Raw genomic sequence first — 57,671 nt, 5'->3', positions numbered from 1 at the left:
CAGATATCGCCATCGACCCAAAGCACTCTCTCATCGTCAGCGGCATGGGCCTGGAGCGCTTCAACGGCATCCGCCGGCACCGGCTCGYGCATCACGCGTACCGCGACCTGATCGGCCGTAGCGGCGGATTCGCCGGGAAACGGATTGGCGGCGGCGAGCTTCAGCCAGTCATCGGCGCCGCGCACGATGATGTCGACATGGCGGCCGAAGGTCTTTTCGAAGGCCCGTTCCAGCCGCTGCTCGAGCTTTGAGATTTCGCCCGCCCGCGCCTCGAACACCAGATTGCCGGTCGCGACCAGTGTGCGGACGTTTTTCAGCCCCTGTTCCTCGGCCATGGCCTTGAGGTCGGCCATAACCACGCGCCGCCCCTCGCCCAGGATGATGCTATAGAGCAGCGCGACGTAAGTCTGCATCAAACCAGGCGCGACTGGTCCACCGCCGCCGAGATAAAGCTGGCGAACAGCGGATGCGGGTCGAGCGGCCGGCTCTTCAACTCGGGGTGATATTGCACGCCGATGAACCAGGGATGGTCGGGATACTCGACCGTCTCCGGCAGCACGCCGTCGGGCGACATTCCGGCAAACACCAGGCCGCAATCCTCGAGCCGCTGCTTGTAATCGATGTTGACCTCGTAGCGATGCCGGTGGCGCTCGGAAATCTGCGTGTCGCCATAGATGTCCGCAATCTTCGAGCCCTTGGCGAGTTCGGCCTGGTAGGCGCCGAGCCGCATCGTGCCGCCGAGATCGCCGGTGGCTCTGCGCTTCTCGAGCATATTGCCCTTAAGCCACTCGGTCATGAGRCCGACGACCGGCTCATCGGTCGGGCCGAATTCGGTCGACGACGCATGGTCGACGCCGGCCAGCGAGCGGGCCGCCTCGATGCAGGCCATCTGCATGCCGAAGCAGATGCCGAAGTAAGRCACCTTGCGCTCGCGCGCGAACTTCGCCGCCAGGATCTTGCCTTCCGAACCGCGCTCGCCGAAACCGCCGGGAACGAGGATGCCGTGCACCTTCTCCAGCCACGGCGCCGGATCTTCCTTCTCGAAGATCTCGCTTTCGATCCAGTCGAGCTTGACCTTGACCCGGTTGGCGAGGCCACCGTGCGAAAGCGCCTCGATCAGCGATTTGTAGGCATCCTTGAGGCCAGTGTATTTGCCGACGACGGCGATCGTCACTTCGCCTTCCGGATTGTGGATGCGCTTGGAAAGCGCCTGCCAGGGTTCCATGCGCGGCTTCGGCGCCGGGTCGATGCCGAAAGCGGCGAGCACTTCCGAATCGAGCCCTTCCTGGTGATAGGCCATCGGCACGTCGTAGATATGCGGCACGTCGAGCGCCTGGATGACGGCGCTTTCGCGCACGTTGCAGAACAGCGACAGCTTGCGGCGCTCTTCCTTCGGGATCGGCCGGTCGGCGCGCACCAGAAGGATGTCGGGCGCGATGCCGATGCCGCGCAGTTCCTTGACCGAATGCTGGGTCGGCTTGGTCTTCAATTCGCCGGCCGTCGGGATGTAGGGCATCAGCGTCAGATGCACATAGACCGCGTTGTTGCGCGGCAGATCGTTGCCGAGCTGGCGGATCGCCTCCAGGAACGGCATCGCCTCGATATCGCCGACCGTGCCGCCGATCTCGCACAGCACGAAGTCGTAATCGTCATTGCCGTCGAGAACGAAATGCTTGATCTCGTCGGTGACGTGCGGGATCACCTGCACGGTCGCGCCGAGATAGTCGCCGCGCCGCTCGCGCTCGATGATGTTCTTGTAGATGCGGCCGGTGGTGATGTTGTCCTGCTGGTTGGCGGAACGGCCGGTGAAGCGCTCGTAGTGGCCGAGATCGAGATCGGTCTCGGCGCCGTCGTCGGTGACGAACACTTCGCCATGCTGGTAAGGCGACATCGTTCCGGGGTCGACATTGAGATAAGGATCGAGCTTCTTGATCCGCGCGCGATAGCCTCGCGCCTGCAGGAGAGCCCCAAGAGCTGCTGCGGCGATGCCTTTTCCGAGTGAGGAAACCACGCCGCCTGTGATGAATACATATCGCGCCATGGGAGTCATCGCTTAACGCGGCCTGATTGATTCCGCCAGAGAAAAAACCGCCGCGAAGGCTTTTTCCCAAAATGGCGCCGGCGCCTGAGATCGGCGTTTTCACTATTCAAAACAAAAGGGCCGGCGGTGCCGGCCCTTTCGGCAGTTTGATGGAATTCGTTAGATAATAACGACCTTGGTACCGATCTTGACGCGGCTGTAGAGGTCCATGACGTGCTCGTTGATCATGCGGAAGCAGCCGTTGGAGGCGCTGGTTCCGATCGACTGGGGAGCAATCGTGCCGTGGATGCGCAGATGCGTGTCCTTCTTGCCGTCATAGAGGTAGATGGCGCGCGCGCCGAGCGGATTCTCGCCGCCGCCGGGCATGCCGTCCTTGTACTGGCCATAATGCTTCGGCTCGCGCTTCTGCATGTCGAGCGTCGGGATCCAGCGCGGCCATTCCTGCTTGTCGCCGACAGCCACCGTGCCCTTGAACTGCAGGCCTTCGCGGCCGACAGCGATGGCATAGCGGCGGGCGGTGGAAAACGACTCGACGAGGTAGAGGCGGCGCGCGCTGGTGTCGATGACGATGGTGCCCGGCTCATAGCCGGTGAAGGTGACGTCCTGCGGCACGAATTCCGGCTTCACCTTGAAGGGCCGCTTGGCGTCCTTCTTGGCCAGCGCCGAATCCAGCGCACGGGTTTCCGGCAGATAGTTGATGGAGGTCGCCGCCTGGGCGCCGCCGAAGAGGCCGGCAAACAGCCCACCGCTGCTCGTCTGCTTCTGGCCGGGGGTTTCGCTGCGCAACTCGCCATTGTTGCCCGTGGCCGTGATGTTCATTGCCTCGGCCGGGATCGGCTCGGCGGTCTGGATCGGCGCAACCGGTGTCAGCGGCTCGATCACCTTGATGGTCTTCTTCTTGGCCGACTTGGCGTCGGCGACTTCAGCCGGAGCGGTCGCGCCACCGTTCTTCTTGGCCAGCCATTCCTGGCGCGCGGCGTCCGCCTTGGCCTTGGCTGCTTCGCGCATCGCCATCTTGCGAGCCTCGAGCGCCTTCTGCTTGGCGGCTTCCTTGTCGGCCGCGATCTTCGCCTCGAGCTTGCTGATCTGCGCAAGATCGTCCGAGGTCGGGTTTTTCTTCTTCTTGAGAAGCCTCAGCTGCGATGCGTCGCTCTTGGCGGCGACAGGAATTGCGTCGGTCTTCTCAACCGACGGGGAAGTGGCCAGATTTGCYGGTCCGGCAAAGGCCGCGGAACCCATGCCGAGGACGGCACAGAATCCCAGGAGGATGAAGCTGCGAAGCTGCATGGCGAAGATCCGATTGTTCAAAGCAAGTTGCCCACGGCGTCGCCCGGCGCCCCCCAAGGACGCCGAATAGTRCCGCGCGCAACCTATAATCGATTAGCCGTCATCGCCTCAAGCTGAGGCAGGCGCTACGCCCGGTTGAATCTTCGTGATCGGGCGCGCATTTGCCGCGACTGTGTTCAAAGAACAACAGATCGCGGCCCGGTGCTTGTGCGGCTATTGGTTCGGAACCTGCGGGGTGACAGGCAGAGTGACGCCATTGTTTGCCGGCGGCGTGGCCGGATTCGCGGGCGCCGGAGCGGGCGTCGCTGCCGGGGCCGGCGCGGTCGCGCCATTGGCGAGCGGCGTGGTGGTTGTCGYGCCGCCAGACGGAGCCGCGGGAGCCGTGCCGGCCGGAGCCGCGGGCTTGGAGGTGCCTACCGGTCCATTGGAACCCGGCAGTTGGTTGAGCACGCCGTTGCCCTGGCTGGACGTCGCCGGACGATCGAGAATGTCGATCGGCTTCTCGCCGTAGCGGGCAAGGATCGACAGCGCTAGCGAGGTTACGAAGAAGGCCGCCGCCAGGATTGCGGTGGCGCGGGTCAGCGCGTTGGCGGCGCCGCGCGCCGTCATGAAGCCGGAACCGCCGCCGATGCCCAGGCCGCCGCCTTCGGAGCGCTGCAGCAGCACCACGCCGACAAGCGCGAGCACGACCATAAGGTGGATGACGATCAGTACGGTTTCCATAATTCATCCTGGCGAGGCCTTGCGCTGCCGCGCATACGACCGGTGTTTTGGAGGCGGCTCCTTACAATGCTTTGGCGGCATTTCCAAGCCCGTGGCCGGGAATATGGGAAGCAATGGGGCCAATACAACGATTTATGCCGCGCGAGCCTGGCAGACGGCCTCCAAAGCATGTCTCCCGAAAGTGGGAACCGGTTTCGGGACAAAGACATGCGCAAGATCAAAAAACCAAAGCGCATGGAGCGAATCTGAAAGATCGCGACGTGCTTTAGGAGATGTTCATGTAGGCTTCCGCGATAGCCAGGAAGTCGGCAGCCTTCAGGCTGGCGCCGCCGACCAGGGCGCCGTCGACATTCTCGACGCCGAGCAGCTCCACCGCATTGGAAGGCTTGACCGAGCCGCCGTAAAGAATACGCATCCTGGCCGCGGCATCACCGAGCAACCCGGTCAGCTTGCCACGGATATGCGCGTGCGCCTCGGCGACGTCGGCCGCGGTCGGGGTCAGGCCGGTGCCGATCGCCCAGACCGGTTCATAGGCGATGATGCTGTTCGCCGCGGTCGCGCTGGTCGGAACCGACCCTTCGAGCTGGCGCGACAGGACATCGAGCGTGGCGCCCGCCTCGCGCTCGGCGCGCGTCTCTCCGATGCAGATGATGGCCACCAGCCCTGCCCGCCAGGCGGCCGATGCCTTGGCATGGACCGTCGCATCGTTGTCGCCGAACAGTTCGCGACGCTCCGAATGGCCGACGATCACGTGGCTTGCGCCGGCATCCTTGAGCATCTCCGCCGATATCTCGCCGGTGAAGGCCCCGCTCTCCTTGGGATGGCAATCTTCTCCGCCGGCCCGCACCGGCGTGCGCGACAGGATCTCGGCGGCGCGCTGCAGCAAGGTCGCCGGCACGCACACCAGGGCTTCGGTCTCAGCGTCGAGTCCGCTCATGAACCCGTTGCCGATCGACCGCAGCTCGTTGAGCGAGGCGCTGGTGCCGTTCATTTTCCAGTTGCCGGCGACAAGCGGGCGGATTCCAGGGGTCATGGGGCGTGTTCTCCGAGCGACATTAAGCAGCGCCCTCACTACCAAAATCAGGTCACAAAGCAATCGACAGTGGACCGGAAGGGCGCTATTGCGCTTGTTTCAGACTCGGCGCATGCGAAAATGCGCAAAAATCGGAAGTATGTATGCTTGGTATATTGAGAAGCGCGGCGGGCACCTGGGTCGCGAAGGCGTTGCTGTCCTTGCTGGTGATCAGTTTCGCCGCTTGGGGCATCACCACCCGCATGGTGGGTGGCGTTCTGGGCGGCCATCACGCGGTGATCACCGCCGGCGGCACCGAGGTCTCGATCAACGAGTACCGCCTCGCTTATGACCGCCAGCTCAGCCTTCTGTCGCAGCAATATGGCCAGCGCATCACCCAGGAGCAGGCCAAGCTGCTCGGCGTCGACAACCAGGTGCTGGCCCAGCTTGTTTCAGGCGCCGTGCTCGACGAGCAGGCGCGCAAGCTCGGGCTCGGCCTATCCAAGGACAGGCTGGCCGACCTGACGCGTGAGGATCCGGCTTTCAAGGGCCCCAGCGGCCAGTTCGATCGCCGGACCTTCGAATATCTCCTGCGCCAGCTCGGCATGCGGCCCGAGGACTATCWCAAGAACCGCGCGCAGGTGGCTGTGCGTCAGCAGATCGTCGAGGCGATCTCCGACGGCCTGAAGGTGCCGCAGACCTTCCTGAAGGCGGTCTCTCTCTATCGCGGCGAGGATCGCACGATCGACTATCTCGTGCTGCCGAAGACGCTGGTGCAGCCGATCGAGGCGCCGTCCGACAGCGCCATCAACGCCTATTTCGATGCCAACAAGAAGACCTATGCCGCGYCGGAATACCGCAAATTCTCCTATGCCCGGCTGGAGCCGCAGGACATCGCGGATCCGTCCGCGGTGACCGACAGYCAGGTCAGCGAGGACTACAACAAGAATATCGCGCGCTACAYGACGCCCGAGATGCGCACCATCGAGCAGCTGGTGTTCAAGACACCGGATGCGGCCAAGGCGGCTTTGGATTCRCTGAAGGCGGGCGCCACGTTCGATAAGCTCATCACCGCCGAGGGCAAGACGCCGGCCGACACGCTGCTGGGCACGCTGTCGAAGGACAAGATCGCCGACAAGGCGGTCGCCGATGCGGCCTTCTCGCTCAATGCCAATGAGGTCAGCCAGGTCGTCCAGGGCGCTTTCGGTCCCGTRCTCTTGCGCGTCACCGAGATCAAGCCGCAAGTGGTGAAGCCGCTTTCGGAAGTGTCCGCCCAGATCCGCAAGGACCTGGCGCTCGGCGAAGCAAGCCGCATCCTGCTCGACRTCCATGACAGCTATGAGGACACCCGCGCCTCGGGCGCCTCGCTTGCCCAGGCCGCCGAGAAGCTGAAGCTCAAGGTCGTCACCATCGACGCCATCGACCGTACCGGCCAGCGGCCGGACGGCACGATCGTCAACGACCTGCCGGAATCGGCCGCGCTGATCAAGTCGGTGTTYGCGGCAGAGCCCAACACCGAGAACGAGGGCCTGACCACCGCGGACAACGGCTTTGTCTTCTACGAGGTGCAGTCGGTCACGCCGGCGCGCGACCGCACGCTGGATGAAGTCCGCAAGAAGGTCGTGGCCGACTGGACGGAGGCCGAGACGGACAAGCGGCTCGACGCGAAGGCCAAGGAGCTGGAGAAGCGCCTCAAGGCCGGCACCACGCTCGACGTCATCGCCGGCGAGCTCAAGCTCGACAAACAGACCAAGCGCGGCCTGAAGCGCGAAGCCGACGATGCCGATTTCGGCAAGGAGGGTGCGGCGGCGATGTTCGGCGTCGGCGAAGGCGGTACCGGTTTGATCCCCTCGCCCACCGGCGACGGCCAGATCCTGTTCAAGGTCGCCGAGGTCTTCGAGCCGGCAGGCGCCGACGGCAGCACGGTGCCGGACGACGCGCAGAAATCCTTCGGYGCCGGCATGTCAGACGACCTGCTCGACCAGCTGGTGGCGCAGCTGCAATCGCAATATGACGTTCGCATCGATCCGAACGCCGTTTCGCAAGCACAGACACGATGAGCGCTCTGAAAACACACATAGCCAAGGTCGCCACCGGCACCGCGCTTTCCTTCGAGGAAGCACGCGAGGCGTTCGACATCATCATGTCGGGCGATGCGACGCCCGGCCAGATCGGCGGCTTCCTGATGGCGCTGCGCGTGCGCGGCGAGACCGTGAGCGAAATATCCGGCGCGGTGGCGACGATGCGCGCCAAGATGCTGCGCGTCGAGGCGCCGCACGGCGCCATCGACATCGTCGGCACCGGCGGCGACAATTCGCACTCGGTCAACATCTCGACCGCTTCGGCCTTCGTCATCGCCGCCGCCGGCGTGCCGGTCGCCAAGCATGGCAATCGCGGYCTGTCCTCGCTGACCGGCTCCGCCGACGTGCTGACGGCGCTGGGCGTCAAGATCGACATCTCGCCCGAAATGATCGGCCGCTGCATCCACGAGGCCGGTGTCGGCTTCATGTTCGCGCCGGCGCATCATCCGGCGATGAAGCATGTCGGGCCGACTCGCGTCGAGCTCGGCACCCGCACCATCTTCAACCTGCTCGGACCGCTGTCGAATCCCGCCGGCGTCAGCCGCCAGATGGTCGGCGTTTTCCTGCCGGAATGGATCATGCCGGTGGCCGAGACTTTGAAGGCGCTGGGCGCCGAGCACGCCTGGGTCGTCCATGGCGACGGCTATGATGAGATCACCACCACGGGCGAGACCCAGGTGGCGGAGCTTGCCGGCGGCGAGATCCGCAGCTTTACCCTGACGCCGGAAGCCGCCGGGTTGAAGCGGCACACCAGGGAAGAGCTGCGCGGCGGCGATGCGGCCTACAACGCCAAGGAGTTACGCGATATGCTGGGCGGAGCGCCCGGCGCTTATCGCGATACGGTGCTGATGAATGCCGGCGCCGGGTTGGTCGTGGCCGGCAAGGTGACGACTTTGGCCGACGGCATCGCGGCGGCGGYGCAAGCGATCGACAGCGGCCGCGCGCTTGGCGTGCTGGACAAGCTTGTCGAGATTTCGAACGGATAAGGCCTTGTCGGATATCCTGCGCAAGATCGAAGCCTACAAGCGCGACGAGATCGCCGCGGCGAAAGCGAAGGTACCGTTCGCCGAGATCAAGGCGCGGGCAAAGGATGCCGGTGCGACGCGCGGCTTCCTCGCGGCGCTCGACGCCAAGCGCCGGGCCGGCAACTTCGCGCTGATCGCCGAGATCAAGAAGGCCAGCCCTTCCAAAGGCCTGATCCGCGCCGATTTCGATCCGCCGGCGCTCGCCGGGGCTTATCAGAAAGGTGGCGCAGCCTGTCTTTCGGTGCTGACCGATGCTCCGTCCTTTCAGGGCGCGCCGGAATTCCTGACGGCGGCGCGGGCAGCGGTACGCTTGCCGGCCCTGCGCAAGGATTTCCTGTTCGATCCCTACCAGGTCTACGAAGCGCGCGCCTGGGGCGCCGACGCGATCCTGATCATCATGGCGAGCGTCGACGACACGCTGGCCAGGGACCTCGAAGCGACCGCCTTCGAGCTCGGCATGGACGCTCTGATCGAGGTGCATGACGAGGCTGAAATGGAGCGTGCGCTAAAATTGTCGTCGCGGCTGATCGGCATCAACAACCGCAATCTGCGGACCTTCGAGACCAGCCTTGAGACTTCCGAACGGTTGGCGCCGATGGTGCCGGCGAACCGGCTGCTGGTCGGCGAAAGCGGCATCTTCACGCATCAGGATTGCCGCCGGCTGGAGAAGAGCAAGATCGGCACCTTCCTGGTCGGCGAGAGCCTGATGCGACAGGCCGATGTGGCCGCGGCAACCGAGCTTCTGCTGACGGGCAAGGCAGCGGCCGAGGCCGTCTGATATGGCCCTCACCCATCTCGGCGCCAAGGGCGAAGCCAACATGGTCGATGTCGGCGACAAGGCCGAGACGACGCGCACGGCGATCGCCGAAGGCGTTGTCTCCATGCAACCTGAAACGCTGGAGATGATTCTTGCTGGCGACGCCAAGAAAGGCGACGTGCTGGGCACAGCGCGTATCGCCGGCATCATGGCCGCGAAGAAGACGCATGAGCTGATCCCGCTTTGCCATCCGCTGCTTCTCACCAAAGTGGCCGTCGAGATCGAGCCGGACCGCACGCTGCCCGGCCTCAGGGTCACCGCGCTCGCCCGTGTCACCGGCAAGACCGGCGTGGAGATGGAGGCGCTGACCGCCGCCTCGGTCGCTTGCCTCACCATTTACGACATGGCCAAGGCGGCGGACCGCGGCATGGTGATTTCCGGTATCCGGCTGGTCGAGAAGACCGGCGGCAAGTCGGGCGATTACAAGGTGGATGCCTGATGGCTTTGGTTCCGGTCGCCGAAGCGCTCGAACGCCTGCTCGATGGCGCAGCACCTTTGCCGGGCGAAAGCATTCCGCTGGCGGATGCAGCCGCGCGGGTCCTGGCGGAACCGGTCGTGGCGCTGCGCACGCAGCCGCCCTTCAACGCCTCCGCCATGGACGGCTACGCCGCGCGCGCCGCCGACGTCGCTTCGGCGCCGGCGCAACTCGAAGTCATAGGCACGGCGCCTGCCGGCCGCGGCTTTTCCGGGACCGTCGGCGAAGGCCAGGCCGTGCGCATCTTCACCGGCGCGCCGCTGCCTGAAGGCGCCGACACCATCGTCATTCAGGAAAACGTCCGCGATCGCGGCAATGGCAGGATCGAGGTCACGGAACCGACCGCGAAAGCACGCAACGTACGCCGCCGCGGGCTCGACTTCGGTGAGGGCGACGTGCTGCTCGAAAAGGGCCGCGTGCTCGATGCGGCAGCCCTTTCGCTGGCCGCCTCGGCCAACCATCCCGCCCTGAATGTCGTACGCCGGCCGCTGGTCGCAATCATCGCCACCGGCGATGAACTGCTGCCCCCGGGCAGCGCGCTCGGCCCCGATCAGATCATTTCGTCGAATGCATATGGCGTCGCCGCCGCCGCCCAGTCGGTCGGCGCACGTGCGCTCGATCTCGGCATCGCCGCCGACCGCAAGGAGGCGATCGCCGCGTTGGTCAGGAAAGCGGTCGAGGCGAATGCCGATGTCATCGTCACGCTCGGCGGCGCCTCCGTCGGCGACCACGACCTGATCCATGACGTGCTGACCGGCGAAGGCATGCAGCTCGACTTCTGGAAGATCGCCATGCGCCCCGGCAAACCTCTGATGTTCGGCCGGCTTGGCAATGTCCGCTGCATCGGCCTGCCCGGCAACCCGGTGGCCAGCATCGTCTGCTCGCAGCTTTTCCTGAAGCCTCTGCTTGCCCGGCTCGGCGGCCGCGACCACAGGCAGGACGTGCGGGTGGCCCGGCTGGGCGCCGCGATGCAGGCCAACGACCTCAGGCAGGACTATGTGCGCGCCGTCGTGCGCGAGGACGCCGGCACGCTGATTGCGACTCCCTTCAGCATCCAGGACTCCTCGATGCTCAGAATGCTCGCCGACGCCAACGGCCTGATCGTGCGCGAGCCTTTCGCGCCGGCAGCCGAAACCGGCGCCGAATGCAGCGTTCTGATGTTACGCTAAACAAAACGTCAACAAATTCACTAAACTTTAAACGGTTGCGGAACACAACTGGAACAGATAGTGTTTGTTCTGGGTTTGTTTTTCTGATTCTGGTTTCAGAACCCGTGGGGGCCGCCATGCTGACGCGCAAACAACATGAACTTCTGATGTTCATCCACGAAAGGCTGAAGGAAAGCGGGATTCCGCCGTCTTTCGACGAGATGAAGGAAGCGCTCGACCTCGCCTCCAAGTCCGGCATCCACCGGCTGATCACGGCGCTGGAGGAACGCGGCTTCATTCGCCGGCTACCGAACCGGGCGCGAGCGCTGGAAGTGTTGCGGCTGCCCGACTCGATCGCCCCCGGCCTCAATGCAGCGAAGAAGTTTTCGCCGAGCGTCATCCAGGGAAGCCTGGGTCAGAACAATCTCAACCGTCAGATCAAGCCGGCTGCGCCATCGCGCGCCCCGACGCCAAGCAATGACGACGATGCCGGGTCCGCCGTATCCATTCCGGTGATGGGCCGCATCGCCGCCGGCGTGCCGATCGACGCCATCCAGCACCAGACGCATTCGATCACAGTGCCGCCGGACATGATCGCCGGCGGCGAGCATTACGCGCTGGAGGTCAAGGGCGACTCGATGATAGAAGCCGGCATCTTCGACGGCGACACCGTCATCATCCGCAACGCCAACACGGCAAGCCCGGGCGAGATCGTGGTCGCGCTGGTCGATGACGAGGAAGCGACGCTCAAGCGCTTCCGCCGCAAGGGCGCCTCGATCGCGTTGGAGGCCGCCAACCCGGCCTACGAGACCCGCATCTTCGGGCCGGACCGGGTCAAGGTGCAGGGCAAGCTTGTTGGGTTGATCCGCCGCTACTGATCCGGTTGCGAAGGTTTCGCATCCGCCCGCTCAGGCTTTTGATAAGGCGGCAGTCCTCTCGCCTCGCGAGTATATTTCCGCTGCTCGTGCCAGGGCCGATATGGCTCTTCCACAGCATAGCGGACGGCCGGCCGCGCGGTTGCCGATTGCGGATCGAAGAAGACGGCGGCGCTGCCGTCGCGCGCCAGCTGCCGCTTGGTGACGACAAGCACGCGCGGATCGTAGCAAGGATTGTAGGCGGTGGCGTCGTTGATGACGATGAGATCAGCGAAGCCGCAGGCAGGCCGGGCACTGTCGCGGTTTTCAGCGAGTGCGACGATGGCGCCGGATGGATGCCGGCCGATGCAGAGATCACCCGTACAGTAGAACGGCGAGCCGGGCGGCAGGTCGACGGGATCGGCGATGTCCAGCGCATCTTTGGCAAACGTCTCCGGCGGCACGATTGTCTCGGCTTTCAGCGCCCGTTTCCAGTTGTCGGTGGTGAACTCGTTGGAACGTTCGCGATTGACGGCAAGCTCGCCGCCGCCGATCGGCATCGCCACCAGATGCGCGTCCTCGGAAATGAGTACATCCGGCGTGCGGACATGCGGAATGGCCAGCAGCGCGGCGAGCGCAAAGGGAACGGCGGCAAGCCTCAGCCAGGTGGTGGCCATCGTCGCGATCACCAGCGCGACCGTCGCCAGCAGCACCGACTGGATCGAGATCAGCCCGACGGCGTCGACCGGTGAGCGCTCGGAGATCCACGACGAAATGGCGATCATCGCCGTCAGCCCCTTGCCCATGACAAAGAGGAACGGACCGTCGAAGCCGAAGGGCATGGCCAGTGCGCTCAGCACGGCGAACGGCATGACGATCAGCGAGACGATCGGCATGACCGCCAGGTTGGCGAGCAGGCTGAGCGGCGACACGCGCTGGAAATGCCAGATCGCAAACAGTAATGTCGCGCTGCCCGCGATGAGCGACGTCACGGCGGCGCCACCCACACCGACCGCCAGTTTTCGCGACAGGAACCCGAGCAACGAACGTTTTGCCGGCGGCGCGGTCGTTTTGCCGGCGCGATAGTCGGCAAAGCCGGCATAGGCGCCGACCAGGGCGGCGGTGGCGGCGAAGGACATCTGGAAGCTCGGGCCGACCACTTCGTGCGGCGAGACGAGGATCACCGCGATTGCCGAGATCGCCAGGTTGCGCATGGTGAGCGCCGCGCGGTCGAAGAGCACGGCGGCGAGCATCACGGCGAGCATAATGAAGCTTCGCTCGRCCGCCACCACGATGCCGGAGATCACGAGGTATGCCGCGATCGAGATGAGCGCGATCCCGGCGGCATATTTCTTCACCGGCCGGCGCGACGAGAAATCGGGAAACAGCGCGAAGGCGCYGCGCAAAAGCACCATGATCGTGCCGGCGACCAGCGCCATGTGCAGGCCGGAGATCGAGATGATGTGGTAGATGCCGGTGCGCCGCATCGACTCGTTGATTGCTTCCGGAATGCCGGCGCGCACGCCGACGATCAGCGCCGCCGCGATCTCGCCCTCGGATCCGCCGATGCTGCTCCTGATGTGATCGGCGATCCCTTCGCGCGCGTTTTCGACTGCCGATGCGACGCGCGCGCCAAAGGGCGCCTCCACTGGCGCAATCAGCTTCGGATCGCCCAGGAAAAACCCGCTGCCGCCGATGCCGGCAAAGTAGCTGTCGAAGGAAAAATCGTAGCTGTCCGGCCGAACCGGCCCGGTCGGCGGCAGCAACTTGGCATAGCCCGTCAGCATCGACCCCGCCGTCATGCCGGGCGGGATCCTGCGCGCCGACAGCCTGACGCGGTCCGGCGCGTAGCGCAGCTTCGGATGCTCCGTCGAAATCATATCGATGGTCAACCGGACACGGCCGTTGGCCATCGCCTCGGCGGTGACGAGGCGGCCCGTCAGCCGTGTCTGGATTTCGGACCCGAGCATCGGGGTCGCCATCCGCCAGGTCTCCACCTTGGCCGCCAGAAAGCCGAGCGCGCAGAAAAACGATGCCATGAAGACAAGATGCGTTCTCTGCCAGGAGCGCGATGCCGCMGCGCAGACAGCCATCAGAGCCACCGCCGCAAGCGGCCTGTAGAGATCCGGCTCGGTGCTCAGCGAAAAGTAATAGATCACGCCGGCGGCCAGGAACACCGGCACCAGCAGGAAGCCGACGCCGCGGTCGAGCTCGGTGGCGGCAGCGACCGCAACGCTTCGGCGCAGCGCAGGAAGCGAAACGCGGCCAAGCTGTTTGCGGATCCTGCCGACGGTGGCTGTTGGCAAGGCTGGCTGCAGCGCACCGCCACCGGGCGGCGGTCGTTCGGCGGGTGGACGGAGTTCCGGAAGCGAAAGCGGCGCTTCTGCGGTGGGCTCGGCACGGGCAAACATCAGGCGCTCGCTGACGCCAGCTGTCGTTTCCCCGCCCTCCTCCGCACCCCGGCCACGCCCAGCCATCGGGTCTGCCCCTTGCGCCCCAGACCGCCTATGGTACATGAACGCCGGTCGCGTGGAAGTCTGCGCGAAACATGCATTTTTCAGTGCTTCTTCGAGAGTTCCATGTCCGACAAGGTCGTCACCCGTTTTGCCCCCTCGCCCACCGGCTACCTGCACATTGGCGGGGCGCGCACGGCGCTGTTCAACTGGCTCTATGCCAAGCACACTGGCGGCACGATGCTTTTGCGTATCGAGGACACCGATCGCGAGCGCTCCACCGAAGCCGCCACGGCCGCCATTCTCGACGGACTGACCTGGCTTGGCCTTTCCTGGGATGGCGACGCCGTCTCACAGTTCGAGCGCGCGCCGCGCCATCGCGAGGTGGCCGAGGAGCTCGTGCGCATGGGCAAGGCCTATTACAGCTATGAGACACCCGCGGAGCTGGAGGCGATGCGCGAGGCAGCTAGAGCCAAAGGCCTGCCGCCGCGGTACAACGGCCAGTGGCGCGACCGCGATCCCTCCGAGGCGCCGGCCGGCGTCAAGGGCGCCATCCGCATCAAGGCACCGACCGAAGGCGAGACGGTCGTGCAGGACCGCGTGCAGGGCGAGGTGCGCTTTCCCAACAAGGATCTCGACGACTTCATCATCCTGCGTTCGGACGGCAACCCGACCTATATGCACGCCGTCGTCGTCGACGATCACGACATGGGCGTCACGCATATTATCCGCGGCGACGATCACCTGACCAACGCCGCGCGCCAGACGGTGATCTACAACGCCATGGGCTGGGCGGTGCCGTCGATGTCGCACATCCCGCTGATCCATGGCGCGGACGGCGCCAAGCTGTCGAAGCGCCACGGCGCGCTCGGCGTCGAGGCCTATCGCGCCATGGGCTATCTGCCCGAGGCCCTGCTCAACTATCTGGCGCGACTTGGCTGGAGCCATGGCGATGACGAGGTGATGTCGATCAAGGACATGATCGCCTGGTTCGACATCGGCGACGTCAACAAGGGCGCTGCCCGCTTCGACTTCGCCAAGCTCGAGGCGCTGAATGGCGTCCATATGCGCAAGATGGACGACCAGGCGTTGTTCGACATCTTCGTCGCCACCCTGCCCTATCTCGAAGGCGGCCCGGCGCTTGCCGCGAAGCTCGATGACAAGCGCAAGGCGCAACTGCTTGCCGCCATGCCCGGCCTCAAGGAGCGGGCCAAGACCCTGGTCGAGCTGGTCGACGGCGCGGGTTTCCTGTTCGCCGAGCGGCCCTTGCCGCTCGACGAGAAGGCGGCGGGCTTGCTCAACGCGGATGCGCGCGCGATTCTGCGCGGCGCGCATGGCGCATTGTCTTCCATAGAGGGCGACTGGAGCGCCGCTTCGGCGGAGGCTTCGATCCGCGAGTTCGCGCAGGCGGGCGGATACAAGCTCGGCGCTGTGGCCCAGCCGCTCAGAGCCGCGCTGACCGGCCGCAGCACCTCGCCCGGCGTGTTCGACGTGCTGGCCGTTCTGGGCCGCCAGGAAAGCCTGGCTCGCATCGGAGATCAAATCGATTAGGAGCGAACTGGCCCAAGAAGATTGGCATTGAAAGGTGTGTTTCGCAGTGCAACATTAGGCCTTGGCCCAATCTGGCACGCACCTCCTAAAATGCGATTGGCAAGTTCGCGCATTCCGGTGATTTCGACGTGTCGTTTGCAGGAATTGCCTTGCCGGCATGAGGAAACATAAAGGAGTTTGGGAATGAGCGAAGCTGCGACAAAACTGGAACCGGGCGGCAAGGCGCACGAGTCGACCGCCAGGCTCGAACTCGCCGGCAAGACGCATGAATTCAAGGTGCGAAGCGGGTCGACCGGGCCTGACGTCATCGACATCGGCGCGCTCTACAGCACTACCGGCGCCTTCACCTACGACCCCGGCTTCACGTCGACGGCAAGCTGCGAGTCGGCGATCACCTTCATCGACGGCRATGCCGGCATCCTGCTGCATCGCGGCTATCCGATCGACCAGCTCGCCGAGCATGGCGACTTTCTCGAGGTCTGCTACCTGCTGCTCTACGGTGAATTGCCGACCAAGGCGCAGAAGGAGGATTTCGACTATCGCGTGACGCGCCACACCATGGTGCACGAGCAGATGTCGCGCTTCTTCACCGGCTTCCGCCGCGACGCGCATCCGATGGCCGTGATGTGCGGCGTGGTCGGCGCGCTGTCGGCCTTCTATCACGACTCAACCGATATCTCGGATCCCTACCAGCGCATGGTCGCCTCGATGCGCCTGATCGCCAAGATGCCGACCATTGCGGCGATGGCCTACAAGTACCATATCGGCCAGCCCTTCATTTACCCGAAGAACGAGCTGAACTTCGCGGCCAATTTCCTGCACATGTGCTTTGCCGTGCCGTGCGAGGAGTACAAGATCAATCCGGTGCTGGCGCGCGCGATGGAGCGCATCTTCATCCTGCACGCCGACCACGAGCAGAACGCCTCGACCTCGACGGTTCGCCTCGCCGGCTCTTCCGGAGCCAACCCCTTCGCCTGCATCGCCGCCGGCATCRCCTGCCTGTGGGGTCCGGCGCATGGCGGCRCCAACGAAGCGGCGCTGAACATGCTGGGCGAGATCGGCCACGTCGATCACATTCCGGAGTTCATCGCCCGCGCCAAGGACAAGAACGACCCGTTCCGGCTGATGGGCTTCGGCCATCGCGTCTACAAGAACTACGATCCTCGCGCCAAGATCATGCAGAAGACCGCGCATGAGGTGCTGGGCGAGCTCGGCATCAAGGACGATCCGCTGCTCGACATCGCGATGGAGCTGGAGAAGATCGCGCTGACCGACGAATACTTCATCGCCAAGAAGCTTTATCCGAATGTCGATTTCTATTCCGRCATCACGCTGAAGGCGCTCGGCTTCCCCACCACCATGTTCACCGTGCTGTTCGCGGTCGCGCGTACCGTCGGCTGGATCGCCCAGTGGAAGGAAATGATCGAGGACCCGCACCAGAAGATCGGCCGCCCGCGCCAGCTCTATACCGGCGCCACGGAACGCGATTACGTGCCGATTGCGAAGCGTTGAGTGAGTAGTGAAAAGGTCAGTAGTGAGTAGTGAGCTATCGCTCCAAACTACTCACTACTGACTACTCCCTATTCGCTCTCTTGATGCACCCCATCACCACTTCCGCGGCGATCTCGCCCGAGGGCCGCTCGGTCGCCATGCGCCGGGCGATCTCCGCGAAGCCCGCCTTTTGCCAGGCGCGCATGCCGGTATCGGYGAACAGCGCTTCCAGCTGCCTGGCGAGATTTTCCGGACGGACATACTGGTCATAAAACTCTGGAACCAGCGCGCGGTCGGAAATGAGGTTGGGCAGCAGCGCCGACCATGTCGTCACCATATGCTGTAGGAGCTGGCGCGCGATCGGGTCGAGCTTGTAGCAGGACACCATCGGAACGCCGGCAAGCGCCAACTCGAGCGAAACCGTTCCAGACGCGATCAACGCCGCATCGGCCTTGCCGAAGGCCTGCCATTTGCGCTCCGGCTCGGTGATGATTTCCGGCTTGTCATCCCAACTGGCAACAGAGGCCTTCACCAGCTCCGCGACATGCGGCACCGTCGGTAAGAGCAGGCGCAGGCTATGGCYGCGTTGGCGAAGCGCCGACATCGCCTTGCCGAAGGGCTCCATCAGCCGGCGGATCTCGCCGCGGCGCGAGCCGGGCAGCACCAGCACCGTCTTGACGCGGTCGGCGGCGAGATCGCGCGGCTGGCTCTGCGCCTTGGCGGCGCCAAGCACGCCCGGATCCCGCGTCAGCCGGTGACCGACATAAGTGCCCGGCGGTCCGCCGAGACGGGCAAGCGCCTTCACCTCGAACGGCAGGATGCACAGGATATGGTCGACATACGGCTTCATGGCCACCGCCCTGCCCGGCCGCCAGGCCCATACGCTCGGGCAGACATAGTGGACGATCGGGATGCCTGGTGCTGCCGCGCGAACCTTCTTCGCGACACGCAGTGAAAAGTCCGGACTGTCGATGGTGACGAGGCAATCGGGCCGCTCGGCTGCGATCGCCGCCGCCGTCTGGCCGATCCGGCGYATCAGCCGTGGCAGGTCACGCAGCACCGCGCTGAAGCCCATCAGCGCGATCTCGCTGCCGTCGAAAAGCGGCGTCAGCCCCAGCTGCTGCAGATGCCGGYCGCCGATGCCGACAAGCTGAACCTTGCGGCCGGCCGTGCGCTCCAGCGCCCGCACGATGTCGGCGCCAAGCAGATCGCCGGATTCCTCCCCGGCGACGATAGCGAGCTTGAGCGGCCTGTCAGCGACCATTAGCCGGCTCCTCATCGGCCAACTCCGTTGCCGGCAGGCCGACGATGAACAAGCCAAGCGTATTGGCGCGCGCCAGCGTCTCCGGGCCTTCGAGAATAAGCGAGCGGCCAGCTTCCAGCGCGATGCCGGCCAGTCCGGCGGCATGCGCGGCCTCGACCGTCTGCGGGCCGATGGAGGGCAGGTCCGCACGCAGTTCCTGACCGGGCTTGGCGCATTTGACAAGGACGCCGCGCGTCTTGCCGGCGAGCCTGCCGTGGCCGCGCAATTCCCTTGTCCGCTCGAGCAGCGCCGCGGTGCCCTCCACCCCCTCGAGCGCTATCGCCCGCCCGCCTATCGCGATCGCCGCCTGTCCGATATCCAGGGCGCCGATGGCCTTGGCCGCCGCGCGGCCGGCCTTGATGTCGCGCCAATCCGATTGCCTTGGCGCCGTGACCGTCAGCGTGCCCTTGCCGGCGGCAAGTTCCGGCACGACCTCATGCGCACCGATGACCGTGATGCCGCGCTTCTCCAATCCACGCGTGATCACTTTCAAAAGCCCGTCGTCGCCGCGCGCCAGCGCCATGACCACGGAAGGGATTATCGCCAGCAGGCCAAGGGTCGGACGTATCCTGGCCAACCGTGGCCTGCGCCGGATCTCGCCGGCCAGAACCAGATGGCTGATATCCCGGCGTTTCAGCAACGGAACCAGGGAGCCGACATCTTCCAGCGCGAGCGTCGCCTGCTCGTACCCCGCAAAGTCCGCCTCGCGATCGACCTCGCCTTCGGCCATGATGATGAAAGGCGAATGTCCCTGCCGTGCAAGGCCCTCCGCTACCTCGACCGGCAGGCTGCCGCCACCGGCGATGATGCCGACCTTGGAGCCGGGCGTGAGCAAAAGCCGCGTCTCGGCGGGCTCAGCCCTCGTCATCGCCATCATTGTCGTCGCCGTCACCGCCCTTCAGCGGCGGCATGGCATAGTGCCGCTTGCCGCCGCTGGCGATGAAGTCGATCATCTTCATGGCGGCAGGAGACGAGGAGGCGAATTCCGCCCTGGCGAGCTCGATATTCTCGGCGACGCTGCGGGAACGGTCGAAAATCGTCCGGTAAACCTTGCGCAGCAGATAAATCTCCGAGCGCGGCAGGCCGGAACGCTTGAGCCCGATGATGTTCAGGCCACGCAGCTTGGCGCGATTGCCGGCGGCGATCGCGTAGGGAATGATGTCACCGACCACCGCCGAGCAACCGCCGATGAAGGCGTTGTCGCCGACGCGCACGAACTGGTGAACGGCGGTCAGGCCACCGATATAGACGTTGTCGCCGATCTCGCAGTGGCCGCCGAGCGTCGCGCCATTGGCGAAGGTGGCGTTCTTGCCGACGACGCAATCGTGAGCGATGTGGGCATAGGCGAGGAAATTGCCATTGTCGCCGACAGTCGTTTCGCCACGGCTGGAATCCGTGCCGACATGCATGGTGACGCCTTCGCGGATGGTGCAGTTCTCACCGACGACGAGCGTGGTGCGCCCGCCCTTGTGCTTGGTGTTCTGCGGCGGCGCGCCGAGCGTCGCCATCGGATAGACCTTCGTGYCTGCTCCGATGGTCGTGGCCCCCATCACCGACACATGGCTGACCAGTTCGACGCGGTCGGCGAGAATTGCGTCGGCGCTGACATGGCAGAAGGGTCCGATGCGGACGCCTTTGCCGAGCCGGGCCCCTTCTTCGACGACCGAGGAAGGATGAATGGATATCTCGACTTTCATAAGCATTTCGAACCGTTAGCCGGTAACCATCATGGCCGAAACCTCGGCTTCGGCGGCCTTCGCGCCATCGACCATCGCCTCGCAGGCGAATTTCAGCAGATTGCCGCGCTTCTTGATCTTCTTGACATGGATCCTGAGCTGATCGCCCGGAACCACCGGTTTGCGGAACTTCGCGTTGTCGATGGTCATGAAATAAACCAGCGAGGGTTTTTCCGTATTGAGGCTGCGAATGCAGATCGCGCCCGCGGTCTGGGCCATGGCCTCGATGATGAGCACGCCGGGCATGACCGGCTGCTGGGGAAAATGGCCCTGGAAATGCGGCTCGTTGATGGTCACGTTCTTGATGCCGACGGCGGAGTCGTCGCCGTCGATATCGACGATGCGATCGATCAGCAGGAACGGATAGCGGTGCGGCAGGAGCTTCATGAGCCCCATGATGTCGACCGCTTCGAGTGTCGTTGCCACCATGTCAGCCATTTCCGTCGCCTTGCTTGCGCGTCCTGGCCATCTTGCGCAGCATCGCTATCTCGCGCATGGCTTCCGCCATGGGCTGCGCCGGGTAACCTCCCCAGACCTCGCCTGCCGGCACGTTGTTCATGAATCCGCTTCTCGCAGCAAGCTTGGCTCCCGGCCCGATGGTCAAATGATCGGCGAGGCCGACACCGCCACCCATGGTGACGTTGTCGCCGACAACGACGGAACCGGAAATACCCGAAAGCCCGGCTATAATGCAATTGCGGCCGATGCGAACATTGTGGGCGATCTGCACCAGATTGTCGATCTTGGTGCCTTGGCCGATGATTGTGTCGGACATCGCGCCGCGGTCGACGGTCGAATTGGAGCCGATCTCGACATCGTCCTGGATGATGACGCGGCCGATCTGCGGCACCCGTTCAGGCCCTTTGGCGCCGCCGACGAAGCCGAAACCATCCTGGCCGATCCGTGCGCCGCCATGGATGATGACGCGATTGCCGACAAGCGCATATTGAATGCTGGCGCCGGGGCCGATGAAGCCGTCGCGGCCGATCTGGCAGGAGCGGCCGACAACGGCGTGGGGCGCTACGACCGTGCCGCTGCCGACGGACACGCCGGGGCCGATCACCGCGCCGGCCTCCACGATCGCCCCGTCCTCGATATGCGCGGATGGATCGATAAACGCATGCGCCGATATGCCGGTTTCTCCGGTCATTGGCGCCGGCGTGGCGGCTTGCGGAAACAACAGGCGTCCGACCATGGCGAAAGCCTGTTGCGGACGTGGATGCATGAGCACGGCGATGCCCGGCGGCGCCTTGCCGGCAAAATCGGCGGGGCACAGAACCGCGGCCGCCCTGAGCGACGGCATAAGCGCGAAATTGCGCTTGCCGTCGACAAAGACGAGCGCGCCGTCGCCACCCTCATTTGCTGGAGCCAGCGCCTCGATGGCAATTTCGGCCTGCGCGGAATCGAGCAGGCTGGCGCCGGTCAGATTCGCGACCTCGCCAGCTGTATACCGGCGTGAAGGCGCGAAGAACACCGGATCGGTCATTCCAGAAGCAATATCCAGCTGGGTCGGATCAGTCCACTCCGGGCCGTCAACCGGCCCGGAACGATCGCAACCACGACATCAGAAGCGGGTCGCGATACCGAAGTTGAATTCCTGCGTTTTGTCGGTCGGCTCTTTCTTGACCGGGATCGCGTAGTCGATGCGGATCGGGCCGAACGGCGAAGCCCACATCAGACCGACACCGACCGAGGCCCGTAGCTTCATGCCCACAGACGACTGATCGACCAGGCTCGGATCAAGCTTGTTGCCATAAAGGGTTGCCGCATCGGCAAATACCGCACCGCGCAAGCCGAAGCTCTCCGGAATGACTGGAAGCGGGAACTGGGCCTCCGCCGAAGCATTGAAATAGGTCGTACCACCGAGATGATCGCCTGCCCCGTTGCTGTCTACTGGACCGATACCGCCGTATTCGAAACCGCGGATCATGCGGTCATTGCTCTGGAAGTGATCAAAGATGCGCAGATCACCATTGCCGTAGCCAGCAATGTAACCGGCGCCGCCCGAAACGAGACCGACAAGGTCAAGCTGCTCCGACAAGGTCTCATAGACGCTCGCTCGCCCAGTCACCTTCACCCACTTGGCATCGCCGCCGAGGCCGGCAAATTCGGTGGTACCGGTGATGTAGAGACCCTCATGCGGGTTCTTCATGTCGTCGATCGTGTTGTAGACAAGGCCCAGGCTGACCGATGACTTCAGCCAAGGGCTTTCTGCGATACCAGCTTGAATTGCGTCCGAAACATCACACTTCGCAGGGTCTAGCGAACCGTCAGTCAAGCAATGGTCTGGGTAGTCATACTTTTCCTGCGAGATGTTATACGCCAGCTGCGTTGAAACGCTGTCCGTGATCGGCAGGCCGAAGCGAATAGTCGCGCCGGTGGTGTCCGTGTCGTAGTGATCGTATTCGCGGGTCGACTTGTAGATATCGAAGCCTGCCGCGATGCGCCGGCCGAGGAAGTAAGGCTCGGTGAAGGACAGGGCGAAGTCGCGCGAATGCTTGCCGCCGCCGGCCGACAGCTTGATGTACTGGCCGCGGCCGAGGAAGTTGCGCTCCGTGATCGAGCCCTCGATCGAGGGTCCGGGCGTGTCGCCGCCGGTCGAATAGCCGGCGCCGACCGAGAACTCGCCGGTCGACTTCTCGACCACATTGACCACCAGCACGACCTGGTCGGGCGCCGAGCCAGGAACGGTCGAAATTTCGACGGACTGGAAGTAGTCAAGGTTTTCCAGCCGCTTCTTCGCGCGCTGGATGAGAACCTGGTTGAAGGCGTCGCCCTCGCTGACATCGAATTCGCGGCGGATGACATAGTCGCGCGTGCGGTCGTTGCCGCGGATTTCGATGCGCTCGATATAGGCCTTGGTGCCCTGGTCGATGGTGTAGACGACCGAGATGGTGTGGTTCTCGAAGTTGCGGTCGCCGCGCGGCGTCACCTGGGCGAAGGCATAGCCCGAGCCCGCGACCTTCTCGGTCAACGCGACGATCGAATCCTCGACGTCCTTGGCGTTGTAGACGTCGCCCTTATGGGTTTCGACGACCGATTGCAGCGCCTTCGAATCGACTTCGGGAATGGTGCTTTCCACGCTGACGTCGCCGAACGTGTAGCGGTCGCCTTCCTGCACGGTGATGGTGACCGTGTATTTGTTGGTGGTGTCGTCAAGCTCGCCGACGGCGGAAACGACCTGGAAGTCGGCATAGCCGTGATTGTAGTAGAAGCGGCGCAGCAGCTCCTGGTCGGCGCGCAGCTTGTCCTCGTCGTAGACGTCGTCGCGCAGCACGAAGGACAGCCAGGACGAGCGCTTGGTGTTGATGACGTCCGACAGGCGGCGGCTGGAATAGGCGTGGTTGCCGACGAAATTGATCGCCGCRATCTGGGTGCGGCCGCCTTCGTTGATGTTGAAGACCACGTTCACGCGGTTGTCGCCGAGATCCATGATCTGGGTGGTCACGGCGGCGTCGTCACGGCCAATGCGCTTATAGGCCGTCTTGACCGCCTCGACATCGGCGTCGAGCGCCTGCTGCGAGAAGGTCGCGCGCGGCTTCAGCTGGATAGCGGCCTGCAGCGCGTTGTCCTTCAGCTTCTTGTTGCCCTGGAACAGGACCTGGTTGACGACCTTGTATTCGGAAACCTTGACGACCAGGCTCGAACCGACCTGGTTGATCTGGACGTCCGAGAACAGCCCGGTGCCGAACAGCGCCTTGACGGCGTCGTCGATATCGGAACTGGAGAAAGGCTTGCCCGGCTTGATCGAGATGTAATTGCGGATGGTCTCGGCGTCGACGCGCTGGTTGCCGCTGACCTCGACCCGCGAAATGACCGCGGCCTCGGCCACGGATGTGGCGGCCAACTGCACTGCGAGCGCGCCTGGCACGACCAGAGCGGCGGACAAAGCCGCCGCGGAAGCGGCGCTCAGAAACTTGGATGCTGCCTTCATCGGGCTTTTGTACCTTTTTCTCGTAGTCCCCACGGCGAGAAAACCGGACGTGCGGTATTTTCCCTTACCGTATTAACCGGATTTTCCCTACACGCAAGGCTCCCGGTTAATTTGTATTTACTTAACCGTACCGCGTGGCTTTCGCGTCACGCATATCCCCACGCATGGTAAACGGCATCTCAATATGACCGGCGCTGAAGCCAAATTTCTTCATGATTTCAGCACCCAAACAGATCGTTCCAAAACACGAAGCCCATGAATCCGAGCACCAGGAACAGYCCGGTTCGATAGGCCATCTCCATCATCCGCTCCGAAACCGGCCGCCTTATGACGGCCTCCACGCCGTAGAACAACAGGTGGCCGCCGTCGAGAGGGGGAATCGGCAGGAGATTGAGAAATCCTATTCCGACTGACAGAAATGCAACAAGCTGCACCAGCCATTCGAAGCCGAGCTTTGCTGCCTGGCCCGACATCTTCGCGATCTTGATCGGACCGCCCAACTGGCATTTGTCCTCGCGTCCGAGCGCAAAGCGCTGCAGGAACTGGCCGGTGCGTTCGATCACATGCCCGGTTTCCTCGACCGCCGCTGCCAAGGCGCCGGCCGGTGTGTAGGAAATCAGGCGTGGCTGGCCGAGCTCGGCATTGTTGACGACGCCGATCACCGCGACTTTGACCTTGTTGCCCAGCGCATCCTGCTGCTCCATGGGCTCCGGGGTCGCCGTGACGTCGATTTCCTTGCCGTCACGCAGCATGGTGAAGGTGATGGCGTCGCCTGCCCGGCCCGAAACCAGCCGCTGCACATCGGCGAAGGTCTCCACCTTGGAGCCGTCGACTTTGACGAATCGGTCGCCTGGCTGGATTCCGGCTTTCTGCGCAGGGCTGCCGGCGGTGACTTCGGCCACCGTCGGCTCCAAGACCGGGCGGCCATAGAGGGAAAACAGCACCGCGAACACAGCGATCGTCAGCAGGAAATTGAACAGCGGCCCCGCGACGACGGTAGCGGCGCGCTTCCAGATGGGTTGCGTGTGAAAGGCGACCTCGCGCTCGGCGTCCGTCAGCGATTCGAGCTCTTCCGTGCTCGGCTGGCTCGACGTCGCATTCATGTCGCCGACGAATTTGACGTAGCCGCCCAGCGGAATGGCGCAAAGTTTCCAGCGCGTGCCRTGGCGATCGTTGAATCCGAAAAGCTCGGGGCCGAAGCCGATGGAAAAAGCCTTCACGCCGATGCCGCACCAGCGGCCGATCAGGTAGTGACCCATCTCGTGGACGAACACGACCACGGTCAGCACGAACAGAAACGGCACGAGCGTGCCAAGGACGAAGCCTTGTGTGCTGAAGACCGCGTGAAAGATGTCGTTCAAGTCATGCCCTCAAATTCGCCCACGCGCGACATTCCACCGCGACTGTGGCATCAATCCGGGCGAATCCGTGGCGTGCGCCATTTTTCGCCTTACTGCTGCGTCGTTCAGTTCGGAAACAGCCCCAGTGCCGGATGCTCGGCGCCCGCCGCGATCCAGCCCATGACGTACAGCGCGAACGCGGCCGCGACAAGCCCATCCACCCTGTCCATGACGCCGCCATGGCCGGGAATGAGATTGCTGGAATCCTTGGCGCCGTGCCGGCGCTTGACCCAGGATTCGAACAGGTCGCCGATCTGCGAAACGATCGAAAGCGCCAGCGCGACGAGGCCGAGCTGGACGAGATTGCCGGCGCCGGCCGCGATTGCGAGCAAAACTCCGGCGATAACGCCGCCGGCCGCGCCGCCCAGTGCGCCGCTCTGCGTCTTGCCGGGCGAGATCGACGGCGCGAGCTTCGGGCCACCGACGGCGCGGCCGACGAAATAGGCCGCTATGTCGGTCGCCCAGACCACTGCGAACAGGAAGAGAATCGCAATCAGCCCGGAATGATTGTCGTCACGGAGATAGGCGAGTGAAAAGCCGGACAGCGCCGCGTAGGCCACCCCGGAGGCGTCCCAGGGCGCTGCCCCCTTGATCCGGGCGGCGATGGCCGCGACCGCCACAAGGATCGCGACAAGGAAAAGCAGCCACAAGGCCGGCAGGCCGGCGATCAGCGCGCCGATGAAGATCAGAATCAGTGCCTCGGGCAGGAAGCCGAGAGCCGCGCCGTTGCCGGGGCGGGCCATGCGCGTCCATTCATAGAAGATCAGCGCCGCGATTGCCCCGCAGAACACCCGGAACGGCAATCCGCCGAGCCAGGTGAGCGCAAGCGTCAGAGCCGCCATCACGATTGCCGAGATGACGCGCTGCTGAAGGTTGCTCATGCGCGGCGTCGCCTAAAGCGCGACATCGCGGGCGGCGAGCCCGCCGAAGCGTCGTTCACGGCCGGCAAAGTCGCGCAAGGCGTCTGCCAGATGCTCGCGACTGAAATCCGGCCAATAGCAAGGCAGGAAGACGAGCTCGCTATAGGCGGCCTGCCAGAGAAGGAAATTCGACAGCCTGAGCTCGCCGCTGGTCCGGATCACCAGTTCGGGATCGGGAATGCCCTTTGTGTCGAGCGACGCGGTAAAACTTTCCGCCGTGATCGCCTCGCTCGCCATGTCGCCGCGCGCGACCGCATCCGCCAGCTTGCGCGCCGTGCGCACGATCTCGTCGCGGCCGCCATAGTTGAAGGCGATCACCAGCGTCAGCGCCTCGTTGCCGGCGGTCAGCGATTCGGCCTCCTGCAGCAGGCCCCGGATGTCGGGCTGCAGCCCCTCCTTGTCGCCGATCACCCTCACCCGCACCCCGTTCTGATGCAGTTCGRCAAGATCGCGGCGGATGAACAGCTTCAAAAGTCCCATGAGGTCGCTGACCTCGGATTTCGGCCGCGACCAGTTCTCCGACGAAAAGGCGTAGACAGTCAGATAGGAGATGCCGAGCTCGGGCGCGGCGCGGACCGTCTTGCRCAAGGCCTCGACCCCGGCGCGGTGCCCGGCAAGCCGCGGCAGACCGCGCGCCTTGGCCCAGCGTCCGTTTCCATCCATGATGATCGCGACATGCGCGGGCGTTGCCATAGTCTCGCTTTCGAGCCGGAAAACCCGACCCTAAACCTGCATGATTTCAGCTTCCTTATCGGAAAGCAGGTGATCGATGGTGCTGATCATCTCGTCGGTCAGCTTCTGGACCTGGTCGGACCGCTTGCGCTGGTCGTCCTCGCCGATGGTGCCATCCTTCTCGGCCTTCTTGAGGAAATCCATGCCGTCGCGGCGGACATGGYGCACCGCGACGCGCGCGTTCTCGGCGTAACCATGCGAGATCTTGACCAGTTCCTTGCGGCGCTGCTCGTTGAGCTCGGGTAGCGGGATCCTCAGCGTGGTGCCGTCGACGATCGGGTTGAAGCCCAGATTGGCTTCGCGGATGGCGCGGTCGACCGCGCTGACCATCGACTTGTCCCAGACCGACACCGAAATCATCCGCGGCTCCGGCACCGAGACGTTGGCGACCTGGTTGATCGGCATCGCCGTGCCGTAGGCCTGCACCTGGACGGCGTCGAGCAGGTTGCTGGAGGCCCGGCCGGTGCGCAGCGAAGCGAGGTCGTGCTTGAAGGCGGCGATCGCCCCGTCCATGCGTCGCTTCAGGTCTTCGTACTCGCCACTCATGATCATCTCCTCGACCCGTTCGCCGGGTTTCACTGTTTCTATCGTTATTCGGTTCGCGGTTCCGCAGTCGTTTGACGGATCCTGGCGCCTGTTACTTGTCCGTGACGACCGTGCAATGGCCGCCGCCCCTCAGAATATCGCCGAAACCACCTTTTTCGTGGATCGAATAGACGATTATCGGAATGTTGTTTTCGCGCGCAAGTGCAATCGCTGCCGTATCCATGATCGCAAGCCCGCGTTTGATGACTTCGGCGTGGCTGATGCGGTCGAAGCGGACCGCGTTCGGGTCCTTCTTGGGATCGGCCGAATAGACGCCGTCGACCTGCGTGCCCTTGAACAGCGCATCGGCGCCGATCTCGGCGGCGCGAAGAGCCGCGGCCGAATCGGTGGTGAAGAACGGATTGCCGGTGCCGCCGGCGAAGATGACTACCTTGCCCTGGTTCATATAGGCGGTCGCCTGGCGCTGCGAAAAACTCTCGCAAAGCTCCGGCATGGCGATCGCCGAAAGCACGACGGCGTCGACGCCGATCTTGTTCAGCGAAGTGCGCAGCGCCAGCGAATTGATGACAGTGGCAAGCATGCCCATGTGATCGCCGGTGACGCGATCGCCGCCCTTCGAGGCGACGGCCACGCCGCGAAAGATGTTGCCGCCGCCGATGACGACGCCGACTTCGACGCCCAGCGCGCGCGCCTCGGCAATGTCGGCGGCGATGCGGTCGACCACCGAGACATCGATGCCGAAATGCTGCTCGCCCATCAACGCTTCGCCGGACGCTTTCAGCACGACACGTCGATAGAGGGGCTTCACCGTCATCTCATTCCTCGAAATCTCGGCGCGGCAAATTTGGAGGCAAAACCGCCCCCGCTTCATCCGGCGATGCTGTCATGACGGGTTGACCCGATACACGAAGGGCGCGGCGATGTCACGCCGCGCCCTCGTGCAAATTTCCAGGCTTTTTCGGACCGGTAGCCGCCTTCTGATCAGTTGCCGTCTTTTGATCAGCTGCTCGAGATGCTGACCGCTTCGCCCTCGATCATGACCGCAGGCGAATAACCGGCCGGCTTGTCGCCGGTCACCGCGCCACCGGTCACCCGGACCTGGATCTCGGGTCCGAAATAGGAATGCGGGAACGGCGCCGGCGTGGCGCTGACCTTTTCCAGCCGCGCGCGAAGCTCTGCGGGAATCGAAAAATCGAGGGCGCCAAGATTATCCTCGAGCTGGTTGAGCTTCGTCGCCCCAAGGATCACGGAAGCGATGCCGGGTTGCGTCGCCACCCAGTTGAGCGCGACCTGCGCCATGCTGCGGCCAAGCTCGGCCGCCACCTTCTCAAGTTCCGCCACGATCGCCCAGTTGCGGTCGCTGAACTTCTGGAAGCCGGGATGCGTGGTGTTGCGGAAACCGTCGAGCCTACCGGCATTTCCGGCTTGYGTCGGCCTGTATTTGCCGCTGAGCAGGCCGCTGGCCAAAGGACTCCAAACCATGAWGCCCGTGCCATGACGGGTGGCGAAAGGCACATATTCATGTTCGATGGCGCGCTCGGCGAGCGAATATTCGAGCTGCAGCGCCGAGACCAGCTCGTAGCCGCGCAGTTCGGCGATCGCCTGGGCGCGGCCGGCATACCAGGCCGGCACGTCGGAGAGGCCGATATGGCGCACCTTGCCGGCGCGAACGAGGTCGTCCAGCGTGCGCAGCACCTCCTCGGCCGGGGTGATCCTGTCCCAGACGTGCAGAAGATAAAGGTCGATATAGTCGGTGCCGAGCCGCTTCAGCGAAGCCTCGACCGCCCGCATGATGTTCTTGCGGCCATTGCCGCCGGTGTTGGGATTGCCCGGTTCCGAATTGAAGGTGAACTTGGTGGCGATGACCGCCTTGTCGCGCAAGCCGCGCTCGGCGACGAATTCGCCAAGCCAGGTCTCAGCCGTGCCGCCCGTGTAAAGGTCGGCCGTGTCGAAGAAATTGCCGCCCGCTTCGACATAGGCGTCGAACATCGCGCGGGCGGTGTCCCTGTCCGCGCCCCAGCCCCACTCGGTGCCGAAGGTCATGGTGCCGAGAGCCAGCCGGCTGACGCGCAGGCCGCTGTTGCCAAGCGTGTAATAGGTCATGGTCATGGTGGTCTTCCAATTCTGAACTGATTTGCTGCCGGTCACTGGCCGGGGGTTGCCTTGACCCAGGGATTGCCGCGCTCATGCGTCATGCGGAATGTGAAGCCGTCGACCTTCCAGCCGGCAGCCGAGCGCGTCAGGTGGTGCTCGTACGTGCCCCAGACTTCCCAGAGCGGATCGCCATTGCCTTCCATCCGGTTCCAGGCATAGCCGTTGGAACGGACGGTCGCGGCGTCGGCTTCGAGCGCGACCTGATGGTTGGTGCGCAGATGCAGGCTGGTCTTGCTGCCCTTGAGGTTGCCCGCCCAGGCGCCGATCAGGTCGTCGGACGCGATGTTCGCCGCAGGCTGCCCGGATAGGCTGCTGAAATCGGCGGTGACGCGGTCCGCGAAATAGCTGCGCGCCAGCGTCCAGTCCTGCGCATCCACCGCCCGGTCGATAGCGTCGGCGATGCGGATGACGGCGCGCTCGTCGGCAAGCGCCTGCCAGCCGGCCGGTTCGGCGCCGCCGGCATCGACCGGCGCCAGCGCGATGCCCGCGGCAAAGGTTACATGTCTCAACGCGTTCATTTCGTCTCTCCTTGAGCATCAGCCCGCCGCCGATGTGTTGACGACAATATGAGCTGGTCCGGAAGCATCGATAAGATTGCATTGTTCGCAAAGACTGTGCGATACCATTCATGAATGGATCGCGATCTGCTTACACATTTGCCGGTCATTGTCGCTGTGGCGCGCCGCGGCGGTTTCGCGCTTGCCRCGGCCGAGCTCGGCATGAGYCCGTCTGCCGTCAGCCATGCGGTGCGGTTGGTGGAAGAGCGCATCGGCCAGCCRCTGTTTGCCCGCACGACGCGCAGCGTCTCGCTGACGGAAGCCGGCAAAGCGCTGGTGGAGACGGCGGCCCCTGCCCTGCAGGACATTGCCGAGCGGATGGACCGCATCCGCGGCGTCAAGGGAAGGCCGGCCGGCCTGCTCAGGATCAACGCCTCCAACATAGCGATCCCCCTGGCGGTGACGCCGGTGGTCGCTGCCATGGCCGAACGCTATCCCGAGGTGACGGTGGAGATCGTCGCCGACCAGGGGCTTATCGATATCGTCGGCGAAGGCTTTGACGCCGGCATCCGGCTGGGTGAAATGATCGCGCAGGACATGGTCACCGTCAGGATGACGCCGCCGTTCAAGGCCGTGATCGTCGCCTCTCCCGCCTACGTAGGAAAGCATGGCCGTCCGCGCGCCGTGGCCGGTCTCGCCAACCACAACTGCATCGGCTACCGGCTGGTCCGGTCCGGTGCGCTCTACCGCTGGGACCTGAACGACAACGGCAAGGATGTCGTCGTCGAAACGCGCGGCACGGCCATCGTCACGGATTCGCTTGGCGCCATCGATCTGGCGCTGGCCGGCGTCGGGCTCGCCTACGTCTTCGAGCCGCTGGTGCGCGCCGACCTTGCCGCCGGCCGCCTCGTCCAGATCCTGCCGCAGACGGCGATCGAGGAACCCGGCCTTTTCCTTTACTTCCCGCGCCGCGCGTCGATGGCGCCGAAGCTCAGGGCCTTTATCGACACCGCACAAGAAATYGGCCGGGCATCCATGCGGACACCCGGCCGAGTTGCCTGAGCTCGTGAACTCTTCACCTCAAGGGAAACGCTGCGCGCTCCCCCGGATCAGAGCTATTTCTTGACCGCGGCCGCGACTTCCGCCGCGAAATCGGTCGTTTCCTTCTCGATGCCCTCGCCCAGCGCGTAGCGCAGGTAGGCGACGATCTTCGCCGGGGCGCCGATCTCCTTCTCCGCATCCTTCAGAGCCTTCTCCACGGTGATGTCGGGATTGAGCACGAAGGCCTGCTTCAAAAGCACGACCTCTTCATAGAACTTGCGCAGGCGGCCCTCGACCATCTTCTCGATGATGGCTTCCGGCTTGCCGGACTGGCGAGCCTGGTCGGAGAAGATCGCCTTCTCGCGCTCGACCAGCGCGGGGTCGACTTCCTCGGCGGTCAGCGCGACCGGGTTGCTGGCGGCGACATGCATCGCCACCWGGCGTGCAAAGGCGTTGGCCGCATGCTCGTTGCCGGTGGTCTCGATCGCCACCAGCACGCCGAGCTTGCCGAGGCCGTCGGCAACCGCGTTGTGGACATAGGTGGCCACCACACCATGCGGCACGGTGAGCTTGGCCGAACGGCGGAAGCCCATGTTCTCGCCGATTGTGCCGACAGCATCCTTGATGGTGTCGGTAACTGACTTGTCGGAGCCCGGATACTTGGCGGCGGCGACGGCCTCGGTCGTGCCGTAGGYCAGCGCGACCTTGGCTACGTTGGCGACGATTTCCTGGAAGGCCGCATTGCGGGCGACGAAGTCGGTCTCGGAGTTGACTTCGACGACAGCGGCTTCACGCACGCCGGCATCGACGCCGATCAGGCCTTCCGCCGCGGTGCGGCCGGCCTTCTTGTCTGCCTTGGAGATGCCCTTCTTGCGCAGCCAGTCGACGGCCGCTTCCATGTCGCCGTTGGTTTCGTTCAACGCCGCCTTGCAGTCCATCATGCCCGCGCCGGTCAAGTCGCGGAGTTCTTTGACCTGTGCAGCCGAAATCGTCATTGTCGCCTCTTTGTTTCAAATGCGCCGACGCACCATCGAATCTCGATGATGCGCCCGGCAAAAGCGCTTTAGCGCGCCAACTTATTGGAAAGATGAAGGCCGGAACCGGCCTTGGCTTTTCAAGCTTCCGGAGCTTCAGTGGCCGGGGCGTCGAGCGCCGGTTCGACCGGAGCCTCGGCGGACGCGCCGATATCCATGCCGAGCGCGCCCTGCTGGCGGGCGATGCCGTCGATGGCCGCCTTGGCGATCAGGTCGCAATAGAGCTGGATGGCGCGGGCCGCGTCATCATTGCCGGGAATCGGGAAGTCGATCTTGTCCGGGTCGCAGTTCGAATCGATGATGGCCACGACCGGGATGCCGAGGCGCTTGGCCTCGAGGATGGCGATCGCTTCCTTGTTGGTGTCGATGACGAACATCAGGTCCGGCGTCGAGCCCATGTCCTTGATGCCGCCGAGAGCCTTATTGAGCTTCTCGCGTTCGCGGTCGAGGTTCAGGCGCTCCTTCTTGGTGAGGCCCTGGGCCTCGCCGGCGAGCGTCTCATCGAGCTTGCGCAAGCGCTGGATCGAGTTCGAGATCGTCTTCCAGTTGGTGAGCATGCCGCCCAGCCAGCGCGAGTTGACATAGTACTKGGCCGAACGCTGCGCTGCGTCGGCGACGATGTCGGACGCCTGGCGCTTGGTGYCGACGAACAGCACGCGGCCGCCCTTGGCGACGGTGTCGGACACCTGCTTCAGCGCCTGGTGCAGCAGCGGCACCGTCTGCGACAGGTCGATGATGTGGATGTTGTTGCGGGCGCCATAGATGTAAGGCGCCATCTTCGGGTTCCAGCGGTGGGTCTGGTGGCCGAAGTGAACACCAGCTTCCAAAAGCTGGCGCATGCTGAAATCTGGCAGAGCCATTCTTGAGTTCCTTTCCGGTTGGCCTCCACGGACACAGGCATTTCGGACGGGATGTCCTGATGCCACCGGAGGTCTCAGCCGGATTTCTCCCGGGCAGACACCAAAGTCCGTGTGTGGAATGAGCGCGCATATAGAGGGGAAGTCCCATAAACGCAAGCCAGGCGCCGGAAAACGCCCGGACCTGCGGCGATCCGCCCAATTCTCAGCGTTTTACTTTGCCGTTCGGCACCCTGACGCGGCGAAAGATCGCGACGATTTCCTCGCGGCTGCATTCGATCGCGCCGAGCCGGACCGCCCGGTCGCGCTCGAAGCCGGTGATATCGTAATGCGGTGCCGACGTTTTGGGCGGCCCTTGATAGGAGGAAAGCTTGAGGCCCAGCTCGGTGGCGAAACGATGCAGCTCATCCGTGTCGTCGGCAAGCAGGTGGCACCAGCGGTGGCCGGCCCATTTCCAGATCGCCGCATCGACATAGACCGCCATCAGGCCCGCCGCATTTGGTAAGCCTCACACATGGCGTTCGAGAGCCAAGCCTGCAATCCGGATCGGCTGTCGTCGGAAACCGCTATTTCGAAGCGGGACAAGGCTTGGTCTGGTCGAACAGCGACAGGTTCACCAGCTTGCCGGTCATCGAGAAGTCGCCATAGTCCATGACGAGGTCGCGGGTGATGCCGTTCTCGTGCAGCTTGAAGCTGATCCGGTATTCCGGCACCTCCTCGCCGCTTTTGTCGGTGTCGTCGAAATAGGCGATGTCGACCGGCCAGTATTTGTCGGAGGCGAGCTTGGCCAGCGCCGGCGCTTCCGGATCCGTCTTGTCGGATTCAGCCTTCTTGCCGACGATGACGGTGGTGGTCATCACCTTGTTGGCGTCCTCGGAGCCGTCGAACAGGTTGGTCTGGTAGAAATTCTCGCCCTTCTCGGCCTTGCCGATCAGTTCGACCAGATGCTGGGTCGGAAACTGCGTGGCGGCGAGCTCGAGGCTGCTCTTCTCCGGCTTGTCGATATCGACCTTGAGGCCCTTCGCTTCCCTGGTGGCCGTGCCTTTGACCTCCTTGTCGAGGTTCTGGTCGACAAAGGATTTCGTCACGAAGGAAAAGGTCTTGCCTTCGGCGTCCTCGAAAGTGGTCGTCTGCTGGTCGGTCAGCCTGGTGTTGTCGTTGGTGACGATCTGGGTGACGAAGCGGAACTTGACCGTGTAGCCTTCGCAGGCGGAGCCGTTGAACTCGTAGACCATGCGGCCGGTGATGCCGGTTATGCCTGACCGGTCGGAGGCCTTGTTGAGCGTCAGATCGTAGACGGCGCGATGCGCCTGCAGCGCAGGCACCGCAAAGGCCGGCGCCATCGGGAATGCGGCCGAAAGACAGGCGGCGGCAAGAAAAAGGCGCGTTGCGCGCATGCGTTGCTCCGATCGTCGCGGCTGGGGGGCAGGCCGCAGGGAAAGATGGTCCAGCTTAAAAAAAGTCGTGGCGGAAGCGAGGCAAAAATAGCAATTTCGGCCCGGCCAACGCGGCGTCTTCCAGCAATAGGGAAAACCAATGAGCGAAACAATCGAAAAGCGGCTAAGCGATCTTGGCGTCACCATCCCGGCCGCCGCCGCGCCCGCCGCCAACTACGTGCCCTATTGCCGTACCGGCAACACGCTGTTCACCGCCGGCCAGTTGCCGTTGAAGGACGGCAAGCTGCAGGCAAGCGGGCTGCTTGGCCGCGACATCGACACCGCCGGCGGCAAGGAAGGCGCGAAATTCTGCGCCAYCAACATCCTGGCGCAGGCCAAGGCGGCCCTTGGCGATCTCGAAAAGATCCGCCGCCTGGTCAAGATCACCGTCTTCGTGGCTTCGGCGCCGGACTTCGTCGAACAGCATCTGGTCGCCAACGGCGCCTCCGACTTCCTGGTCGCCGCGCTCGGCGAGCGCGGCAGGCACGCCCGCTCCGCCGTCGGCACCGCCTCGCTGCCGCTCAACGCCGCGGTCGAGATCGAAGCGATCTTCGAAGTCGAGTGAGGTTCACGATGACCGACCTTTCCTGGCTGATCGCGCGGCCTGTCGCGCATCGCGGCCTTCACGACATGAACAAGACCCGCTGGGAGAACACGCTGTCGGCTTTCGCCGCGGCGGCCGAGCGCGGCTACGCCATCGAATGCGACGTGCATATCTCGTCCGACGGCGTCCCGGTCATCATCCATGACGGCGACCTGAAACGGCTGACCGGCCAGGACGGGTTCGTCTGGCAGCGCACCGCGGCCGAGCTGGCGACRCTCAGGGTCGGCGGCACGAAGGATCATGTGCCGACGCTCAAGGAAGCGCTCGACCTGATCGACGGCCGCGTGCCGCTGGTGGTCGAGCTGAAAGGCGTTCCCGGCCATGATGCGGGGCTGGTGGCGAGCRTCGGCCGGCTGCTCAAGCGCTACAAGGGCAAGGTGGCGATCATGTCGTTCGATCACTGGCTGATCCGCGACTTCGCCAAGGATGCGCCGGGCATCCCCGGCGGGCTGACCGCCTATGGCAGGGACAACCAGTTGATCGAAGCGCATTYCGCCATGCTCGCGCACGACCTCGCCTTCACCTCCTACGCCGCCGGCGACCTGCCCAACCCCTTCGTCAGCTTCGTGCGCGAAARGCTCAAGATGCCTGTCATCACCTGGACCGTGCATGACCAGCCGGCGGTCGACCTCACCTTCAAATATGCCGACCAGATGACGTTCGAGGGCTTCGAGCCGGATCTGGTCAAGGTCGCCTGAGGAATGCCCAAAACGTGACTTGTAGCCACCTTGAGGACGCTTAAATAAGCCGCATGGATCAAGGCGACGATGACGATGGACGGGCAGCGAACGCGGATTATGCGATCCGCGTGGCGGCGGGCATCGGCGCTTTCACCTGCGAGGAATGGGACGGCTTTGGCGGAACCACGCGCGGCGACAAAGAAAACGGCTATAACCCGCTGGTTTCCTTCGCTTTTCTAAGCGCCTTGGAAGACTCCGGCTGCGCTGTCCGGCGCACCGGCTGGCAGGGCCATCACCTGCGACTGGAAACGGCGCAAGGCAGGCTTCTCGGCACCGTCCCTTGTTATCTGAAGTCGCACAGCCAGGGCGAATATGTCTTCGACCATGGCTGGTCGGACGCCTTCGAGCGCGCCGGCGGGCGCTACTATCCCAAGCTGCAATGCTCGGTGCCGTTCACACCGGTCACCGGCCCTCGCCTGTTGGTCAGCAAAGGCGAGAATGAAGGTGCCGTGAAGGCCGGCCTCGCCGAAGGCCTGAAACTCGTGACCGACAAGCTCGGCGTCTCTTCCGCGCATGTCACCTTCGCCACCGAGCCCGATGTCGCGACGCTGGAAGCGGCCGGCTTTCTTCACCGCACCGACCAGCAGTTCCACTTCTTCAACGACGGCTTTTCGACCTATGACGACTTCCTCGCCACGCTCGCCTCGCGCAAGCGCAAGGCGATGAAGAAGGAGCGCCGCGAGGCGCTGGTCGACGGCATCTCAATCGACTGGCTGACCGGCAAGGACATCACCGAAAGCGCCTGGGACGATTTCTTCACCTTCTACATGGATACCGGCGGCCGCAAATGGGGCCGGCCCTATCTCAACCGGCAGTTCTTCTCGCTGATCGGCGAGCGCATGGCCGACGACATTCTTCTGGTGATGGCAAAGCGCAACGGCCGCTACATCGCCGGCGCCATCAACTTCATCGGTTCCGACGCGCTCTACGGMCGCAACTGGGGCTGCATCGAGGACCATCCCTTCCTGCATTTCGAGGTCTGCTACCATCAGGCGATCGATTTCGCCATCGAGCGCAAGCTCAAGGTGGTGGAGGCCGGCGCGCAGGGCGAGCATAAGCTGGCGCGCGGCTACCGGCCGGTGACCATGCATTCGGCGCATTACATTTCGCATCCCGGTCTGCGCAATGCCGTCGCCGACTATCTCAGGCGCGAGCGGCGCGAGGTCGAACGCATGGGCGAATATCTCGAAGAGCACACGCCCTTCCGCAAGGACCTGGAGGAATAGGAGGAGCCGTCGGGTCTGGCGGTCAGTGCGGCTTTCCGGCGGCGATCGGAACCAGGAACGAAAAGCAGGCGACCAGGAACAACACGGCGCCGGCGAGCGCCAGCAAATCACCCGCTCGCCATGCCGCGGCGATGAAAAACAGCGCCGACACGATGAACAGCAGCCAACCGGCGACGACCCACTTCATGATTGCTCCGTTCGCGAGCAATTCCAGGAAAAGTGTGAGCGGTTTTCCGTCCGGAATTGCGTGAAAACAAAAGAGAGAGCGTTTCGCCGTTTCTGTGAAACGGCGAAACGCTCGAGATCACCGCATCAGACGACAAATACCGGCTCTCTTGCAATAGCAGGGCGTGCCGTCGAAAGCTGGGTTTAATATTGGCCAAGCAACAAAGCCGGCTCAACGCCTACCGTTTACCGGATTGGTGGAATCCGCTAAGTCATCCCCAGGGGTATTGGTGCGCACGCACCGCGGGGTTGGCATGCTGTCTTTGGCATCTTGGGGCGTCGGGCAATGGCTCGGTGTGGCGGGGCTCGTGGCCGCGCTGCTGTTGACTGTCCGGCTCGAAGGCAAGCCGGGAACATGGCCTATCGGCTTTTCCACCTTCTTTCTTCTGTTTGCTTTCCTGCATCTGCTTTTTCCGGGCGCGGTCGTCGCGCTCTGGATGACGCTCATGCTGACGGCCATCATCGGCATCGCCTCGAAGCTGAAATATCGCTATCTCGGCTTCAATCTCCTGGCCGGAGATCTCTATCATCTGGCCGCGAGCAGCTGGCGCAGCGTCTTTGTCGACAACGCCCGCATGGCGATCCCTGCCCTCTTCGGCGGGGCGGCGATCGTTGCAGTCGGCATGCTTATCGACATGACCCTGGTGGAACAGGCGACGCCGCTCTCGCTGCGTCTTGCATTGTTCGTCGCGGCGGTCCTGATCTATATCGCAGTCTACCGGCTGAGCGGCGGAGCGCCCCGTTTCCGCTTCGACCTGCTCACCAGGGATCGCGSGCATCTTTCCGCCTTCGTGGCGTCATGGCTCGGCGCGGGGCCTTCGCGACGGCCGGGCTTCGTCGACATCACTCCCGATCCGCTGCCGCTTTTGCCGCCTGTGCCGGCAAAGYGGGAGAACGGCGAGGTTCGGCCGCACATCTTCATGATCCTGCATGAATCGACCTTCGATCCCAGACATCACGGTGTGCCGATCGACCGCTCTTTCGAACAGTTCTTCTCACCCGCGAACGGTCTGTCAGGGGCTCTGCATGTCGATGTTTTCGGCGGCAGCACGCTGCAGACCGAATTTTCGGTGCTGACCGGCCTGTCCTCGCTTTCCTTTGGAAACGACAGCCGTTTCGTCTTTCATCTGCTCGCCGGGCGGGTGCGCCACTCGCTGCCCTCGGTGCTTTCAGGCATGGGCTATCATGTGTCGCATGTGAGCTGCGACCGTCCCAACTTCGTCAATTGCGATCGTTTCTATAAATCGATCGGGTTCGAGGAGGTCACCTATGCCCCGACCTTGCCGCCGCCCTTCGATCTTGAACGCTGGCGTCGGGAACGTCATGACGAACAGCTTTACAGCCATGCACTGGGCCGGATTGCGGACCGCTTGGAAAACGAGAAGCCCTGTTTCCTCTCGATAATGACGCTGATGAATCACGGCGATCATCGTCGCCGCATTTTTCCTCCCGAGCTTCGGGCCGATGTCCGCCGTGAAGCCGTCGCGCTGACAGGCGATGAGAATTACGGCGAATACGCCGTGCGACTGGCTGAGAGCGTCGAGGCCTATGCCGCGTTTCGCGAGAAACTCGAAACCGCGCTGAAGGGCCGGCCTGCCATCATCGTGCGTTACGGCGATCACCAGCCCTCATTCACGGCCGCCCTCACCGGCCTGCCACCTTCCGACAGGGCCTTGCACAAGACCTTCTATGCGATCGAGTCGATCAACGGCGCGTTGCCCGGCGATCTGGTCGCTCCGGCCATGCTCGACGCGGCATTCCTGTCGACATTGACCATGTCCGCCGCGTGTCTGCCGCTCGACCCGGTATTCGCGACCAGGACGGCCCTTCTGGCGGATTGTGCAGCGCCCTATTTCGCGAGCGAGTCTGTGCGCAAGAAACGCTTCCACCGGGCTCTTGTCGAAGCCGGCATGGTCGATCTCGCCTGAACGCCTTGYCGCCCATTGGCGCCTTCGCTACACCGGACGGCGAATGCAATTGGGAGTGTCACCCATGGCCGAAGCCTATGATCCCGGCAACATCTTCGCGAAAATCCTGCGCGGCGAGATTCCCTCGCACCGCGTCTATGAGGACGACGCGGTCGTCGCCTTCATGGATGTGATGCCGCAAGGCACGGGRCACACGCTGGTGGTGCCCAAGGCGCCGTCGCGCAACATGCTCGACGCCGATCCGGCAACGTTCGGACCATTGTTTGGCGTCGTGCAGAAAGTTGCGGTCGCGGTGAAAAAGGCCTTCAAGGCCGACGGCGTCACCATCATGCAGTTCAACGAGCCGGCTTCCGGCCAAACCGTCTACCATCTCCATGTCCACGTCATCCCGCGTTTCGAGGGTGTACCCTTGAAGCCGCATTCCGGCGAGATGGAGAAGCCGGAGGTCCTGGCCGAGAACGCCGGCAAGATCCGGGCGGCATTGGGACGCTRAACTCCCCGGGGCTCAGCCGTAGGCCTACTTGCCCGCGAGGATCTGGAAGGCTGTCGGCTCTGGCCCGTCGATAAGGCGCTGCCGGATCTTCGCGGCGCAGGCTTCCGGGCTCACCGCCGACGTGTCGACTTCGAGATCGTAGACACCAGGCTTGTGCACCTCCTCCTGCCACAGGCGGACGGGCAGCGGCATAGGATCGTCGTCCGTCCCGATGACATAGGGCGTACCAGCCCCGCTTGCGGCGCGCCTCCGCAAAATCACGTCGATCGGACAGCGGATGCCGACGAACAGCACCGGCAGGCCGGCCAGGCGCCGGGCACATTCGGGAAGGACGTTCAGCGGTCGGGAATAGGCATCGTGGTGGCCGACATCGACGACGACATTGAGCCCCAGCCGGCTATGGGCCGCGATTGCGTCGTAAAGCGCCGCGTAGAGCAGCGGCACGAAAGCCTCGATGTCCGGGCGTTCGCCGCCGGGACGCAGGCCGATCCCCGGACGCAGCCGCGGCGGCGTGACATGGACGCAGGCGTCGACGCCGAGGGCCATCCAGACGCCCTCGAATGTTTCCTGGATCGCCGCCGCGATGCTCGACTTTCCCGAACGCGGCGCGCCGTTGAGGATGATGATCTGTCCGGCTTCCAAGCGGTGCTCCCTTCAACGACAAAGGCCCCGTTTCCGGGGCCTTTATTTCAAGCGAGCGCTTGTCAGCCCTTGCGCGGCAGTTGCGGCACAAGGCTGCGCTTGTTGCCGTCCTTGCCCTTCGGCTCCGGCTTCTGCGCCACGGCCTTCTTGGCTGCCGGCTTCTTGGCCACCGCCTTTTTCGGCTTCGGCGCGTCTTCCGGCTCTTCCTTCTTCGGTTGCACCGGCGACTCGTCGGCGAGCGACTCGAGCTTCAGGCCGGACTCGCCGGTTTCCTTCTTCTCGACGGTGACGCGCACCGTGCCGCCCTTCTTGAGCTTGCCGAACAGCACTTCGTCGGCCAGAGGCTTCTTGATGTGCTCCTGGATGACGCGGCCAAGCGGACGCGCGCCCATGCGCTCGTCATAGCCCTTGTCGGCCAGCCAGGCGATCGCATCCGGCGACAGGTCGAAGGTGACGCCACGCTCGGAGAGCTGCGCTTCCAGCTGCATGACGAACTTCTGCACCACCTGATGGATCACCGGCACCGGCAGCGAGCCGAACGGGATGATAGCGTCCAGACGGTTGCGGAACTCCGGCGTGAACAGCCGGTTTATCGCCTCGACATCGTCGCCCTCGCGCTTGGTCGAGCCGAAGCCGATCGCCGCGCGCTGTGCATCCGAGGCGCCTGCATTGGTGGTCATGATCAGGATCACATTGCGGAAGTCGATCTGCTTGCCGTTGTGGTCGGTCAGCTTGYCATGATCCATCACCTGCAACAGGATGTTGAACAGGTCCGGATGCGCCTTCTCGACCTCATCGAGCAGCAGCACGCAATGCGGATGCTGGTCGACGCCGTCGGTCAGAAGACCGCCCTGGTCGAATCCGACATAGCCGGGAGGCGCGCCGATCAACCGCGAGACGGTGTGGCGTTCCATATATTCCGACATGTCGAAGCGGATCAGCTCGACGCCGAGCGAGGCGGCAAGCTGCTTGGCCACTTCCGTCTTGCCGACGCCGGTCGGGCCTGAGAACAGGTAGGAGCCGATCGGCTTCTCCGGTTCGCGCAGGCCGGCGCGCGCCAGCTTGATCGCCGAGGTCAGCGCGGTGATCGCGGTGTCCTGGCCGTAGACGACGCGCTTCAGCTCGACATCGAGGCCTTGCAGCACCTTCTCGTCGTCGGCCGAGACCRTCTTCGGCGGGATGCGCGCCATGGTGGCGATCGTCGCCTCGATCTCCCTGATGCCGATCGTCTTCTTGCGCTTGGCCTCGGGCACCAGCATCTGCGAGGCGCCGGTCTCGTCGATCACGTCGATCGCCTTGTCCGGCAGCTTGCGGTCGCTGATGTAACGGGCCGACAGCTCGACCGAAGCCTTGATGGCTTCGCTCGTGTAGCGAACCTTGTGGAACTCCTCGAAGTAGGGCTTCAGGCCCTTCATGATCTCGATGGCGTCCTCGACGGTCGGCTCGTTGACGTCGATCTTCTGGAAGCGCCGCACCAAAGCACGATCCTTCTCGAAGAACTGGCGGAACTCCTTATAGGTGGTCGAGCCGATGCAGCGGATGGCGCCGGACGAGAGCGCCGGCTTCAGAAGGTTCGATGCATCCATGGCGCCGCCCGAAGTGGCGCCCGCCCCGATCACTGTGTGGATCTCGTCGATGAACAGCACCGCGCCCGGATAGTCCTCGAGTTCCTTCACGACCTGCTTCAGCCGCTCCTCGAAGTCGCCGCGATAGCGGGTGCCGGCCAAGAGCGTGCCCATGTCGAGCGCGAAGATGGTGGCGTCCTGCAGCACTTCCGGCACGTCGCCTTCGACGATGCGCTTGGCCAGCCCTTCGGCGATCGCCGTCTTGCCGACACCCGGGTCGCCGACATAGAGCGGGTTGTTCTTGGAACGGCGGCACAGCACCTGGATGGTGCGGTTGATCTCACTGTCGCGGCCGATCAGYGGGTCGATCTTGCCGGCCCGCGCCTTGTTGTTGAGGTTGACGCAGTAGGCCGTCAGCGCGTCCTGCTGCTTCTTCTTGCCACCCTCTTCCTGCGGCTCGGCGCCGTTCTGGCCGCCCTGCTCGTCCTCGRCACCGCGCGGCGTGCGCGATTCCGAAGCGCCGGGACGCTTGGYGATGCCATGCGAGATGTAGTTGACCGCGTCGTAGCGGGTCATCTGCTGTTCCTGCAGGAAATAGGCGGCGTGGCTCTCGCGCTCGGCGAAGATAGCGACGAGCACATTGGCGCCGGACACTTCCTCGCGGCCGGACGACTGCACATGGATCACGGYGCGCTGGATGACGCGCTGGAAGCCGGCCGTCGGCTTCGAATCCTCGTCGTAACCGGTGACGAGGTTGTCGAGCTCGGTGTCGATATAGGTGAGAACGGTGTGCTTGAGCTCGTCGAGATYGACGTTGCAGGCGCGCATGACGGCGGCCGCCTCGGTGTCGTCGATCAACGCGAGCAGCAGATGTTCGAGCGTCRCATACTCATGATGCCGCTCGTTGGCGAATGTCAGCGCCTGATGTAGCGCCTTTTCCAGGCCTTGGGAGAAAGCCGGCATGTTACCTCACTTCTTCTCCATCACGCATTGCAGCGGATGCTGATTCTGTCGGGCGAAATCCATGACCTGGGACACTTTGGTCTCGGCCACCTCGAATGTGTAGACGCCGCACTCGCCCACTCCATGATTGTGAACATGAAGCATGATGCGCGTGGCGGCTTCGCGGTCCTTTTGGAAAAACCGTTCCAGGACGTGAACGACGAACTCCATCGGAGTGTAATCGTCGTTCAGGATGAGGACCCGGTAGAGGCTGGGCTTCTTGGTCTTGGTTTTGGTGCGCGTGATGACAGCGGTGCCGCGACCGGGATCGTTGCGGTCTCCGTCACCTTGCATTCGCACCACGTCCACCGTGGCAGTCAAACCGATCGTCACGCAGTCCARCCTTTTCGAATCCTCATGCGAGTTCAACATGTAGGTTCTCGATGGACGATTTTAAGCCCTTCTGTTTAGCTGACAATATGGCTAGGTGGGCAAACCTCAGCGAATTTCTCAATCGTGAATGCGGCAAGGTGCGTTGGGTTGCGATCGCGCATGAAAAAACCCGGTCGCGTTTCCGCGACCGGGTCCTTTTTGCAGGCCGGCTGACCGTATCGGCAGTGATCGGGCGAAATTACTTCGCCTTGGCGACCACCGATTCGAACGGCTTGTAGGCTTCCTTGGCGAGCTCGGCATAGAGATTGCCGATCTTGCTGGCCTCGGCCACGAAGCTCTCATAGCTCTGCTTGGCGTAATCGGTCTGGATCTCGATGGCCTTCTCGATCGACTTGGCCGAGAACAGCTTCTCGAAGGCGGCGCTGCCGGCCTCGAAGCTCTTCTTGGTGTATTCGCCGGCCTCGGTGGCGATCGCCTGCGCGCCCTTGGTGAGCGAGGCAAAGCTCTTCAGCCCGGTGTCGGCAAACTCCTTGCCGTATTTCGTGAAGTCCTCATAGGTCTGGGTCATTTCATACTTCCCTTTGGTTGAAACGCCCTTTTGGCCCCGGGCGCCCTTGTGCAATGCACCTCAATATATTGTGCGATGCACAAAAGTCAAGAATCCCTTGGCGCGCAGGGGCTCCAGCGCCGGTGGCCGGTAAAATTCGATTAAAGAGAAGCTCGATTTGCCGAAAAATGGTGAACGCGGCGGTTACCATAAACGGATTGGTAACGCTGAGCGCGATAGCTTGGCCGGAAGCGAGGCAGGCACTCCCTTAGCCGCCTCCGGGGCAACGAAAATTCAGGGTAAATAACGGTGCGTCAGGCGTTGTCGGGCTTCGTCTCCAAATCTTCATTCTCCTTCAAGGCGATCATGGTTGCCGCGCTCGCGGTGACGATTGTCGCCGCCGATGTCGCGTCGGCTCTTGCCGCGAAGTCTGCGGCCATCGTGGTCGATGCCAAGACCGGCAAGGTGCTCTATTCCGCCGACGCCAACGGCCGCCGCTATCCGGCATCGCTCACCAAGATGATGACGCTCTACCTCACCTTCGAGGCGCTGGCGAAGGGCAGGATCAGCAAGAACACGCCGGTGCCGTATTCGGCGCATGCCGCGTCCGAGCCGCCGACCAAGCTCGGCGTGCGCGCCGGTGGCTCGGTTCCGGTCGAGACCGCGATCCTGTCGATGGTGACGAAATCGGCCAACGACTCGGCCACCGCGCTCGGCGAGTTGCTCGGCGGCAGCGAGGACAATTTCGCCCGCATGATGACGGCCAAGGCGCGCCAGCTCGGCATGAACGGCACCGTCTTCCGCAATGCCAACGGCCTGCCCGATCCGGGTCAGTTCACCACGGCGCACGACATGGCGATGCTCGGCATCGCGCTGCGCGAGCACTTCCCGCAATATTATGGCTATTTCTCGCAGCGCTCGTTCCTGTATGGCCGCCAGCGCATCAACGGCCATAACCGTCTGCTTGGCCGCATCAAGGGCGTCGACGGCATCAAGACCGGCTATACCCGCGCCTCGGGCTACAATCTCGTCTCCTCCGTCGCCGACGGCGACCGCCGCCTCGTCGCTGTGGTGATGGGCGGCGCTTCCGGCCGCAGCCGCGACAACCAGATGGCCGCGCTGATCACCACCTATCTGCCGCGCGCCTCGACGCGCGGTGGCGGTGATCTCATCGCCAAGGGCAACGACAATCCGATCAAGACGCTGGCCAAGGTCTTCTTGCCCAAGCATGACGCGCCGACGCCGGACGCCAAGCCGGCAACGGATGACACCGTCGTTGCTTCAGCCGATGACGTCCAGGACGATACCCAGCAGGTCGCGGAAGAGACCAAGCCGGTGCTCAAGGCCCGGAAGGTCAAGACGGTCGCGATAGCAGCCATGGCGCCGGCTCCCAAATCCGAGGACACCAGCGTTGCCGCCTATGCCGAGCCGGCGCCTGCCGCGCCTGCGATCGATCCGGTCRAGACGTCGTCGGTGCCGTCCGGCTGGGTGGTTCAGGTTGCCTCTTCGCCCACGAAGTCAGGCGCTCAGAGCCTGCTCGATCAGACCGCCAAGCAGGCGCCGAAGATCCTGGCCGACGCCTCCGGCTTCACCGTCGCTTTCGACAAGGACGGCACCACCTACTACCGCGCGCGCTTCGGCGGCTTCGACTCGAAGAGTGCCGCCTGGAAGGCCTGCGATGCGCTGAAACGCAAGAAAATCTCGTGCTACGCCGTCGAGCAGTAGGCGGTTGTCGAAATCTCCCGGAAGGTACCGGCGTCGAAGGAGACTAATCGTGATTGGAGAGCAAGACGTCCTTGGCTTCATTGATCCGCGCCGCCAGGACAGACGTACCGCCGACATCGGCGTTCAGGCGCTGCATCAGGCGGCGGTGCGCCTTGCGGATATCCGCCGCGGCAGCCCCCGCTTCAAGACCAAGGACCTTGTAGGCCTCCTCCTTAGTCATGGCGCCCGCACCTGGCGCAACACCCAGCCCTTCGCCACCGTGCGGCTGCGCGTCCTTGCGCCAGACGGGAAAACGGCCGTCAAGATACGTCTCTAAAAGCTGGCGGCTCTCCAGATCGGGGCTGAGCTCGCCATGAAGCTGGCGCAAGTCCGTCAGCCCCATGGCTCCAAGCATCTTGCCTTCATAACGCCCGGCCAGAACAAGACCTTCGAGCTTGCCGCTGTCATGGTCGAGGTCCATTTCGAGAGCGGCGGTGCGCACCGTCGAGTGTTTGGACGCCGCGGYCCTTGCCGCCGGCCGCCTCGTTCGTATCCAGCCGACCCAGGCCAGTGCCGCGAGCAAAAGCAATCCGCCGATAAGGCTGCGGCCGAAGATCAGCATGGGCGCGCCGACCAGCCCAAGGAAGGCCGGCCCAAGCGATCTCAGACTGTCGGCCATCCTTGCCGCGTCCGCGCGCACAAAGAGCAACGCAGCGCCGAAAAGCACCACGAGCACCGCTGCCAAAGCGAGGATCACACCCATCGATTAGCACCGCCATAGAGATGACCGAGCATGGGAATAGGATGGGACCAAGGTCTGGCGCTTGCAAGTCCCACATCGGGTGAGCCGAAGGGCCAGCGGCGGGACACCCGCAAAGCACGCAGAGCAATTCCAGGAAAAGTGTGAGCGGTTTTCCGTCCGGAATTGCGAAAACAAACGGATAGGGCGGTTCGCCGTTTCCGTGAAACGGTGAAACGCGCTAGAGCAGACCGAGTTCGGCGAGTTCCAGCCTGAGCTTCGGCGGCATCTCGGCGAGTGYCGCCCTGCCTTTGCCGAGATCGGCCGGARCATCGGCGGGCTTGAGGTAGCGCCAGCCCTGGAAGGCGCGCCGAGGCTGCCAGTCCGTCCGCACGACTTCGGGATCGAGCACCAGATGGCAGCGGYCGATGCCTTCATCGTCGGTAAAGGGCCTGATCTCTGTGATCAGCTGCCGGCACTGTACGCTGCCCTTGATCACCCAGTAAAGCGAGCCGCCATCGGTGATCTCCGCGCCGCGCGTCGGCACCATGCGGGTGGTGTGCCAATGCTCGGCCGGCTCGCCGGCGCGGCGCCGCTCGTCGAGGCGGAAGGCGATCCACTCTTCGAGATCCTCGACGCTGTCGCAGCCGACGCACAATTTGATGAGATTGAGTGACATGGCCCAAGATTTAGCCGCAAGGGTCGGCGCGTCAACGCCTTGAGCGACTTCTCCACAGGGCCAGTCCGGGGTCCTCGTGAGACCTCAGCACTCCACCACGTTCACCGCCAACCCGCCGAGGCTGGTTTCCTTGTATTTCTCGTTCATGTCGAGGCCGGTCTGGCGCATGGTCTCGATCGCGGCGTCGAGCGGCACGAAATGCGTGCCGTCGCCCTTGATGGCCAAGGACGCGGCAGTCACGGCCTTCACCGCGCCCAGCGCGTTGCGCTCGATGCAGGGCACCTGCACCAGGCCGCCGACCRGATCGCAGGTCATGCCGAGATGATGCTCGAGCGCGATCTCGGCTGYGTTCTCCACTTGCTCGGGCGTGCCGCCCATGACCGCGCAAAGTCCGGCGGCCGCCATTGCCGAAGCGGACCCCACCTCGCCCTGGCAGCCGACTTCGGCGCCCGAAATCGAGGCGTTCGATTTGATGATGCCGCCGACGGCGGCGGCCGTCAGCAGGAAGTCGCGGATGCTCGGCTGGTCGGCCTCGGGATGGAAATGCAGCCAGTAGCGCAGCACCGCCGGCAGCGTGCCGGCAGCACCATTGGTCGGCGCGGTCACCACGCGCCCGCCGGCGGCATTCTCTTCGTTGACCGCCATGGCGTAGATCGACAGCCAGTCATTGGCGAGCAAGGGATTGGGCCGGTTCTGCTGCCACTGTTCCTGGAGCTTGTCGTGCAATTGCCGCGCACGGCGGCGCACCTTCAGCCCACCCGGCATGATGCCGTCCTGTGACAGGCCCCGGTCGATGCAGCCCTTCATGGCGGCCCAGATCGCGTCGAGGCCGGCATCGAGCTCCTCGCGCGCCATGTGCTTTTCCTCATTGGCGCGCTTCATCTCGGCGATRGAGAGCCCGCTCTTTGCCGCCATCGCCAGCATCTCGACGGCATTCTTGAACGGGTACGGCACCTTCTTGCCCTCGGTCGTCACCGAGCCCTTGGCCTTCATGCGCTGCAGCTCTTCCTCGGAAACGACGAAGCCGCCGCCGATCGAATAATAGATGCGCTTGAGCAGCAGCCGGTCGGATGCGTCATAGGCATAGAAGGCCATGCCGTTGGCGTGGCCGGTCAGCGGCGTCTTTCGGTCGAGCACGAGGTCTTTGGCGGGATCGAAGCGATAAGTCGGGTGCCCGGGCGGTGAAATCCGCTTCTCCGCGCCGATGCGGGCAACGATGCCGTCGGCCTCGTCGGGGTCGACCGTCTGCGGCGTCTGGCCGGCCAGGCCGAGGATGACAGCGCGGTCCGAGCCATGGCCGATGCCGGTATAGGCGAGCGAGCCATGCAGGCTGGCGCCGATGCGGTCTACTTTCACACCCGCCGGCCTCGGCCAGTCGCCGGCCAGGATCTCGTCGAGGAAACGGCGCGCGGCCGTCATCGGTCCCATCGTGTGCGAGCTCGACGGGCCGATGCCGATCTTGAACAGGTCGAAAACCGAAAGGAACACGGGACCGTTGTCTCCTGGAGGCCGATCAAGACTTACATATAGGAATTCCCGCGATGTTTCYGATGTTTTGCGTGGCGCGGCGCGGCGGCTGCCGACCTTGTTTGCTCCGCCAGCGACATCGCAATATCGGCGCCTCGAGGGCCCGTCGAAGCGTCGGCCCGGCCCGTGCTACAAGAGCGCATGGGCGACTCACTCCACCTTTCAATGGCAGATTTGGCGGCTTTGGCCTTTTTCCTGGTGGTCTGGGTGCTGCACACGCTCGCCTCCGACGGCAGGCTGATCAGCCGCGTCTCGCTGACGACCGCCATGAACGCCCAGCGCGAGGCCTGGATGCGCAACATGGCCGAGCGCGAGATCCGYATCGTCGACACCGCCATCATGGGCGRCCTGCAGCAAGGCACCGCCTTCTTTGCCTCATCTTCCCTGATCGCGCTCGGTGGCTGCTTTGCCCTGCTCGGCGCCTCCGACCGCGTGCTTCAGGTTCTGGCCGACCTGCCCTTCGGCGCGGCTTCGTCGCGTGAAGCCTTCCAGACCAAGGTGTTCGGCCTGGTGCTGATTCTCGCCTTCGCCTTCTTCAAGTTCGGCTGGGCCTACAGGCTGTTCAACTATTGCTCGATCCTGATCGGCGCGGTGCCGACACCGCATGGCCCGGCTTCACGCAACCCGGTCAGCGAAACGGCGGTGTGGCGGGCGACGCGCATGAACGTGCTCGCCGGCAAGCACTTCAACTCCGGCCTGCGCGCCGTCTTCTTCTCGATCGGCTATCTCGGCTGGTTCGTCGACCCGATCGTCTTCGTGATGTCGACCCTGGTGCTCCTGGCGGTACTGGTGCGCCGCCAGTTCTTCTCGGCGGCGCGGCAGGCCGTGCTCGGTCAGCCGCCTGGTCCGGGAAAGAACTGATCGATCTTGCCGGAGAGCCGGTAGGCGAAAAGCCCGATCCATTCCCGCACGGCAATGGTGGTTGCCTGCACCGAGTCGACCGGATTGTCGCGGTAGAAACCGACGCCTTCCTTGCCCGAGGTGCGGTAGTCGACCGGCCACGGGATGGTCGCAAAACCCGCCTTGTCGAACAGCGCCTTGGCGCGCGGCATGTGGAACGCTGACGTGACCAGCAGCCAGGTCTCGCCCGGTTTCGGCTCGACAAGCTTTCGCGAGAACACCGCGTTCTCATAGGTGTTGCGCGATTTGTCCTCGAGGATCAGGCGATCGGCTGAAACACCGAGCGCGCCGAGCAGCCGCGGCGCCGTGTCGGCATCGCCTTCGCCATCAAGAAAGAACGAACCTCTGCCGCCTGAGACGACGATCTTGGTCTGCGGGAAGCGCCTGGCGAGAATTGCCGTCTCGACCATGCGATCGCCGCTGGCGTTCAATTCATAGCCGCCGCGCGCCAGATTGATGGCGCCCTCCAAGCCGCCGCCGAGCACGATGATGCCGTCCACCTTTTCAGGCAATGGCGGCTTCGGAAAGCGTTTTTCCAGCGGCGTCAGCATCATCGCGCCGACCGACGTCCAGGCCGAAAGAACCAGGATCGCGATGCCGARCATGCTGCCCGTCGCTGCCAGCCGGCGGCRCCGGAACAGCCCTGCCAGCAGGCCGGCGAGCAGCAGGAAGATCGCCAGGTTGATCGGTTGGCCGAAGAACCAGAAGACTTTCGACAATAAGTAGAACATCCCTCACCCTCTGTCAGATGAGGTATGAGCCTACCACCACTTTTCCGGCTGAAATTTGCCCGCCGCCTGCTCGATGACGTTGGCGGTCTGGAACAGCGTCTCCTCATCGAACGGGCGGCCGATCAGCTGCAGGCCGAGYGGCAGGCCCTTGCCGTCGAGGCCGGCCGGCACGGAAATGCCGGGAAGGCCGGCCATGTTCACCGTCACCGTGAAGATGTCGTTGAGATACATCTTGACCGGATCGGAGGCCATGTCCTCGTCGGCGATGCCGAAGGCGGCCGATGGGGTCGCCGGCGTCAGGATGACGTCGACGCCGGCGGCAAAGACATTCTCGAAGTCGCGCTTGATCAGCGTGCGCACCTTCTGCGCCTGCAGATAGTAGGCGTCGTAATAGCCGGCCGACAGCACATAGGTGCCGATCATGATGCGCCGCTTGACCTCGCGGCCGAAACCGGCGGCGCGGGTCTTCTCGTACATGTCGACGATGTCCTTGCCGGGCACGCGCAGGCCGTAGCGCACGCCATCATAGCGGGCGAGGTTCGACGAAGCCTCGGCAGGCGCCACGATATAATAAGCCGGCAAGGCGTATTTGGTATGCGGCAGCGAGATGTCGATGATCTCGGCGCCGGCATCCTTCAGCCAGGCGATGCCCCGCTGCCAGAGCGCCTCGATGTCTTGCGGCATGCCGTCGACGCGATACTCCTTCGGAATACCGACCTTCATGCCCTTGATCGGCTTGCCGATCGCCGCTTCATAGTCCGGCACCGGGCGGTCGACCGAGGTTGTGTCCTTCGGATCGACGGAGGCCATCGACTTCAGCAGGATCGCGGCGTCGCGCACGTCGCGCGCGATCGGCCCGGCTTGGTCGAGCGAGGAAGCGAAGGCGACGATGCCCCAGCGCGAGCAGCGACCGTAAGTCGGCTTGATGCCGACCGTGCCGGTGAACGCCGCAGGCTGGCGGATCGAGCCGCCGGTGTCCGTCGCGGTAGCGCCGGCGCAGAGGAAGGCGGCCACCGACGATGCCGATCCGCCCGACGAGCCGCCCGGCACCAGCTGGGCGTTATCCAAGGTCCGCGCCGTCTTCGTGCCGCCGGCTGAAACAAAGCCGCCATCGCCCTGATGCGTCGTCGGCATGACGACCGTATCGACACGCGAGCGCCGCCACGGATTGATCACCGGGCCGTAGTAGGAGGTCTCGTTCGAYGAGCCCATGGCGAACTCGTCCATGTTGAGCTTGCCGAGCATGACGGCGCCGTCGGCCCACAGATTGCTGGTCACGGTCGATTCGTAACGCGGCTTGAAGCCGTCCAGCACGTGGCTGCAGGCCTGGGTATGGATGCCTTCGGTGGCGAACAGGTCCTTGATGCCGAGTGGAATGCCTTCCAGCGCGCCGCCCTCGCCCTTGGCGAGCTTGGCGTCGGAGCTCTTCGCCATGTCGCGCGCCTTGTCGGCGGTCACAGTCACATAGGCATTGAGCACGGGATTGGCGCGATCGATCGCCGCAAGATAGGCCTCGGTGATTTCGGCCGCGGTGATCTCCTTGCCGCGCAGCTTGGCGCGGGCCTCGGAAATGGTGAGATGTGTGAGATCGCTCATCAGGCAAGGCTCTTTTCGTAAAACACCGACCACTCGGAGTCGGGATAATCCAGCACCGGTCCGCAACGCGAGAATCCGGCGCGCTCATAGACGGTCCAGGCCGCGGGGTGCCGATCGCCGGTTTCGAGAACCAGGCGCCTCAGCCCTTCCTGCCGGGCAAGCGCCTCGACCCGTCCGACGATCTCGGCGCCGATCTTGCGGCCGCGATGCGAAGGCCGCGTGTACATGCGCTTGACCTCACCGACCGCCCCGTCATGGCGCTTGAGCGCGCCGCAGCCGACGGCCAGGCCGTTGTCGCGGGCGATGAACACCGTCGTATCCTTGCCCGCCATCTRCTCGACGGTCAGATGATAGCAGTGCTCGGGCGGCRTCAGTTCGAGCAACGCGGCATTGAGTTCGGCGACCAGCGCGCGCACGTCGTCCTGCAAAGGCGTCTCGACGGCGATCTCGACAGCCACGGCCTACTCCACCACCTTCGGAACGAGGAAAAAGTTCTCTTCCGTCGCCGGCGCATTGGCGACGATGTCGGCGGGCTTGTTGCCGTCGGTGACGACATCCTGGCGCTTCTTCATCTCCATCGGCGTGACCGAGGTCATCGGCTCGACACCAGAAACATCGACCTCGTTCAACTGTTCGACGAAGCCGAGGATGGCGTTCAGTTCGCCGGTCATGCGCTCGGCGTCCTCCTCGCTCACCGCGATACGGGCAAGGCGCGCGACGCGCTTCACGGTCTGAAGATCAACGGACATGTTCTATCGCCTCGGGAAAACCAGTGCGGGCTATAGCGGCGCGGCGTCTGCCGCGCAACATGCATGATGCCGGTCAGCTCAGTTGCGGTGCCCCCTGGCGATTGCAGGCGACTTAGATCGTGATCGCCTTGCCGATTTCCGGAAGCGCCACATTGACACCCGAGCCTTCCATGCCGGCRACGAACTTGTCGGCGGTCTGGTCGAGCATCGAGAAGGTGCGGAAGTGRCAGGGAACGACGGTCTCGAAGCCGAAGAAGCGGCGGCAGGCAAGGGCCGCCACCGCGCCACCCATGGTGAAGCGGTCGCCGATCGGCACAATGCCGATCTTCGGTTCGTGCAGTTCGTTGATCAGGCCCATATCGGAGAAGATGTCGGTGTCGCCCATGTGGTAGAGCGTCTTGTCCTCCGGGAAGTGCAGGACCAGTCCACCCGGGTTCCCCAGATAGGTGTTGGTGCCGCCTTCGCCGCCGAAAGAGGACGAGTGCAACGCCTGGACGAAGGTCGTGGTGAACGGTCCGCAATCGACGGTGCCGCCGATATTGCCGGGATTGATCTTGTCGCCGCTGACGCCTTGGCCGACGAGATACATGCAGATCTCGAAATTGGCGACCAGCATGGCGCCGCTTTTCTTCAGCACCTCGACCGCGCCGCTGACATGGTCGTTGTGGCCATGGGTCAGGAGAACATGCGTGACACCCTCCGCCGGGCCTTCCCAGCCCCCCGTCCAGGACGGATTGCCGACCAGATAGGGGTCGATGAGGATGGTGGCGTCCTTGGTCTCGACGCGGAATGCCGAATGTCCGTACCAGGTCAGTTTCATGAATGCTTTCCTCGATTTTTCCGTTGCCGAAGGATAGAACGCTGGCGGCAAATTGAAAGTAGCGCGGCGCGCCTTACCGTCAAAAGGATGTGTGACGCCTGGATATCAGAGGAAGCCGCTTGGGCATCATTTCAATCGAGGAACTRCCGGGGTGGCTTGCCGACGGCAAGACGCTCGCCGGGCTCGATCTCGGCGACAAGACGATCGGCGTGGCGGTCTCCGATCGCGGGCTGTCMTTCGCCCATCCGCGCCCCGTCATTCTGCGCAAGAAGTTCTCCCTCGATGCCGCCCAGCTGCTCGCTCAGCTCGAGAAGGACAATGTCGGCGCCGTCGTGCTCGGCCTCCCGGTCAACATGGACGGCTCGGAAGGGCCTCGTGCRCAGAAATCGCGCGCCTTCGTCCGCAACATGGCGCCGCTTTCCGACCTGCCTTTCGTGCTGTGGGACGAGCGGCTGTCGACGGTCGCGGCCGAGCGGACGCTGATCGAGATGGATTTCTCGCGCAAGAAGCGCGCCGGCAAGATCGATTCGGCGGCCGCCGCCTTTATTCTGCAGGGAGCGTTGGACCGGCTTCAGTCGCTCGGCCGAGCCGATCGGAGCTGATATCGCCCTGCCGCCGCTGCCTGATCCATTCGGCGATGTTGCGCCGGCGGCGGAAAGCCCAAAGGCCCATGAGCAGGAAAAAGTCGAAAACGCAGGTTCGCGCCACCATGCCCGGGATAATCGCCGGATCGATGCCCAGCATCTGGCCGTAGAGCTGGAAGACGAAATCGTGCAGCTGGCGGCTGAGCATCACATAACCGAAATTCATGTCGTTGAGCGACAGGAAGAACCATCCCCAGAAGACGGCCATCGGAGCAGCCCAGAGTGCGAACAGCGTGCGCATCAGCGGCTGCCTCCTGGCTTRCGTTCCGGACGGCCGGATATGCGGGAAAGCAGCGAACTGTGCGCGGCGCCCATCGCCATGCGCGAGGCGGCGCGAACATCGCCCTCTGGCAAATTCATTGCCGCGAAGGTGGAGCGGCGTTCAGCCAGCACGGCGATGTAGGAGGCAAGCAGCGCCGTCATCTGAATGGCGACGATCATGAACAGGCCGTCAATGCCTTGCGCCACACCGCCGATGAGGATCAGCGAAAGCAGGAACGATGCCGCGATGAAGGCGATCCGCGCCACGCTCTCGCCCGCGTCCGCCCTCGCCGCCGCGTTCAGCAGCGTTTCGACGAAGGCCCAGCAGAACAACACCGCGACGGTCAGGAGCGCGATCGAGAGCGGCGCCAGCAAGGCAACATTTTCAAGCTCGGGAAACCGGTTGGCCTGGACCGAGAGACCAAGCACGCCAAGCGCCGTCGCTATGCCGCGGCTGCCGTCCATGCAGATATAGGCAAGCAGGGCGAAAACCACCGCCCAATGCAAGGCCAGAACTGAGCTCAACACGTGCCGCATGCGCTTCCCGCTGGCGGAGCTCGGGGAGGCCATGGTTGACCGTTCCCTACTCCAGCAGACGGAGATTGGGCTTTGCAACGGTTCACCGCAATGGAAACCATTTGTTAAGGTTAACAGCTATCCACAGCTCGGCAATCCRCACTGGGCATCAAGCCGAAGAGCGGGAAGCGGTTTTCGGATCATGCTCTTTGGTTTAGAGCGGGATCAGGTCACCGGCGGATAGAGCGTGTCGATGATCATGCGCGCGTCGTGGCGCGAATCGAGCATGCCGTAGGTGGTGYGCCACTGGCCGCCCAGCCGCGTTTCGACGAAAGCGTCGGCGATGCGCCCTGCTCCCAGCCGGCGCAGCTCCGCCGCCGCGGCCGAAAGCGCGAGCTGTTCGGTGAGCAGGCGCGCCGAGCCCTGGTCGGTCGCGGCGACCTGCATGGCAGCCTTGAGCACGCCGATGGTGCCGCGCCCGCCGGTGCCGAGATCACGGTCGATGCCGRCCAGCACCTCCTCGAACAGGCCGGGCGCACGGCCGAGCACGCGCAGCACGTCGAGCGCCATGACATTGCCCGAGCCTTCCCAGATCGCGTTGACCGGCGCCTCGCGATAGTAGCGGGCGAGCGGCGCTTCCTCGACATAGCCGTTGCCGCCCAGGCACTCCATCGCTTCGTAAAGCAGCCCCGGCGCGATCTTGCAGACCCAGTATTTGACGACCGGCGTCATGGCGCGAGCGAAGGCCGCCTCGCCACGGTCGCTTGCCGCCTCGTCGAAGGAGCGCGCCAGCCTGAACGACAGCGCCGTGGCCGCGGCGACGTCGAGCGCCATATCTGCCAGAACCCGCTGCATCAGCGGCTGGTCGATCAGGTTCGAGCCGAACACCTGCCGATGGCGCGTGTGGTGGACGGCCTCGGCAAGCCCTGCCCGCATCAGCGCCGACGAAGCGACCGCGCAGTCGAGCCGGGTCAGCGTCACCATGTCCATGATTGTCTTGACGCCGGCGCCCGGGTCGCCGACCATCTCGCCGATGGYGTTGACGAACTCCACCTCAGACGAGGCGTTCGATCGGTTGCCGAGCTTGTCCTTCAGCCGCTGGAAGCGGAAGCCGTTGCCGGAACCGTCGCCCAGGATGCGCGGGACAAGGAAGCAGGACAGTCCCTCCGGAGCCTGGCCAAGCACCAGGAAGGCATCCGACATCGGCGCCGACATGAACCATTTGTGGCCGGTCAACCGGTAGAAGCCGCTTCCCGTTCGCTCGGCCCGGGTCGTATTGGCGCGCACATCCGTGCCGCCCTGCTTCTCGGTCATGCCCATGCCGAGCGTCAGCCCGGTCTTCTGCACCGGCGGCTTCTGCGTCTGGTCGTATTTGCGCGTCGTCACGCGCGGCGCCCATTCGCGGAAAAGCTTCGGGCTCGCCATCAGCGCCGCCAGCGAGGCGCTGGTCATAGTGATCGGACACAGATGCCCGGTCTCGAGTTCCGCGGTCAGATAGAAGCGCGCCGCCCGCACCTGATGGCGGCGGCCKATCTCGGCATCGCCGTTTTCCCACACGGAAGAATGCAGGCCGCCGGCAATCGAGCGACGCATCAGGGCGTGATAGGCCGGATGGTATTCGACCAGGTCGAGGCGCCGGCCCTGGCGGTCATGCGTCCGCAATTTCGGCGTATCGGTGTTGGCGAGGCGGGCAAGCTCCTGCGCCTCTTGTGTCATCACGAACCGGCCAAGCCCATCGAGATCCTTGCGCACGGGATCGGAAAAACGCTCGGCAAGCTGGATGAGCAGCGGATCGCCCCGCCATGCATTGCCGCCCGTCAACGGCGGCGGCTGGTTGATCACCTCGTCGGTCACGCCCAATCCTTCAGTTGCCCAATCCTTCAATTGGCCGAGAGGTTCTTAGCATTTCCAAGGCCGCGGTCGCGAATCCGAAGCCCCCAGCCTTATAGCCCAAGCCACGCCTTATAGCCCAAGCCACGGAAGGCGCGCGACGAAAATACCGGGGAGAACGCCCGCAATCCAAAGCTGGCGCTTGCGGCAGGCCGGACCGCACCCTATAGCAGCGCCTTGAGATGACCGACGCTTCGTCCCTGCCGCTCTTTCCCCACCGCCATCTTCTGGGCATCCGCGATCTTTCCCCCGCCGATATCGAGTTGTTGCTCGATCGGGCGGACCAGGCCGTGGCGATCTCACGGCAATCGGAAAAGAAGACTTCGACGCTGCGCGGCCGCACCCAGATCAACCTCTTCTATGAAGCCTCGACCCGCACGCAGTCGTCCTTCGAGCTGGCCGGCAAGCGTCTTGGCGCCGATGTCATGAACATGTCGGTGGCAAGCTCCTCGGTGAAGAAGGGCGAGACGCTGATCGATACGGCCATGACCCTCAACGCCATGCGCCCGGACATCCTGATCATCCGCCACCAGTCGGCGGGCGCGGCTGCCCTGCTCGCCCAGAAGGTCGGCTGCTCGGTGGTCAATGCCGGCGACGGCGCGCACGAGCATCCGACGCAGRCATTGCTCGACGCGCTGACCATCCGCCGCGCCAAGGGACCGCTCTCGAAGCTGATCGTGGCGATCTGCGGCGACATCCTGCATTCGCGCGTCGCCCGCTCCAACATCATGCTCTTGAACGCGCTCGGCGCGCAGGTGCGCGTCGTCGCGCCCTCGACATTGCTRCCGTCCGGCATCGACAGGATKGGCGTGATCGTCGCGCGCTCGATGGCCGAGGGGTTGAAGGACGCCGACGTGGTGATGATGCTGCGCCTGCAGCGCGAGCGCATGGAAGGCGCCTTCGTGCCGTCGATCCGCGAGTATTTCCGCTATTTCGGCCTCGATGCCGAGAAGCTGAAAGCCGCCAAGGACGATGCGCTGGTCATGCATCCCGGYCCGATGAACCGCGGCGTCGAGATTGCCTCCGAGATCGCCGACGGGCCGCAAAGCGTCATCCAGGAAC

57 protein-coding genes (2 of these 57 cut by a window edge) are annotated in these 57,671 nt (G+C 64.0%); 18 read left to right on the top strand and 39 right to left on the bottom strand.

Annotated features, from left to right (window positions below):
* The 5 genes from LCM4576_RS01040 to tpiA all read right to left on the bottom strand — a co-directional run.
* A protein-coding gene (locus LCM4576_RS01040; protein ID WP_071029833.1) for a DUF1697 domain-containing protein crosses the window boundary here: on the bottom strand, positions 1 to 413 show its 5' portion. 133 nt of this gene lie to the left of the window's left edge; the window shows 413 of its 546 coding nt (coding positions 1-413); it begins with the start codon at positions 411 to 413; the stop codon falls past the left edge of the window.
* A complete protein-coding gene (locus tag LCM4576_RS01035; protein WP_116397855.1) occupies positions 413 to 2,050 on the bottom strand; it encodes a CTP synthase in 1,638 nt (545 codons plus the stop codon). Before LCM4576_RS01035 ends, LCM4576_RS01040 begins: the two co-directional genes overlap by 1 nt.
* Before the next feature lie 150 nt (positions 2,051 to 2,200).
* The gene (locus tag LCM4576_RS01030) at positions 2,201 to 3,328 is read right to left on the bottom strand and encodes a L,D-transpeptidase (RefSeq protein WP_041000817.1); all 1,128 of its coding nucleotides are present in this window, start codon (positions 3,326 to 3,328) and stop codon (positions 2,201 to 2,203) included.
* Positions 3,329 to 3,541: 213 nt separating this feature from the next.
* Complete coding sequence (gene secG / locus LCM4576_RS01025; RefSeq protein ID WP_071029829.1) at positions 3,542 to 4,051, bottom strand: preprotein translocase subunit SecG; 510 nt, start codon at positions 4,049 to 4,051, stop codon at positions 3,542 to 3,544.
* A 265-nt stretch (positions 4,052 to 4,316) separates the two neighbouring features.
* Entirely contained in the window at positions 4,317 to 5,084 is a 768-nt protein-coding gene (gene tpiA / locus LCM4576_RS01020; protein ID WP_040987288.1) for a triose-phosphate isomerase, read from the bottom strand.
* A gap of 143 nt (positions 5,085 to 5,227) precedes the next feature.
* Between tpiA and LCM4576_RS01015 the strand changes: the two genes are divergently transcribed.
* The 6 genes from LCM4576_RS01015 to lexA all read left to right on the top strand — a co-directional run bounded on the left by LCM4576_RS01015 (position 5,228) and on the right by lexA (position 11,487).
* Complete coding sequence (locus LCM4576_RS01015; RefSeq protein WP_071029827.1) at positions 5,228 to 7,123, top strand: SurA N-terminal domain-containing protein; 1,896 nt, start codon at positions 5,228 to 5,230, stop codon at positions 7,121 to 7,123.
* Complete coding sequence (gene trpD, locus LCM4576_RS01010) at positions 7,120 to 8,130, top strand: anthranilate phosphoribosyltransferase (protein WP_071029825.1); 1,011 nt, start codon at positions 7,120 to 7,122, stop codon at positions 8,128 to 8,130. Before LCM4576_RS01015 ends, trpD begins: the two co-directional genes overlap by 4 nt.
* A 4-nt stretch (positions 8,131 to 8,134) precedes the next feature.
* Positions 8,135 to 8,947, top strand: a complete 813-nt coding sequence (gene trpC, locus LCM4576_RS01005; RefSeq protein WP_071029823.1) for an indole-3-glycerol phosphate synthase TrpC — start codon at positions 8,135 to 8,137, stop codon at positions 8,945 to 8,947.
* Position 8,948: 1 nt separating this feature from the next.
* Complete coding sequence (gene moaC, locus LCM4576_RS01000) at positions 8,949 to 9,425, top strand: cyclic pyranopterin monophosphate synthase MoaC (protein ID WP_040987280.1); 477 nt, start codon at positions 8,949 to 8,951, stop codon at positions 9,423 to 9,425.
* Positions 9,425 to 10,630 carry a gephyrin-like molybdotransferase Glp gene (glp, locus tag LCM4576_RS00995; protein WP_071029821.1) on the top strand — a complete coding sequence of 402 codons (1,206 nt, stop codon included), beginning with the start codon at positions 9,425 to 9,427 and terminating at the stop codon, positions 10,628 to 10,630. Before moaC ends, glp begins: the two co-directional genes overlap by 1 nt.
* Positions 10,631 to 10,746: 116 nt before the next feature.
* Positions 10,747 to 11,487 carry a transcriptional repressor LexA gene (gene lexA, locus LCM4576_RS00990; protein ID WP_041000542.1) on the top strand — a complete coding sequence of 247 codons (741 nt, stop codon included), beginning with the start codon at positions 10,747 to 10,749 and terminating at the stop codon, positions 11,485 to 11,487.
* Here the strand turns inward: lexA and LCM4576_RS00985 are convergent.
* Entirely contained in the window at positions 11,481 to 13,940 is a 2,460-nt protein-coding gene (locus tag LCM4576_RS00985; protein WP_071029819.1) for a ComEC/Rec2 family competence protein, read from the bottom strand. The genes lexA and LCM4576_RS00985 overlap by 7 nt on opposite strands.
* A gap of 102 nt (positions 13,941 to 14,042) precedes the next feature.
* Here LCM4576_RS00985 and gltX point away from each other — a divergent pair, with 102 nt between their 5' ends.
* Both gltX and gltA read left to right on the top strand, forming a co-directional pair.
* A complete protein-coding gene (gltX, locus tag LCM4576_RS00980; RefSeq protein ID WP_071029817.1) occupies positions 14,043 to 15,467 on the top strand; it encodes a glutamate--tRNA ligase in 1,425 nt (474 codons plus the stop codon).
* 183 nt (positions 15,468 to 15,650) lie between these two features.
* Positions 15,651 to 16,979, top strand: coding sequence for a citrate synthase (gene gltA, locus LCM4576_RS00975; protein ID WP_071029815.1), 1,329 nt, complete (start codon positions 15,651 to 15,653; stop codon positions 16,977 to 16,979).
* 61 nt (positions 16,980 to 17,040) lie between these two features.
* Here gltA and lpxB read toward each other — a convergent pair whose 3' ends face one another.
* From lpxB to LCM4576_RS00910, 13 genes are all read right to left on the bottom strand, one after another.
* Positions 17,041 to 18,222, bottom strand: a complete 1,182-nt coding sequence (gene lpxB / locus LCM4576_RS00970; protein WP_071029813.1) for a lipid-A-disaccharide synthase — start codon at positions 18,220 to 18,222, stop codon at positions 17,041 to 17,043.
* Complete coding sequence (locus LCM4576_RS00965; protein ID WP_371410070.1) at positions 18,212 to 19,135, bottom strand: LpxI family protein; 924 nt, start codon at positions 19,133 to 19,135, stop codon at positions 18,212 to 18,214. Before LCM4576_RS00965 ends, lpxB begins: the two co-directional genes overlap by 11 nt.
* Positions 19,116 to 19,958: an acyl-ACP--UDP-N-acetylglucosamine O-acyltransferase gene (gene lpxA / locus LCM4576_RS00960; RefSeq protein WP_071029811.1), complete on the bottom strand. Its 843-nt coding sequence runs from the start codon at positions 19,956 to 19,958 to the stop codon at positions 19,116 to 19,118. The genes LCM4576_RS00965 and lpxA overlap by 20 nt, the downstream gene beginning before the upstream one ends.
* 15 nt (positions 19,959 to 19,973) lie before the next feature.
* Complete coding sequence (gene fabZ, locus LCM4576_RS00955) at positions 19,974 to 20,435, bottom strand: 3-hydroxyacyl-ACP dehydratase FabZ (RefSeq protein WP_040987270.1); 462 nt, start codon at positions 20,433 to 20,435, stop codon at positions 19,974 to 19,976.
* Positions 20,428 to 21,483 carry a UDP-3-O-(3-hydroxymyristoyl)glucosamine N-acyltransferase gene (lpxD, locus tag LCM4576_RS00950; RefSeq protein WP_071029809.1) on the bottom strand — a complete coding sequence of 352 codons (1,056 nt, stop codon included), beginning with the start codon at positions 21,481 to 21,483 and terminating at the stop codon, positions 20,428 to 20,430. Before lpxD ends, fabZ begins: the two co-directional genes overlap by 8 nt.
* A gap of 78 nt (positions 21,484 to 21,561) precedes the next feature.
* On the bottom strand, positions 21,562 to 23,931 hold the full coding sequence (gene bamA, locus LCM4576_RS00945) for an outer membrane protein assembly factor BamA (RefSeq protein ID WP_071029807.1): 2,370 nt from the start codon (positions 23,929 to 23,931) through the stop codon (positions 21,562 to 21,564).
* 218 nt (positions 23,932 to 24,149) lie between these two features.
* Positions 24,150 to 25,292 (bottom strand): RIP metalloprotease RseP, encoded by a 1,143-nt coding sequence (rseP, locus tag LCM4576_RS00940; RefSeq protein ID WP_071029805.1) that lies wholly within the window; start codon positions 25,290 to 25,292, stop codon positions 24,150 to 24,152.
* A gap of 104 nt (positions 25,293 to 25,396) precedes the next feature.
* The gene (locus LCM4576_RS00935; RefSeq protein ID WP_071029803.1) at positions 25,397 to 26,212 is read right to left on the bottom strand and encodes a phosphatidate cytidylyltransferase; all 816 of its coding nucleotides are present in this window, start codon (positions 26,210 to 26,212) and stop codon (positions 25,397 to 25,399) included.
* A 12-nt stretch (positions 26,213 to 26,224) separates the two neighbouring features.
* Positions 26,225 to 26,944, bottom strand: a complete 720-nt coding sequence (locus LCM4576_RS00930) for an isoprenyl transferase (RefSeq protein ID WP_083361269.1) — start codon at positions 26,942 to 26,944, stop codon at positions 26,225 to 26,227.
* Between the two features lie 30 nt (positions 26,945 to 26,974).
* Positions 26,975 to 27,529 carry a ribosome recycling factor gene (frr, locus tag LCM4576_RS00925; protein ID WP_083361275.1) on the bottom strand — a complete coding sequence of 185 codons (555 nt, stop codon included), beginning with the start codon at positions 27,527 to 27,529 and terminating at the stop codon, positions 26,975 to 26,977.
* A gap of 91 nt (positions 27,530 to 27,620) precedes the next feature.
* On the bottom strand, positions 27,621 to 28,343 hold the full coding sequence (pyrH, locus tag LCM4576_RS00920; RefSeq protein WP_040987265.1) for a UMP kinase: 723 nt from the start codon (positions 28,341 to 28,343) through the stop codon (positions 27,621 to 27,623).
* 185 nt (positions 28,344 to 28,528) lie between these two features.
* On the bottom strand, positions 28,529 to 29,638 hold the full coding sequence (locus LCM4576_RS00915) for an aldo/keto reductase (RefSeq protein ID WP_071030116.1): 1,110 nt from the start codon (positions 29,636 to 29,638) through the stop codon (positions 28,529 to 28,531).
* A gap of 35 nt (positions 29,639 to 29,673) precedes the next feature.
* Positions 29,674 to 30,201 carry a nuclear transport factor 2 family protein gene (locus tag LCM4576_RS00910; RefSeq protein WP_071029801.1) on the bottom strand — a complete coding sequence of 176 codons (528 nt, stop codon included), beginning with the start codon at positions 30,199 to 30,201 and terminating at the stop codon, positions 29,674 to 29,676.
* A 114-nt stretch (positions 30,202 to 30,315) separates the two neighbouring features.
* On the opposite strand from LCM4576_RS00910, the gene LCM4576_RS00905 reads away from it, so the two are divergent.
* On the top strand, positions 30,316 to 31,242 hold the full coding sequence (locus tag LCM4576_RS00905) for a LysR family transcriptional regulator (protein WP_071029799.1): 927 nt from the start codon (positions 30,316 to 30,318) through the stop codon (positions 31,240 to 31,242).
* A gap of 53 nt (positions 31,243 to 31,295) precedes the next feature.
* Here the strand turns inward: LCM4576_RS00905 and tsf are convergent, their stop codons facing one another.
* From tsf to LCM4576_RS00885, 4 genes are all read right to left on the bottom strand, one after another.
* Positions 31,296 to 32,216, bottom strand: coding sequence for a translation elongation factor Ts (gene tsf, locus LCM4576_RS00900; protein ID WP_071029797.1), 921 nt, complete (start codon positions 32,214 to 32,216; stop codon positions 31,296 to 31,298).
* Positions 32,217 to 32,335: 119 nt separating this feature from the next.
* Positions 32,336 to 33,115 (bottom strand): 30S ribosomal protein S2, encoded by a 780-nt coding sequence (gene rpsB / locus LCM4576_RS00895; protein ID WP_071029795.1) that lies wholly within the window; start codon positions 33,113 to 33,115, stop codon positions 32,336 to 32,338.
* A gap of 202 nt (positions 33,116 to 33,317) precedes the next feature.
* Positions 33,318 to 33,596: a DUF4031 domain-containing protein gene (locus LCM4576_RS00890; protein WP_040987257.1), complete on the bottom strand. Its 279-nt coding sequence runs from the start codon at positions 33,594 to 33,596 to the stop codon at positions 33,318 to 33,320.
* A gap of 82 nt (positions 33,597 to 33,678) precedes the next feature.
* On the bottom strand, positions 33,679 to 34,509 hold the full coding sequence (locus tag LCM4576_RS00885; RefSeq protein WP_071029793.1) for a cell envelope integrity EipB family protein: 831 nt from the start codon (positions 34,507 to 34,509) through the stop codon (positions 33,679 to 33,681).
* Positions 34,510 to 34,648: 139 nt separating this feature from the next.
* On the opposite strand from LCM4576_RS00885, the gene LCM4576_RS00880 reads away from it, so the two are divergent.
* From LCM4576_RS00880 to LCM4576_RS00870, 3 genes are read left to right on the top strand one after another with little or no spacing between them, the layout of a single operon-like run.
* Positions 34,649 to 35,113: a RidA family protein gene (locus tag LCM4576_RS00880; protein ID WP_071029789.1), complete on the top strand. Its 465-nt coding sequence runs from the start codon at positions 34,649 to 34,651 to the stop codon at positions 35,111 to 35,113.
* A gap of 8 nt (positions 35,114 to 35,121) precedes the next feature.
* Positions 35,122 to 35,850, top strand: coding sequence for a glycerophosphodiester phosphodiesterase (locus tag LCM4576_RS00875; RefSeq protein WP_071029787.1), 729 nt, complete (start codon positions 35,122 to 35,124; stop codon positions 35,848 to 35,850).
* A 53-nt stretch (positions 35,851 to 35,903) separates the two neighbouring features.
* Positions 35,904 to 37,118 (top strand): GNAT family N-acetyltransferase, encoded by a 1,215-nt coding sequence (locus tag LCM4576_RS00870; RefSeq protein ID WP_071029785.1) that lies wholly within the window; start codon positions 35,904 to 35,906, stop codon positions 37,116 to 37,118.
* Between the two features lie 22 nt (positions 37,119 to 37,140).
* Here LCM4576_RS00870 and LCM4576_RS35550 read toward each other — a convergent pair whose 3' ends face one another.
* Positions 37,141 to 37,305, bottom strand: coding sequence for a cytochrome oxidase subunit III (locus LCM4576_RS35550; RefSeq protein ID WP_116390151.1), 165 nt, complete (start codon positions 37,303 to 37,305; stop codon positions 37,141 to 37,143).
* A 292-nt stretch (positions 37,306 to 37,597) separates the two neighbouring features.
* On the opposite strand from LCM4576_RS35550, the gene LCM4576_RS00865 reads away from it, so the two are divergent.
* Both LCM4576_RS00865 and LCM4576_RS00860 read left to right on the top strand, forming a co-directional pair.
* Positions 37,598 to 39,271, top strand: coding sequence for a sulfatase-like hydrolase/transferase (locus LCM4576_RS00865; RefSeq protein ID WP_071029783.1), 1,674 nt, complete (start codon positions 37,598 to 37,600; stop codon positions 39,269 to 39,271).
* A 64-nt stretch (positions 39,272 to 39,335) separates the two neighbouring features.
* Complete coding sequence (locus LCM4576_RS00860) at positions 39,336 to 39,764, top strand: HIT family protein (RefSeq protein WP_071029780.1); 429 nt, start codon at positions 39,336 to 39,338, stop codon at positions 39,762 to 39,764.
* 24 nt (positions 39,765 to 39,788) lie between these two features.
* Here the strand turns inward: LCM4576_RS00860 and LCM4576_RS00855 are convergent, their stop codons facing one another.
* The 4 genes from LCM4576_RS00855 to LCM4576_RS00840 form a co-directional block, all read right to left on the bottom strand.
* Entirely contained in the window at positions 39,789 to 40,406 is a 618-nt protein-coding gene (locus LCM4576_RS00855; RefSeq protein WP_071029778.1) for a chloramphenicol phosphotransferase CPT family protein, read from the bottom strand.
* 62 nt (positions 40,407 to 40,468) lie between these two features.
* Entirely contained in the window at positions 40,469 to 42,934 is a 2,466-nt protein-coding gene (gene clpA, locus LCM4576_RS00850; RefSeq protein WP_071029776.1) for an ATP-dependent Clp protease ATP-binding subunit ClpA, read from the bottom strand.
* Between the two features lie 6 nt (positions 42,935 to 42,940).
* Positions 42,941 to 43,267, bottom strand: a complete 327-nt coding sequence (gene clpS, locus LCM4576_RS00845) for an ATP-dependent Clp protease adapter ClpS (RefSeq protein ID WP_041000825.1) — start codon at positions 43,265 to 43,267, stop codon at positions 42,941 to 42,943.
* 277 nt (positions 43,268 to 43,544) lie between these two features.
* Positions 43,545 to 43,874, bottom strand: a complete 330-nt coding sequence (locus tag LCM4576_RS00840) for a phasin family protein (RefSeq protein ID WP_040972326.1) — start codon at positions 43,872 to 43,874, stop codon at positions 43,545 to 43,547.
* 288 nt (positions 43,875 to 44,162) lie between these two features.
* On the opposite strand from LCM4576_RS00840, the gene LCM4576_RS00835 reads away from it, so the two are divergent.
* Positions 44,163 to 45,578 (top strand): D-alanyl-D-alanine carboxypeptidase family protein, encoded by a 1,416-nt coding sequence (locus LCM4576_RS00835; RefSeq protein WP_071029774.1) that lies wholly within the window; start codon positions 44,163 to 44,165, stop codon positions 45,576 to 45,578.
* A gap of 43 nt (positions 45,579 to 45,621) precedes the next feature.
* Here the strand turns inward: LCM4576_RS00835 and LCM4576_RS00830 are convergent, their stop codons facing one another.
* The 3 genes from LCM4576_RS00830 to LCM4576_RS00820 all read right to left on the bottom strand — a co-directional run bounded on the left by LCM4576_RS00830 (position 45,622) and on the right by LCM4576_RS00820 (position 48,463).
* Positions 45,622 to 46,320, bottom strand: a complete 699-nt coding sequence (locus tag LCM4576_RS00830) for a molecular chaperone DnaJ (protein WP_071029772.1) — start codon at positions 46,318 to 46,320, stop codon at positions 45,622 to 45,624.
* A 217-nt stretch (positions 46,321 to 46,537) separates the two neighbouring features.
* Positions 46,538 to 46,975, bottom strand: a complete 438-nt coding sequence (locus LCM4576_RS00825; RefSeq protein WP_071029770.1) for a DUF1489 family protein — start codon at positions 46,973 to 46,975, stop codon at positions 46,538 to 46,540.
* 84 nt (positions 46,976 to 47,059) lie between these two features.
* Entirely contained in the window at positions 47,060 to 48,463 is a 1,404-nt protein-coding gene (locus LCM4576_RS00820; RefSeq protein ID WP_071029768.1) for an L-serine ammonia-lyase, read from the bottom strand.
* Between the two features lie 180 nt (positions 48,464 to 48,643).
* Here LCM4576_RS00820 and LCM4576_RS00815 point away from each other — a divergent pair, with 180 nt between their 5' ends.
* Positions 48,644 to 49,363: a DUF599 domain-containing protein gene (locus LCM4576_RS00815; protein ID WP_071029766.1), complete on the top strand. Its 720-nt coding sequence runs from the start codon at positions 48,644 to 48,646 to the stop codon at positions 49,361 to 49,363.
* Here the strand turns inward: LCM4576_RS00815 and LCM4576_RS00810 are convergent.
* The 5 genes from LCM4576_RS00810 to LCM4576_RS00790 form a co-directional block, all read right to left on the bottom strand.
* Positions 49,336 to 50,133 (bottom strand): YdcF family protein, encoded by a 798-nt coding sequence (locus LCM4576_RS00810; RefSeq protein WP_071029764.1) that lies wholly within the window; start codon positions 50,131 to 50,133, stop codon positions 49,336 to 49,338. The two genes, LCM4576_RS00815 and LCM4576_RS00810, sit on opposite strands and share 28 nt — an antisense overlap.
* Positions 50,134 to 50,163: 30 nt before the next feature.
* Complete coding sequence (locus LCM4576_RS00805; protein ID WP_071029762.1) at positions 50,164 to 51,729, bottom strand: amidase; 1,566 nt, start codon at positions 51,727 to 51,729, stop codon at positions 50,164 to 50,166.
* Complete coding sequence (locus LCM4576_RS00800; protein ID WP_071029760.1) at positions 51,729 to 52,187, bottom strand: GNAT family N-acetyltransferase; 459 nt, start codon at positions 52,185 to 52,187, stop codon at positions 51,729 to 51,731. The genes LCM4576_RS00805 and LCM4576_RS00800 overlap by 1 nt, the downstream gene beginning before the upstream one ends.
* 3 nt (positions 52,188 to 52,190) lie before the next feature.
* Positions 52,191 to 52,478: an Asp-tRNA(Asn)/Glu-tRNA(Gln) amidotransferase subunit GatC gene (gene gatC / locus LCM4576_RS00795; protein WP_040987223.1), complete on the bottom strand. Its 288-nt coding sequence runs from the start codon at positions 52,476 to 52,478 to the stop codon at positions 52,191 to 52,193.
* A gap of 112 nt (positions 52,479 to 52,590) precedes the next feature.
* Positions 52,591 to 53,298, bottom strand: a complete 708-nt coding sequence (locus tag LCM4576_RS00790) for a metal-dependent hydrolase (protein ID WP_071029758.1) — start codon at positions 53,296 to 53,298, stop codon at positions 52,591 to 52,593.
* Positions 53,299 to 53,417: 119 nt separating this feature from the next.
* Between LCM4576_RS00790 and ruvX the strand changes: the two genes are divergently transcribed.
* On the top strand, positions 53,418 to 53,900 hold the full coding sequence (gene ruvX, locus LCM4576_RS00785) for a Holliday junction resolvase RuvX (protein WP_071029756.1): 483 nt from the start codon (positions 53,418 to 53,420) through the stop codon (positions 53,898 to 53,900).
* On the opposite strand, the gene LCM4576_RS00780 is transcribed toward ruvX, so the two are convergent.
* The 3 genes from LCM4576_RS00780 to LCM4576_RS00770 all read right to left on the bottom strand — a co-directional run bounded on the left by LCM4576_RS00780 (position 53,842) and on the right by LCM4576_RS00770 (position 56,573).
* Positions 53,842 to 54,183: a DUF6105 family protein gene (locus LCM4576_RS00780; protein WP_071029754.1), complete on the bottom strand. Its 342-nt coding sequence runs from the start codon at positions 54,181 to 54,183 to the stop codon at positions 53,842 to 53,844. The genes ruvX and LCM4576_RS00780 overlap by 59 nt on opposite strands.
* Positions 54,183 to 54,731 carry a hypothetical protein gene (locus LCM4576_RS00775; RefSeq protein ID WP_407067352.1) on the bottom strand — a complete coding sequence of 183 codons (549 nt, stop codon included), beginning with the start codon at positions 54,729 to 54,731 and terminating at the stop codon, positions 54,183 to 54,185. Before LCM4576_RS00775 ends, LCM4576_RS00780 begins: the two co-directional genes overlap by 1 nt.
* Before the next feature lie 213 nt (positions 54,732 to 54,944).
* The gene (locus LCM4576_RS00770) at positions 54,945 to 56,573 is read right to left on the bottom strand and encodes a DNA alkylation response protein (RefSeq protein ID WP_071030112.1); all 1,629 of its coding nucleotides are present in this window, start codon (positions 56,571 to 56,573) and stop codon (positions 54,945 to 54,947) included.
* Positions 56,574 to 56,791: 218 nt separating this feature from the next.
* Here LCM4576_RS00770 and LCM4576_RS00765 point away from each other — a divergent pair, with 218 nt between their 5' ends.
* Positions 56,792 to 57,671, top strand: the 5' portion of a protein-coding gene (locus LCM4576_RS00765) for an aspartate carbamoyltransferase catalytic subunit (RefSeq protein WP_071029752.1). It continues 101 nt past the right edge of the window; the window shows 880 of its 981 coding nt (coding positions 1-880); it begins with the start codon at positions 56,792 to 56,794; its stop codon lies off the right edge, out of view.

Origin of the sequence: Mesorhizobium sp. LCM 4576 (assembly GCF_001854815.1) — a bacterium.
Classification (GTDB): Bacteria; Pseudomonadota; Alphaproteobacteria; order Rhizobiales; family Rhizobiaceae; genus Mesorhizobium; species Mesorhizobium plurifarium.
The sequence above is the reverse complement of the archived record's forward strand: the minus strand, read 5'-3'. Positions and strand labels throughout refer to the sequence as shown.

What these genes read in the sequence shown, in the direction of transcription:
- tpiA (WP_040987288.1), bottom strand. Translation starts at nt 5,084, where the DNA reads ATGACCCCTGGAATCCGCCCGCTTGTCGCCGGCAACTGGAAAATGAAC.
- moaC (WP_040987280.1), top strand. Translation starts at nt 8,949, where the DNA reads ATGGCCCTCACCCATCTCGGCGCCAAGGGCGAAGCCAACATGGTCGAT.
- glp (WP_071029821.1), top strand. Translation starts at nt 9,425, where the DNA reads ATGGCTTTGGTTCCGGTCGCCGAAGCGCTCGAACGCCTGCTCGATGGC.
- lexA (WP_041000542.1), top strand. Translation starts at nt 10,747, where the DNA reads ATGCTGACGCGCAAACAACATGAACTTCTGATGTTCATCCACGAAAGG.
- gltX (WP_071029817.1), top strand. Translation starts at nt 14,043, where the DNA reads ATGTCCGACAAGGTCGTCACCCGTTTTGCCCCCTCGCCCACCGGCTAC.
- LCM4576_RS00965 (WP_371410070.1), bottom strand. Translation starts at nt 19,135, where the DNA reads ATGGCGATGACGAGGGCTGAGCCCGCCGAGACGCGGCTTTTGCTCACG.
- fabZ (WP_040987270.1), bottom strand. Translation starts at nt 20,435, where the DNA reads ATGGCTGACATGGTGGCAACGACACTCGAAGCGGTCGACATCATGGGG.
- lpxD (WP_071029809.1), bottom strand. Translation starts at nt 21,483, where the DNA reads ATGACCGATCCGGTGTTCTTCGCGCCTTCACGCCGGTATACAGCTGGC.
- LCM4576_RS00935 (WP_071029803.1), bottom strand. Translation starts at nt 26,212, where the DNA reads ATGAGCAACCTTCAGCAGCGCGTCATCTCGGCAATCGTGATGGCGGCT.
- pyrH (WP_040987265.1), bottom strand. Translation starts at nt 28,343, where the DNA reads ATGACGGTGAAGCCCCTCTATCGACGTGTCGTGCTGAAAGCGTCCGGC.
- LCM4576_RS00910 (WP_071029801.1), bottom strand. Translation starts at nt 30,201, where the DNA reads ATGAACGCGTTGAGACATGTAACCTTTGCCGCGGGCATCGCGCTGGCG.
- LCM4576_RS00890 (WP_040987257.1), bottom strand. Translation starts at nt 33,596, where the DNA reads ATGGCGGTCTATGTCGATGCGGCGATCTGGAAATGGGCCGGCCACCGC.
- LCM4576_RS00885 (WP_071029793.1), bottom strand. Translation starts at nt 34,509, where the DNA reads ATGCGCGCAACGCGCCTTTTTCTTGCCGCCGCCTGTCTTTCGGCCGCA.
- LCM4576_RS35550 (WP_116390151.1), bottom strand. Translation starts at nt 37,305, where the DNA reads ATGAAGTGGGTCGTCGCCGGTTGGCTGCTGTTCATCGTGTCGGCGCTG.
- clpS (WP_041000825.1), bottom strand. Translation starts at nt 43,267, where the DNA reads ATGCAAGGTGACGGAGACCGCAACGATCCCGGTCGCGGCACCGCTGTC.
- LCM4576_RS00840 (WP_040972326.1), bottom strand. Translation starts at nt 43,874, where the DNA reads ATGACCCAGACCTATGAGGACTTCACGAAATACGGCAAGGAGTTTGCC.
- gatC (WP_040987223.1), bottom strand. Translation starts at nt 52,478, where the DNA reads ATGTCCGTTGATCTTCAGACCGTGAAGCGCGTCGCGCGCCTTGCCCGT.
- LCM4576_RS00780 (WP_071029754.1), bottom strand. Translation starts at nt 54,183, where the DNA reads ATGCGCACGCTGTTCGCACTCTGGGCTGCTCCGATGGCCGTCTTCTGG.